The organism is Faecalibacterium faecis (assembly GCF_040096475.1).
GTDB lineage: Bacteria > Bacillota > Clostridia > Oscillospirales > Ruminococcaceae > Faecalibacterium > Faecalibacterium taiwanense.
The window spans coordinates 1-56145 of sequence record NZ_JBBMEP010000016.1; the positions used below are offsets into that span (position 1 = coordinate 1).

The window sequence follows — 56145 nt, forward strand, 5'->3', positions numbered from 1 at the left end:
AATGCCGGGCGGTCTGCGGACCGCCCGGCATTGCATTTTCACAGATGGAGCTTGGACGGCAAGGGGCGGATGCCGCGCCTGCTTCCTATGGAAGTGGCGGCGCAGCGGGGGAAGAGCTAGCCCTCTCAGCCTCGCTTCGCTCGGCAGCTCTCCCAAAGGGAGAGCCCTTGGCATGGCGGCAAGGTTTCCAGTTTCGCCAGAGCCTCTCCCTTTGGGAGAGGTGTCACCGCAGGTGACGGAGAGGGTTCCCTCTCGTGAAAAAGTAGATCGGGAAAATCCGCAGATTTTCCCGATCTACAAATTATAGAATATTCTTTCCGCTATTCATGCGCAAAGCAAAGCGGAGCGCATTCAAAATGGTCTGGCGTTACACACCGGAAGCGCCGTAGTTTGCCAGCACACGGGCCGAGGGGTCGTTGACGTTGCAGTTCGGCCATGCCTTGTTGGGCATCCAGAAGCCCACGATGGTGCGGCTCTGGTCGTGGTAGTACTTCTCAAAAATTTCGCGGTAGAACAGGCTTTCCTTGGTGAACGGCATGCAGTGGGCCGAATAGTTTGCCCGGCGCAGCTGGAACTCTTCATCGGTGTAAAGGCTCTCGGCATACTCCTTGATATCATCCACCATGCTGTGGCCCACAGCGTCCGAGAAGGCGGCCTTCTCGCGCCACAGGATCTCCGGCGGCAGCCAGTCGCCCTCAAAGGCCTTGCGCAGCAGGTACTTGCCCTTGCCGTAGCTGTTCAGCTTCTTTTCCGGGTCGATGGCCATGACGTAACGCACAAAATCCAGATCACCAAAGGGCACGCGGGCCTCGATGCTGTTGGAGGAAATGCAGCGGTCGGCGCGCAGCACATCGTACATGTACAGCTCACGGATGCGCTTCTGGCTCTCCTGCTGGAAGGCATCGGCGGTGGGGGCGTAGTCGGTGTACTTGTAGCCGAACAGCTCATCGGAAATCTCGCCGGTCAGCAGCACCCGGACATCGGTCTGCTCGTGGATGGCCTTGCACAGCAGGTACATGCCCATGCTGGCGCGGATGGTGGTGATGTCCCAAGTGCCCAGCAGGCGGATGACCTCTTCCAGACTGTTGATGACCATATCCCGGTTGATGATGATCTCGTGGTGCTCGCTGCCCAGATATTCTGCGGTCTGGCGCGCATATTTCAGATCAATGGCATCGGTGTCCATGCCAATGGCAAAGGTGCGGATGGGCTTGCCAAGCTTCTTGGCGGCAATGGAGCACACCAGCGAGGAATCCAGACCGCCGGAGAGCAGGAAGCCCACAGGGGCATCTGCGTCCAGACGCTTCTCTACGCCTGCGATCAGCTTTTCGCGGATGTTCCGCAGCACGGTGTCCATGTCGTCCTGCATGGGGGCGGGCACATCGGCAATGTCCTCATAGCGGACGAAGCGGCCATCGCAGTAGTAGCTGCCAATGGGGAAGGGCCGGATGTCGTCGCACCAGCCAATGAGGTTCTGCATCTCGGAGGCGAATGCGATCTGGTGGCTGGACTTGGAGTAGCCGTAGAACAGCGGACGGATGCCGATAGGGTCGCGGGCGGCGATGAGCCGGTCCTTGCGGGAATCGTACATGATAAGCGCGAACTCGGAGTCCATGTGGCGGAACATATCCAGACCGTACTCATAGTACAGCGGCAGCAGGATCTCGCAGTCGCAGTCGGACTGGAACTTGTAGCCGCGGCGCTTGAGGATCTCTTTCTCAAAGCGGAAGCCGTACAGCTCGCCGTTGCACACCACACAGTCGGCACCGCGGTAGAACGGCTGCATGCCTTCCGGCGTCAGGCCCATGATGGCAAGGCGGCCAAAGCCCATCAGACCAAAAGGCCCTTCCACCACACGCTGGTCGTCCGGGCCGCGCATGACCGTGCGCAGCAGGTATTCCTTGAATTTGGCGGCACTCAGATCGTGCCCGGTATAGCCCATAACACAACACATATTTCTTACCCCTCTTTTTAAATAAAAAATACGGCAGCTCATTCATCCCAATCGCTAGGACGAATATGCTGCCGTATCCGTGGTGCCACCTAAATTACCGGCATAAAACCATGCCAGTCACTTTTGTGCGCTCTCCCCGTTGAAAGCACTGCCGCGATAACGAGCGGCGCACGTCGGCCCCTACTGCTGCACAAACAGGTTCAGGGTGAAGCTTGCGGGTGTTCGTTCGGGTTTCGCTCTCTGCGCGGCTTCCACCTACCCGCACTCTCTGAAAGAGGACATTGAAACCTTACTTTTCCCGGTCAACGCTTTTTCTTGCATGCATTGTATCACGGCTTTTTGTCCGTGTCAACACAGCAGGCGCATTTTTGTGCGGTTTGACCATCAGAGTCGGACTGTTCCTCTTTTTGGGCGCAGTGGCGGCACAAACCATACAGAACGCTGCCCTCGCACTGCAGGGTAAAGCCATGCTCTGCCATCAGGTGGGCGCGCACCTCGTCCATGAAGTGGCAGTCCAGATGATAGATGCGCCCGCACTGCACGCATTTGAGGTGCAGATGCTCCCGGCAGTGGCGGCCCTCGTCCACGTACTGGAACACAGCTTTTTCGCCCTTGTCGGCAACATATTTCATGATGCGCTGCTCCCCGGCCAGCTTGTCCAGATAGCGGTACACCGTGGTGGGGTTGGGGCTTGCGCCCTGCTCTTCCAGATGCTCCAGAATGTTGGAAGCACTCACCGCGTGCTGCCGGTTGTTGATGAGATAATCTAAAATCAGTTGACGGGTCTTGGTATTGTAGCCGTCGCTTCGTGCCATAAGAGAGATCCACACCCTTTTCAATATTTTTTACATTGTAGCATATTTTTGCATTGGATGCAAAAGAACCGGGCCAAAAGAAGCGGCATTGGCTACAAGCACAAAAAAACTTGTTAATTTTGGCAAAAATGAGACATAAAAATTAGATAAAACATAAAACGCGCTAAAGTTCACAAAAAAGTATTGTAATAATTGCCCTATTATGAAATAATAGAACTGGAATACTACTTGGATTGCAGCAAGAATACAAGATGCTTTGAAGTTAGAAAGCATGCGCCCCAGAGTATTATAGGAGAAGAACCTTTTTCTTTGCAAGGGAAAAGGGAATAGGAGTTGTGCAGAACATGAAAGAAATGGAGTCGCAGACCAAAACGAGCCTGAAGCTGCAGGCATACCAGTACCTTAAGACCAAGATCCTGAACTGCGAGTACCGGCCCAACGAGTTTTTGAACGAGCAGAAGCTTTGTGCCGAGATGGGCAACATCAGCCGCACCCCCATGCGGGATGCTCTTGGCCGCTTGGAGCAGGAAGGCCTGATCACCATTCTGCCCAAGAAGGGCCTGATGGTTTCCGGCATCACCGAGGAGGACGTGCACAGCATGTTCGAGATGCGCCTGCTGGTGGAGCCTTACGCCCTGCGTACTTATGGCAGCGGCATCCCGCGGGAACAGCTGGAGACATTTGCCGAGTTGATGCATCACCCGGACAGCATCACCGACTTCTGCGAGTCGGACGATGAGTTCCACGAACTGCTCATGAGCACTTTGCCCAACAAGTACCTGCGTTCGGCGTATGACCGCATCACCGGTCTGAACACCCGCTTCCGCATCATGACCGGCAAGGTGAGCATGATCAATCAGGAGCAGACCTGTGACGAACATCTGGAAATTCTGGATGCCGCTCTGGCCGACAACTGGGACAGTGCTGCAGATTCCCTGCAGCGCCATCTGGAGCTGGCCCGCGATAAGGCGGAAAGTGTGATCAAGGTCATCCGGCTGTGGTAAGAACTGCATAAAAAAGACCGTTGCACGAAAAACGTGTGACGGTCTTTTTGTTATGAGACTCCCCCAGCCGCCTGCGGCGACAGCCCCCTCAGAGATGGGGCCTTAAAGCCTCCCTCTTTGAGGGAGGTGGCATCGCGCAGCGATGACGGAAGGAGTTACAGTGCGTCCAGCTCCTTTTGCAGTTGTGCCAGAGAATCGCGGATGGGCAGCTTCTGCGGGCAGACGGCTTCGCACTTACCACAGCGCACACAGTGCAGGGCCTTTTCGCTGTCCGGGAAGCAGGTGGTCCACTGGGCTTTGATGGCATCCTTCTGGCCGAACATGCCCAGCTTGTTCCAGATGCTGAAATTGTCCGGGATGTCCACCCCCATGGGGCAGGGCATACAGTACCGGCAGCCGGTGCAGCCAATCTTGATGCGGCGGTGCAACTCGTTGGCAACGCTTTCCACAGCGGCATTCTCGGCGGGGGAAAGCGGTTCAAAATGGCCAAAGGTGGCAAGGTTGTCGGTCAGCTGATCCTCAGCACTCATGCCGGAGAGGATCACATGCACGTTTTTGTGGCTGCCCACCCAGCGCAGCGCCCAGGAGGCATCGGTGGCATCCGGACGCAGGGCGTGCAGCGGTGCGGCGGCGTCTGCAGGCAGGGATGCCAGCGTGCCGCCCTTGATGGGCTCCATGATGATAAGCGGTACGCCACATTCTTCGGTCAGCTGATAGCCCCGGTCACCGCTGATCTCCTCGGCACGGTCGTCCCGGTCCAGATAATTGTATTGCAGCTGGCAGAAATCCCACGGCTGGTCGCGTAGAATATACTCAAATCCGGCAGAGTTGTCATGGCAGGAAAACCCAAAGTTCCGGATGCGTCCTGCGGCCTTCTGCTGCCACAGCCAGTCCACAAGGCCCATGGCTTTTGCCTTTTCGTACCGGGCCTTGTGCAGGGAGTGCAGCAGGTAGAAGTCGATGTAGTCCACGCCCAGCCGCTGCAGTTGCTCTTCAAAAATGCGCGTGGCATCGTCCAGGCTTTTGCAGCTCCACAGCGGCATTTTGGTGGCAAGATAAAAGCTGCTGCGGTCCCATTTGGCGATCACGCGGCCCACAAACGGCTCACTCTGGCCGTTGTGATAGGGATAGGCAGTATCGAAGTAGTTGACACCGGCGGCCTTAGCGGTGTTCAGCAAAGCTTCGGCGCGCGCTTCGTCAATGGTGCCGTCGGCTTTGGTGGGAAAACGCATACAGCCGTAACCCAAAAGGGAAGTGCGGATGTTGTTTTTGTTCCAGTTGCGGTGTTCCATAAACTCTCTTTTTGCGGCAGAGGAGACAAAGGCTCTGCCGTTCCTCCTGTTGAGGATAGTATAACATAGTTTTTGAGTGCAGAAAAGATACGACGATGACGATTTAGAATGCCCTCCGCTTCGCTCTGGGCATAAACAGCGGAAATCATATTTGCAGCTCCGAAACGACTGCGGTCGTTTCGGAGCTGCTTTTTCACCATAGAGTCGTAGCGTCAAATGCATTTTCCTACCGCACAGATGCCACTTGCCTTTACCGCCTCTCCTGTCATCAAACAAAAAAAGATGCCCGCACCTTTCGGTACGGGCACCTCATTGTTCAAGAATGAACGACTCTCAGAAGAGGTTCAATTACTTGACCTCGACCTTAGCGCCAGCCTCGGTCAGCTTCTTCTGGATGTCCTCAGCCTCAGCCTTGGAGACCTTCTCCTTGACAGCCTTGGGAGCGCCATCGACGATAGCCTTAGCTTCCTTCAGGCCCAGACCGGTGATCTCCTTCACCAGCTTGATGACCTGCATCTTGGTAGCGCCAGCCTCAGCCAGGATGACGTCGAACTCGGTCTTCTCTTCCTCAGCGGCAGCAGCAGCGCCAGCAGCAGCGGGAGCAGCAGCAGCAACAGCGGAAACACCGAACTCTTCGCAGTAAGCGTCGATCAGTTCCTTCAGCTCCAGAACGGACAGCTCCTTAACGGAGTCGATGATGGCAGTAATCTTCTCAGAAGCCATAGTAGTAACCCTCCAATATCAATGGTTTTGTTTGTTAGTTTCTTGTTTTGTTTAAGCAGCGGTCACGCGGCCATCAGGCAGCGGGCTCCTCCTGCTTGTCGGCATAAGCCTGCATTGCAACGGCCAGACCAGACAGAGTGCTGGTGAGGGCGCCTGCGAACATGGACAGCATGCCTTCGCGGTTGGGCAGCTTTGCGATTGCGTTGGTCTCGGCAGCGTCCATGACCTTGCCTTCCATGAAGCCAGCCTTCACGACGAACTTCTTGGACTTATCGCCATCCTGATACTTGCACAGGATGCGGGCAGCGGACATGGGATCCGCTTCGTGAGCAAAAGCGATAGCGGTATCGCCCTTGAACTGCTCAGCCAGGCCCTCCAGAGAGGTACCCTTGACAGCCAGACGCAGCATGGTGTTCTTCACGACCATGTAATCGACGCCTGCCTCACGCAGCTCCTTACGGAGCTTGGTGTCGTTCTCGACGTTAATGCCGCCGTAAGCGACGACGCAGCCGGAAACCGCACTCTCAAACTTTGCCTTCAGATCAGCGACATAAGCCTGCTTTTCAGAAAGAATCTTTGCACTGGGCATTCGGTTTCACCTCGTTTCAAAAACTTGTATCGAAAACCGGAGCAAGTATGAAAAAAGCCTCTTTCCCGCACTTGGTCGAGAAAGAGGCATAAAACAACTTTACGCACGTTTCTCGGCAGGCGGCATAGCCTTACACTGGACTCCAGTACCTGCTGTCTCAAAAACAGCATGATTATTTTACCGCAAACGTGCGGAGTTGTCAAGTCTTTTTTGAAATTTTCTGACAAAATTTTTCTGCCGCCCATACGAACGGCAGAAAAACGATCAGAACTTCAAATCAGACACCGTACTTCAGGGTGTTCAGACGGATGCCAGGGCCCATGGTGGTGGCGATGGTAGCGCTCTTGAAGTAGGTACCCTTTGCTGCAGCGGGCTTTGCCTTGGCAATAGCCTCCATCACAGTGTCCAGGTTGGCGTACAGCTTCTCTGCACCGAAAGAAGCCTTGCCCACGGGCACATGGATGATGTTCTGCTTGTCCAGACGGTACTCGATCTTACCAGCCTTGGCCTCGGAAACAGCCTTGCCCAGGTCGGGAGCAACGGTGCCGGCCTTGGGGTTCGGCATCAGGCCGCGGGGGCCCAGGACCTTACCGAGACGGCCAACGCGGCCCATCATATCGGGAGTGGTCACGACAACGTCGAAATCCATGAAGCCGCCGGCGATCTTTGCGATCAGCTCGTCATCACCGACGATATCAGCGCCAGCAGCCTCAGCAGCGGCAGCTGCGGGACCCTTGGCGATTGCGCAGACGCGGACGGTCTTGCCGGTGCCGTTGGGCAGAACGACAGCGCCGCGGACCTGCTGGTCAGCGTGACGGCCGTCAACGCCCAGACGGACGTGCAGCTCAACGGTCTCGTCGAACTTGGCAGAAGCGGTCTTGCAAGCCAGCTCCAGAGCCTCGTTCACATCATATGCCTTAGTAGAATCGACCAGCTTTGCAGCGTCGACATAGTGCTTGCCATGTTTCATTGTATATCCTCCTGTGTGGTCATGCGGGCAGTTTTATGCCCTCCCACTGTTTATGTCTCAGCCCTCGACGGTGACACCCATGGAACGGCAGGTGCCGCGAACCATGCTGCATGCAGCTTCCAGAGAAGCAGCGTTCAGGTCGGGCATCTTGGTCTTGGCGATCTCTTCCACCTGAGCGGCGGTCAGAGAAGCGACCTTTTCCTTGTTGGGCTTGCCGGAAGCGGTGTTGATGCCAGCTGCCTTCTTGATCAGAACGGCTGCCGGAGGAGTCTTGGTGATGAAGCTGAAGGAGCGGTCAGCATACACAGTGATGACGACGGGGATCACATAACCCATCTGGTTCTTGGTACGCTCGTTGAACTCCTTGGTGAATGCCATGATGTTGACACCCTTCTGACCCAGAGCAGGGCCAACAGGGGGAGCCGGAGTTGCCTTGCCGGCCTCGATCTGCAGCTTAATGTAGCCAGTAACTTTCTGTGCCATAATAAATGCACCTCCAAAAATCTGTGGTGAGTTGCGGCACGGTGTCTCCGTGCCTCCCACGAGCATGTGCACAGTGCACACGCTCTATAAGAACCGCACTGCGGTCTTACCTTGGTAAACGATTTGTGCCGGTTGGTTACGGCAGCTCGACCTGACCGATCTCCACCTCTGCGGGGGTCTCGCGGCCGAACATGTTGACCTTGAGCTTCACTTTGAAGTTCTCGGTATCGATCTCCTCCACAAGGCCCATAAAGCCTTCCAGAGGACCGGCGGTGATCTGCACGGTGTCGCCGACGTTGAAGTCGACTGCCAGAGGTGCAGCCTTTTCCACGCCCATCTTCTCTACTTCTTCAGCAGAGAGGGGAACGGGCTTGGATGCGGGGCCGACGAAGCCGGTGCAGCCGCGCGTATTGCGCACCACGTACCAGGTATCGTCGTTCATCACCATTTTGACCAGAACGTAGCCGGGGAAGAGCTTGTGCTCCACCATCTTCTGCTTGCCGTTCTTGTCAATTTCGGGAACCATCTCGACGGGAACCTTGATATCGCAGATCAGATCCTGCAGATGACGGTTCTCCACCATGGTCTGCAGGTCGTTCGCGACCTTGTTCTCATAGCCGGAATAGGTATGCACTACATACCAAAGTGCCTCATTGGATTGTTCTTCCATTTTGGTCTGCCCTCCGTTTCAAGATGATTCTCAGGCGCCGATGATCAGGCCCAGGATGCCGCCGAAGATGGCATCCAGCAGGATCATCACGACCGCTGCGATGGCGACGGTCACGAGCACGACGATGGTGTTGGTCTTAACGTCCTCTTTGGACGGCCACACCACCTTCTTCAGCTCGCTCTTGGTGTCGCGGAAGAACTTGGCACACTTGCCAAAGAAGTTCTTCACAGCGGCCTTTGCTCTGGCCACAAAGCCCGGCTTGTTCTCGGTTTTGTCTGCCATGATGCGTCCGCCTTTCTTACTTGGTTTCGCGATGAACGGTGTGCTTCTTGCAGAAACGGCAATACTTCTTCATCTCGAGACGATCGGGGTTGTTCTTCTTGTTCTTCGTGGTGTTGTAGTTGCGCTGCTTGCACTCGGTGCAGGCCAGAGTGATTTTAACGGTCATTTGTTGACACCTCCATTATAACGGTTGTTTTGAACCTCCCTCGGGTTGCGGGTGGTACCTGTAAAACAGGCGCACTTAATAACCCCGCAAAAGAGGTGATATCATTGTACCACGCACTTTTCCATCCGTCAAGCGGAAATCTTCGATTTTTGGAAAGTTTTTTTGAAAAATATCTCTTTTACCCACCGGCAGCTTTTTGGCATTCTGCTTGCATCGCGCGCATAGATATTGTATAATAAGCCAGAACGGCATTTTTACCGGTTATATCCCGCCCAGGTCTTGGGCTTTGTAAATAGGAGAGAGTTATCATGCAGTCTGAAAAAATGTGCGTTGTGCTGCTGTTCGGCGGTATGTCCAGCGAGCACGAGGTCAGCCGCGTTTCTGTGGGCAACTTCGTCAACAACATTGATCGTGAAAAATATGAGGTGCTCACTGTGGGCATCACCAAGGAGGGCCGCTGGCTGTACACCGAGGCCACGGCCGCCCAGATGGCCGATGGCAGCTGGGAAGAGCTGGCAGGCAACATGGCCTGCGTCATCAGTCCGGACCGCGCCGACCACGGCATGATCCTGTTCACCCCGGAAGGCCATGTGGAAAAAGTGCATGTGGATGTGGTCATCCCGGTGCTCCATGGCCTGTGGGGCGAGGATGGCACGGTGCAGGGCCTGCTGGAGCTGGCCGGCATCCCCTACGTGGGCTGCGGCGTGCTGGCAAGCGCGGTGTGCATGGACAAAGCCGTGGCCAATGCTCTGTTCGAGGCCAACGGTGTGCCCCACACCAGATGGCTGGCTGCCGACCGCTGGGAGATCGAGTCCGATCTGGAAGGCGTGTGCGAGGGTGTGGAAAAGAAGCTGGGCTGGCCCGTGTTCGTCAAGCCCGCAAACGCCGGTTCCAGCGTGGGCATCTCCAAGGTGTCCAGCCGTGACGAGCTGAAAAAGGCCATCGACCTTGCACTGGAAAACGACCGCAAGGTGGTGTTTGAAGCCTTTGTGGACGGACAGGAAGTGGAGTGCGCCGTGATCGGCTCCGACCCCGCCGTGGCTACCCGTCCGGGCGAGATCCTTGCCGGTGCCGAGTTCTATACCTATGACGACAAGTACAAGAACGGCGTGAGCCAGACCGTCATTCCGGCTCACCTGCCGGAAGCAAAGCTGGACGAGGTGAAGACCTACGCCGCCATGGCCTACACTGCCCTGAACTGCGAGGGCCTTGCCCGCTGCGATTTCTTTGTGGAAAAGGGTACTGGCCGGGTGCTGATCAACGAGATCAACACCTTCCCGGGCTTCACGTCCATCAGCATGTACCCCAAGCTGATGGAGCACGAGGGCCTGCCGGTGCCGCAGCTCATCGACCGGCTGATCGCGCTGGCGCTGGAAAGGAAGGAAAAGCAGCATGGATAACCGCCCGATCGGCGTATTCGACAGCGGCCTTGGCGGCCTGACCGGTGTGCGGGAGCTGCGCAAGCGCCTGCCCCACGAGGAGATCATCTATTTTGGCGATACCGGCCGCGTGCCCTATGGCAGCCGCAGCCCGGAGACCATCCTGCAGTATGCCCGTCAGGACGTGGCATTCCTGCTCTCTAAAAATGTAAAGTGCATCATGGCGGCCTGCGGCACCGTGTCCAGCACCTACCCGGCTGCAGAAGCGGCAAAGCTGCCGGTGCCCTATCTGGGCGTGGTGGATGCTGCCGCCCGGGAAGCAGCTTTTGCTACCCGCAACCGTCGCATCGGCGTGATCGGCACCGCTGCCACCATCCGCTCCCGCAGCTACGAAAAGCTGCTGCGTCAGCTGGTGCCGGGGGTGGAGATCACCGCGCAGGCCTGCCCGCTGTTCGTGCCGCTGGTGGAGGCCGGTTACGTGGACCACAGCGAGGAGAGCCGACAGCAGGTGACGAAGCTGGTGATCGCTCAGTACCTGACCGAGGTGCGTGAGGCCGGTGTGGACACCCTGATTTTGGGCTGCACCCACTACCCGCTGCTCAAGACCATGATCGGCGAGTTCATGGGCCAGAGCGTGACGCTGGTGGATCCGGCCAAGACCGCCGCCCACCATCTGGAACAGATGCTCTCCGAGCGCGGCCTGCGCGCTGCACAGGAGCACGAGGGTCAGGCGCACTTCTACGTGAGCGATGTGCCGGACAGCTTTGTGCAGACGGCAGACCTGTTCCTGGGCGAGTACAAGGGCGGCCCGGTGGATCAGATCGCCATTGATAAATATTGATAAGGACAGAAAAACGTGAGCAAACCGCTGAAGGAAGATTATATCATCCGCATCAAGAGCCGCATTGAGCAGCATGTGAAAGAGCCTGTGGAGCAGGAAGAAAAGGAAGAGTTTGTGGAGCTGATGACCCGCGGCCAGTTCGTGCAGAAGGGCGGCAGCTACTACATTACCTATAAAGAGACCGAGACCACCGGCTACGAGGGCTGCACCACCACCCTGAAAATTGCCGCCGACGGCAGCCGCGTGGCGATGCTGCGGTTTGGCAAGGGCGGCGGGGCCGGCACCCAGCTGCTGATCGAAAAAGGCAAGCGCAACCTCTGCCACTACGAGACAGGCTACGGCTCTATGACGCTGGGTGTGACCGCCGACGAGATCGAGTGCGGCCTGACCGAGAAGGGCGGCACCGCAAAGTTCGGCTACCTGCTGGATGCCAACAGCGCCGAGCTTGTGAGCCGCAACCGCCTTGAAGTGACCGTGACCCACGTAAACTGAGATATTTCCCAGACTGTGAAAGGAACCAGACCAATGACTGAATTTGAAAAGACCTACCAGAACTATAACCCCCGTCAGGCTGCGCTGGACGAGGCACGCGCTCTGCTGACTGCTGCTGCCAAGGCCGCCATGGCCGATGGTGCTCTGCCGGAAGCTGAGCTGCCCGCCTTCATCGTGGAGATCCCCGCCGATACCAAAAACGGCGATATCGCCTCCAACATCGCCATGGCCGGTGCACGCAGCTGGCGCAAGGCTCCCAAGATGATCGCGGATGCGCTGCTGGCACATCTGCCCTCCATCGAGAACAGTGTGTTTGCCAAGGTGGAAGTGGCTGGCCCCGGCTTCATCAACCTGTTTTTGGCTCCGTCCTTCTGGGCCAGTGTGGTGCTGGGTGCCTGCTCCAACAAGGAGTATGGCCGCACCGATCACGGAAAGGGCGCCAAGTACAATGTGGAATTCGTTTCCGCCAACCCCACCGGCCCCATGCACATGGGCAACGCCCGCGGCGGTGCTCTGGGCGACTGTCTGTCCGCTGTGCTGGACTGGTCCGGCTATGATGTGACCCGTGAGTTCTATATCAACGATGCCGGCAACCAGATCCAGAAGTTCGGCAAGAGCCTTGCCGTGCGCTACCTGCAGAAGTACTGCGGCGAGGAAGCCTATCCGCTGCCCGCCGAGTGCTATCAGGGCGGCGACATCAAGGTGCTGGCCGGTGAGTTTGCCGAGCTGAACGGCGACAAGTACGTTGCCGCTTGCAAGGGAATGGACGAGGAGACTCTGTTCGAGAGCGAGGCTTTTGCCGCCCTGAAGGACGCACTGGTGGCCTACGCTCTGCCCAAGAACATTGCTGCCCTCAAGCGCGATCTGGGCAAGTACCGCATCGACTACGATGTGTGGTTCCATGAGAGCACCCTGCACGAGTCCGGCGCGGTGAAGGCCGTGGTGGATAAGCTGCTGGAGCTGGGCGCATGCTATAAGGCGGAGGACGGTGCCATCATGTACCGCAGCGCCCAGTACGCTGCCAAGTACGGCACGGTGAACAAGAAAAAGACCGAGGACGGAACCGAGGAGGAAGCCAAGGACGAAGTGCTCGTCCGTGCCAACGGCATCCCCACCTACTTTGCCGCCGATATCGCCTACCACTACAATAAGCTGGCCACCCGCGGCTTTGCCAAGGCCATCGATGTCTGGGGTGCAGACCATCACGGCCATGTGGCCCGCATGAAGGGTGCCATGGATGCCATCGGCCTGAACGGCGAAGATCTGGACGTTGTGCTGATGCAGATGGTCAACCTGATGCGCGACGGCCAGCCTGTGCGGATGTCCAAGCGCACCGGCAATGCCATCACCCTGACCGACCTGCTGGAAGAGGTGCCCATCGACAGCGCACGCTTCCTGTTCAATATGCACGACGCAGGCAGCGGCATCGATTTTGACCTCGATCAGGCTGTCAAGACCGACAACGATAACCCCGTGTACTATGTGCAGTATGCCCATGCCCGCATCTGCTCCATCCTGAAAAAGATGGAGAGCGAGGGCGTGCAGTTTGCCGGTGCCGAGAAGGTGGATGCCACCCTGCTCACCGAGCCTTCCGAGATGGATCTGATCCGGATGCTGGCAGCCTTCCCGCAGGAGATCGTCATGGCGGCCGAGAAGTACGACCCCAGCCGCATCAACCGTTTTGTCATTGATCTGGCCAGCGCCTTCCACCGCTTCTACGGCAGCTGCCGCATTCAGGGCGCAGACCCCGCTGTGCAGCAGGCACGTCTGGCCCTGTGCATCGGCGTGAAGAATGCCATCTTCAACGTGCTGACCATGTTCAAGATCAACGTGCCGGAGAAGATGTAAAAAAGGCTCCCTCATTGAGGGAGCTGTCGAGCGAATGCGAGACTGAGGGAGTTTTCTACAGGAACTCCTTCCGTCATCGCCTGCGGCAATGCCACCTCCCTCAGTGAGGGAGGCTTATGCCGTACCCGAAAGGATTCGCACGGTAATACCCAGCTCCCCTGCGGGGGAGCTTTTTTCGATAACAGCGAGGAACAACCAATGGAACCTTTGAAAATCGGCAATATCATCCTGCCCCACCGGGCGGTGTTCGGCCCGATGGCGGGCTTTACGGATGCACCCTGCCGCCGCCTGATGGCCCAGCACGGTGCGGGTTTTACTGTGAGCGAAATGGTGTCCAGCCGGGCGCTGGTGTACGGCGACCACAAGACGGTGAGCCTGCTCAAGGCCGAACCCAACGGTGCACCCTATGGCGTGCAGATCTTTGGCGAAGTGCCCGAGATCATGGGCGAAGCCACCGCCGCCATCGAACAGTACGAGTTCGACTTTGTGGATATCAACATGGGCTGCCCGGCCCCCAAAATCGTTTCCGGCGGCGCAGGCAGCAAGCTGATGCTGGACCCGGACCGCTGCGGGCGCATCGTGGAGCAGGTTGTGGCAAATACAAAACGGCCTGTCACCGTGAAAATGCGCAAGGGCTGGGATGCCGACCACATCACTGCAGTGGAGTGTGCCAAGGCCTGTGAGCAGGCCGGCGCAGCCCTCATTGCGGTGCACGCCCGTACCCGGGAGCAGATGTACACCCCCGGCATCGACCCGGAGATCATTGCCCGGGTGAAGGATGCCGTCAGAGTGCCGGTGCTGGGCAACGGCGACATCCACTCGGCAGAGGATGCGGTGGAGATGATGCAGGCCACCGGCTGTGACGGCGTGATGATCGCCCGGGGCGCGCTGGGCGACCCGTGGCTCTTTGAGCGGGTGAACGCCGCCATTGAAGGCCTGCCCGCACCCAAGGCACCCAACCTGCAGGCCCGCATGAATGCGCTGCGCCGTCAGGTGGAGGAGATGGTGGAGCAGAAGGGCGAGTTCGTCGCCATGCCGCAGGCCCGCTCTCAGACCATGCACTATATGAAGGGGCTGAAAGGTGCGGCCAATCTGCGCCGCTACTGCTGCACCCTGACCCATCTGGAAGATCTGGACGAGCTGATCGATGCTGTTTTTGAAGAGCAGCGCAAAGCGGGCATCGACCCGGACGACGTGCGCGAGGTGCCGTTTCCGTAAGGGGAATATTACTGCTGCCGGGTCAGCTCATCCAGATTCTGGGTGTAACAGGGCAGACAGTGCTCTATGAACCAGTCGGCTTCCGGGCAGTGCATGGCCTGCAGGGCCGCTTTCTGCTGGGCCAGCGCCGCGTCAAACTCGTGGTTGCCGCTGCGCTGCTCCTCCGTGCATTTGATGAGGGCGCTCAGCCGGTCGGCGGCCTTCAGCAGGCGCTTTTCCTCGGCGGTGAGCAGTTCCCCGGAGATGAACGGGGACAGCTCTTCGCTCAACTCGTCCGGCAGAAGGCCGGTCATGCAGCGCACGCTCTCGGTTTCCAACGCCTTGTAGGCATCCCGCAGGGTGGGGCTGCTGTACTTGACCGGTGTGGGCATGTCGCCGGTAATGATCTCCGGCGCGTCGTGGTACAGCGCCGCCACTGCTACCGTTTTGGGGCGGCAGGGCGTGCCGGTGTACCGCCGTGCAATCAGGCAAAGCATGTGGGCCAGCAGGGCGGTATCGCAGGTGTGCTCGCTGAGAGATTCGGCCCGGGTGGAGTGCATCAGGCTCCAGCGGGTAATGTATTTCATGCGCGCCAGCAGGGCGCTGAACGGGTACAGCATGGCAGCTTCCTCCTTTTTTCTCCAACATACCTGTCCGGCAGAGCGTTGTCAAGCCCTTTTTTCTGTGCAGTGTTCGTGCTATACTAAAATAAACCAACTTTCTGCCGCTTTGGCAGAGAAAAGAGGAAACCATGGAGCGGTCTGGTACTGCCCGGCAGCCGCAGCTGCTGGGACAAAAAAAGGATAAATTCTGGCTGACGGTGGGCCTGTGTGCCCTCACGGCGGCCCTGTTCTTTCTGCCGTTTTATATCATCGACGGCGGCTTTTTCCACTATGCAGGCGATTTCAACAGCCAGCAGATCAGCTTTTACCGCTATATGAACGGCTTTATCAAGGGCGCAGGCTACCCGGACAGTGCGTTCACCTCGGTGCACAATACCTTCTCATGGGCTACCGACCTTGGCAGCGGCGTGATGAACGCCTATTCGTTCTACCTGTACGGCTCGCCGTTCTTCTGGTTCTCGCTGCTCTTCCCGCAGGGGTGGCTGCCCTACCTCATGGTACCGCTGCTGGTGCTCAAGTTTGCCGTGGCGGGCGGCGGTGCGTACCTGTATCTGCGCCGCTACGTCAAAAATATCGACTACGCCGTGCTGGGAGCCTGTCTGTATACCTTCTCCGGCTTTACGGTATACAATGTGTTCTTCAACCACTTTGTAGATGTGGTGGCGCTGTTCCCGTATCTGCTGTGGTCGCTGGACGAGGCCCTTTACAACGACCGCCGCAGCTGGTTTGCGTTCTGGGTGGCGGTGAACCTTGTCAACAACTACTTCTTCTTCATCGGTCAGGTGGTGTTTCTGGCCATCTACTTCATCTGCAAGCTCAGCACAAGGGACTTCCGTCTCACTGCAAAAAAGTTCGGGCTGCTGGCCTTTGAAAGCCTGCTGGGCGCTGCCATGGGCAGCATCCTGCTGGTGCCTGCGGTGCTCTCCATTTTGCAGAACCCGCGCACCATCGACCTTTCCTCCGGCTGGGGCTTTCTGACCTACAGCAAGGTGCAGCAGTACCTTGCAATTCTCGTCAGCTGGATCATGCCGCCGGATTCTCCCTACCTCACATCCATCTGGTCGGAGGGCGTGATCAAGTGGACCAGCATGTCGGCCTATCTGCCGCTGTGCAGTCTGGCCGGTGCCGTGGCCTACTGGAAAGCCAAGTGCGGCGACAGTAAAAAGCGCATCGTGGGCACCTGCGCCGTGTTCGCACTGGTGCCCATCCTGAACAGTGCGTTCTACGCCCTCAATTCCAGCTACTATGCGCGCTGGTACTATATGCCGGTGCTGGTGCTGGCCGCAATGACCGTGAACGCGCTGGAAGACCACAACACCGATCTGGACAGCCCGGCCCGCGGCATCAGCTGGCTGATGATCGCCACGGTGGCCTTTGCGGTGGTGCCGGTGCAGGACAGCGACACCGGCAGCTGGTCGTTCGGCGTGCTCAAGAACCCCGGTCAGTACTGTGCGGTGCTGGGCTTTGGCCTGCTGGGCCTGCTGCTGTACCGCTATCTCTGCCAGAAGTGGCGGGGCGACAGCCGCTTTGCCCAGCGCCTGACGGCGGCAGTGCTGGCGTTTGCCTTCCTGTTCAGCGTGGTGCACATCGGCATTGGCAAGTTCGGCCAGTGGTATACCGACAGCGACCTTGTGAAGCAGGACACCAACGCCCTGCTGTTGAAAAACGACCTGCCCGAAGGCGATTACCGCGTGGATACGTACAAGATCCACGACAACATCGGTATGTGGCTGGATAAGAGCTGCCTGCAGTATTTTGGCAGCACGGCAGCCCCCAGCATCCTCAGCTTCTACCCGGCGCTGGGGGTCAAGCGGGATGTGCGCAGTGAGCCGGAGCTTTCCAATTATGCACTGCGGGGCCTTTTGAGTGTGGAGTACCTTATCACCACGCCGGAAAAGCAGACCGACTTTGAAAACGAAGCCGACGACGGCTGGGAATATGCCTTTGCAAAGGACGGCTATGCGGTCTACCGCAACACGAACTACGTGCCCATGGGCTTTGCCTATGACTATTACCTCACCCAGACCGAGTACGAGGAGACAGCCAAGGCCACCCGCGCAAACCTCCTGATGCGTGCACTGGTGCTTACCGACGAGGATGCTGCAGTCTACGGCAAGTACCTCACCCATCTGCCGGAGGGCAGACGGGAGGAGCTGTACTATGAGTCCTACGTGCAGGACTGCCGCGAGCGCCGTGCCACGGCTGCCAGTGTGTTCCAGATGAACAATTCGGGCTTCCACGCCGGGATCACGCTGGAAAAAGAGAACCTCGTGTTCTTCTCCGTGCCTTACGATGACGGCTTTACGGCCTATGTCAACGGGCAGGAGGCCGACATTGTGGAGGTGGACGAGGGATTGATGGCTGTGCTGTGCCCGGCAGGTGAAAACAGCATCGATTTTGTCTACCAGCCCGACGGCATCCGGCTGAGCCGTGCGCTGACTTTGGGCGGCATTGTGGTATGGCTGGCGTACACGGCGTACTTCGTCTGGCGCAAGCGCCGCACAAAGCGGGCCTGATGCACGGAAGAATGACTTTGTGCTGTAGAAAAAAGAAATTTTTGAAATTTCCCCTTGACTTTATGCCAATAAAGTGTATAATGCAATCAAACCGATGAGGCGGAAGAGAACCTGCACAGCGCATCTTCAGTGAGCCCGGACAGTGAAAACGGGCGAGAGCGGGGCAGAGCTTCGTGGGCCGCCGAGGGCCGGGCAAATGGGCAGCAAGCCTTAGTAGCTTTGGACGGAAGTCTCCGTTACAGGACAGGGGAGTGTTGGCTCTCCGTGAGAGGCTCTGCAGTTTGCAAAGCAGGGCAAGCAAGGTGGCACCGCAGAATCGAACTTTACCGATCCTGTCCTTGTGGATAACACACAGGGACAGGGTCGTTTTTATTTGTAAGACCCGTCCCGCAAGGGGAGCGGGTCTTTTACTTTTGCCGCCCGCTCCGGGAAAGGAGTTTACTGTTATGAAAAACGTTACCATGATCTCCCGCCGCAGCTTCCTCAAGGCCGCTATGGCTGCTTCCGCCGTTTCTGCACTGGCATTCACCGGCTGCGGCGGCTCCGCTTCCAGCACCGTGGCTGCATCTTCCACTGCTTCTTCCGCTGCCGCTTCCGCAGCAGCCGAGGGCGGCCAGACCTTCAAGGTGGGCATCGTCAACTATGTGGATCATGCTTCCCTCAACCAGATCGTGGAATCTGTGGAGAGCCGTCTGGATGAGCTGGGGGCAGAGAAGGGCGTTACCTTCGACTACGCCGACTACTACGCAAATGCACAGGCTGACCAGTCCAACCTGAACCAGATCGGTGCCGACCTCGTAGGGGACGGCGTGGATGTGATCGTGGCTGTGGCTACCCCCACCGCCGCAACCATGCTGGCCGCTGTGGAGGATACCGATATCCCCGTTGTCTACTCTGCTGTCACCGACCCCGCCGCTGCAGGCTTTGACGGCGAGGAGAACATCACCGGCACCTCCGACGCACTGAACACCGAGGCCATCATGAAGCTGATCACTGCCGTCAACCCGGACATTGACACCATCGGCCTGCTGTACGACCTGAGTCAGGATGCCTCCACGCAGGCCATTGCCGATGCCAAGGCCTTCTGCGACGCCAACGGTATCAAGTACATTGAGAAGAACGGCACCACCACCGCCGAGGTGCAGATGGCTGCCGAGGCCCTGATCGCTTCCGGCGTCAAGGCCGTGTTCACCCCCACCGACAACACCGTGATGACCGCAGAGCTGTCCATCTACGAGACCTTTACCGAGGCAGGCGTCCAGCACTACACCGGTGCTGACAGCTTTGCACTGAACGGGGCCTTTGTGGGCTACGGCGTGGATTACGTCCAGCTGGGCGAAGCCACTGCCGATATGGTGGCAGAGCTGCTGTGCGAGGGCAAGACCACTGCAGACCTGCCGTACCAGACCTTTGATAACGGTATCGTCACCATCAACACCGAGACCTGCGAAGCGCTGGGCCTTGACCTTGACACCGTGAAGGAAGCCTTCAAGCCCTACTGCACCGAGATCGTGGAAGTAACCACCGCAGAGAACTTCTCTTAAAAAAGAACCCTCTCAGTCAAAACCTGACGGTTTTGCCAGCTCCCCCGAAGGGGGAGCTTTTGGCGGCTTTAGGAAAAGTTTTCGATTCAATTGCAAAGTGTGCAGCTTTGCCAGAGGCTCTCCCTTTGGGAGAGCTGGCGCGTAAGCGCCTGAGAGGGCGAGGACGCCGCCCACAGCGCCGCGCTTTCGCAGAAAGCGGCGCTGCAAATGCCGTTTTCCGTCACGACCCTACTCGTGAAAAGGGGATTCAGAAAAGCCCGCAGGCTTTTCTGAATCCCGAATAAAAACCCAATTCCGCTGAAAATGGCCAGAGCAAAAGCGGAGGCCATTTTAAATCGTCCAATCAAAAAGAAACATAAAAGGAGCACACACATGCTGGCGAGTATCTTTTCGCTCAACGTCCTACAGACGGCGCTGGAACTGGGCTGTATCTATGCCCTGGTGGCGCTGGCACTGTTCCTGAGCTATTCCATCCTGAACATCGCAGACCTTTCCACTGACGGCTGCTTCACGCTGGGCTGCGCCGTGGCCTGTCAGGTAGCACTGACCGGCCACCCCATTCTGGCACTTGTTGCAGCCATGGCGGCAGGTGTGTGCTCCGGCTTTGTTACGGCTTTTCTGCAGACCCGCCTTGGCGTGGAGAGCATCATGGCAGGCATCATCGTCAACACCGGCCTTTACACCATCAATCTGGCCGTGATGGGCTTTTCCTCCACCATGTCGCTGGTCAAGACCGACACTGTTTTCTCGCTGGCAAAGGGCTCACTGAGCTTCCTTGGCGGCTGGTATAAGCTGGCCATCGCGCTGGCCATGATCCTGCTTGCCGGTGCGGCGATGCTGGGATTTCTGGGCACCCGGCTGGGCCTGTCCATCCGCGCCACCGGTGACAACGCTGCCATGGTGCGTGCTTCCAGTATTAACCCGGCTTTCACCATTACGGTGGGCCTGTGCATTTCCGGCGCATTGTGCGCCCTCTCCGGCGGCCTGCTGGCACAGTATCAGAAGAGCTGCGATATCAATGTGGGCACCGGCATGGTGACCATCGCACTGGCTTCCCTCATCATCGGCGAGACTCTGCTTGGTAGGCGCACCATGCTGCGCCGGATCATCGGCGTGGTGTTCGGCAGCTGCCTGTACCGTTTTATCGTGGCTGTGGCCCTGCGCTTCAATGTGCCTGCCGCCGCCATGAAGCTGGTGTCCGCCATCATCGTGGCCATCGCCATTTCGATGCCGGCCATCAAGGAAAAAATCGCCTTTGAGCAGCGCAAGCATGGGGCCTGCCGCCCCGCGTGACCACCGGCAAGGAGGGAAAGTAAGATGGAAATGCTTCAGCTGAACGATCTGCACAAGACTTTCAACCCCGGCACGGTCAATGAAAAAGTGGCCCTGAACGGTGTCAGCCTGCACATGGAAGCCGGGGACTTTGCCACCATCGTGGGCTCCAACGGCGCGGGCAAATCCACCCTGTTCAACGCCATCACCGGCGGCTTCATCGCGGATGAGGGCAGCATCCTGCTGGGCGGACAGGATATCACCTTTGCGCCGGAGCACCAGCGCAGCAAGGTCATCGGCCACCTGTTTCAGGACCCGCTCAAGGGCACGGCACCCAACATGACCATTGAGGAAAACCTTGCGCTGGCCTATCTGCGTGCCGGCACCGCGCCCCACGCCATCTTCTCCCGCATCTCCCGCAAGGACAAGGAAGTGTTCCGCGAAAAGCTGGCGCTGCTGGATATGGGCCTTGAGGACCGCATGAAGCAGCCGGTGGGACTGCTTTCCGGCGGCCAGCGGCAGGCGCTGACCCTGCTCATGGCAACGCTGGTCACCCCCAAGCTGCTGCTGCTGGACGAGCACACCGCCGCACTGGACCCCGCCACCGCCGAAAAGGTGCTGGAGCTGACCAAGAGCATCGTGGCCGAAAAGAAGATCACCTGCCTGATGGTCACCCACAATATGCATCAGGCATTGGAGCTGGGCAACCGCACCCTGATGATGGATTCCGGCCGCATCGTCTTTGACGTGAAGGGCGAGGAACGCAGCCGGATGACCGTGGACGACCTGCTTGAAAAGTTCCGCGAGAACGCAGGCAAGAATCTGGACAACGACCGCATCCTGCTGAGTAAAGTGGAAAAGTGACCCGGACAGGAAAGCACAGCCCCGACAGACCATGCAGTCTGCCGGGGCTGTATTTTTGCAGGAGCACACCGCAGGGAAAAAGCGGTTCCCCCTGAAACTGCAAATCCCCCCTGCGCAGATGCACAGAGGGGATTTTAAATATCAGAAATTACTGAACGTATTCGACCGTGTACTCGAAGCCGTACTCTTCCTGCAGCTTCTTCACCTCGGCCTCGCAGTCCTCGATGAAGGTGGGGGCGTAGACAGAAGCGCCATTGTGGGCCTTCTTGTAGTCCTCAACGATCTGCTGCAGCTTTGCCCAGCCCTCGTTGGCCTTGTTCTGGTCGATGCTGTCGGGGAAGTTGATGATGAACTCGCGGTGCTTAGGAATACGTGCTTTCATGGTAGGTTCTCCTTATAACAGTTTGGATTTTGATTGTTGATTTATACAGAAGCACAGAGAAAAACCTGTGCAACTTGCGAAAAACGGATCACAGCCCGTATACCCGGCGGGCATTTTCGGCTGTGGTGCGGAACACCTCTTCCACAGAGATGCCCCGCAGCTGGGCGATATACTCGCCCACATAGCGGATGAGGGAGCTGTCACAGCGGGTGCCGCGCACCGGCTCCGGTGCCATGTAGGGGCAGTCGGTCTCCAGCACGATGCTTTCCAGCGGCAGGGCGCTGATGGCTTTTGCCGCCCGCTTGGCACCCTTGAAGGTACACGCCCCGCCAAAACCGATGAACAGTCCCTGCTTTGCCAGCCACACCGCGTCATCGGCACTGCCGGAATAGCAGTGGACGATGCCCTTGGGCTGGTATTTTTTGAGCAGGGCGTAAGCATCGGCGTGCGCATTGCGGTCGTGCACGATGATGGGCTTGTCCAGCTCCAGCGCCAGCCGGATGTGTGCTTCAAACATGGCCAGCTGGGCGTCCTTGGGCACAGGCCAGTGGTAGTCCAGCCCGCACTCCCCTACAGCTACCACCTTGGGGTCCTCGTAATACGGGGCCAGAGCGCGCATCTCTGCGGCCCAGTCCCCGCCGTACACCGAGACCGTAGGAGCCGGGCCTTCCTCGCCGCAGTCGGCGGCGGGCAGCAGGCTTTCCGGGTGGATGCCAACAGCTGCCACCACCCACGGGTAGCGGTGCGCCAGCTCCAGCACTTTGGGTGCATCCCCGGAGTGGGTGGCCTGTTCACACACGCCCACCACGCCCTTGCCGGGCAGGCTGCCCAGTAGGAAATCGCGGTCTGCGTCAAAAGCGCGGGCACTGTAGTGCGCGTGGGTGTCAAAAATGGGGCCGGTCATTTGCCCTCCTTTTTGGCGGGGGCCTTGTTCACCAGCCAGATGCCAACACACACGAACACCAGCGCCGCCAGATACTGCCAGCGGAACAGGGGTTCGCCGTTGAGCACGGCGCTCAGCAGTACGTTGACCACCGGGTTCACGAAGCCAAAGATGGCAATGCGGCTGACCGGGTTGTTCTTCATCAGCAGGGCCCACAGCACATAGCCTGCCCCGCAGATGAAGGCCAGATACAGCATGACCGCCACCGCCAGTGCGCTCTGCACATGGAGACTGCCGCCCAGCACAGTGCCCAGCACGAACAGTGCCAGACCGCCCACGAACAGGTTGATGAAGCAGACGGCAAAGCTGTCTGCTTTTTTGGTCACAGATTTGTTCCACGGGCCGGACAGGGTAAAGATGATGGTAGCGGCCATCATGCAGAACACGCCCCAGCCGCTTCCGCTGCCGTGGTTGCCCAGCGTGCCGATGAGCACGCCCGCAAAGCCGATGACACAGCCCAGCGTTTTGGCAGGGGTCATGCGGTCGGCGTTGCCGTAGATGAAGTGGGCAAAGATCACGCCCAGAAAGCTCTGGGTGCTGTTCAGGATGCCGCCAAAGGCACCCGTGAGCATGGCAACAGCGATGTAATAGAATGCGTACTGGGTCGTGGTCTGCCACAGGCCCAGAGCACAGCACTCCGCGGCCACTTTGCCGCGGGGGAACTTGGGCAGGCGGCTCTGCAGCAGAACACTGCCCAGAAGCACCAGAAAGCTGCCCAGCATGAACCGCACACCGGCAAAGCAGAAGATGGAGGCGGTGCTGCTGGAATCAATGGCGAACAGCCGGTAGCCCAGCTTGATGAAGGGGAAGGCCGAGCCCCACAGCACATTGCAGAAGATGGCCAGCAGCACGGCGAACACCGGCGTGCCGAAGATCTTATCCAGCCATTCCGCGCGGGAAAGCGTTTTGTTTTCCTGCATGGCGGCTCAGTGGATGCGGCTGCCCACGGGGGTGTCATCGCCGTAGAAAGCGATGGAGCAGCCGCCGTCGGCGGTATCAGCAGCAAAGATCATGCCCTCGCTGACATACTTGCCCTTCATCATGGGGCGAGGTGCCAGATTGCACACAATGCCGATCTTCTTACCGATCAGGTCTTCCGGCTTGAACCACTTTGCAATGCCGGAAAGGATGCAGCGCTCCCGCTCGCCGTCAAACACGGTCAGGTGCAGCAGCTTCTTGCTTTCCTTCAGGTTCTCGCAGGCGCGCACTTCGGCCACGCGCAGTTCCACCTTGCAGAAGGTGTCAAAGTCGATCTCTTCCTCGTGGGTAAAGTCCACGGTGCTCTCCTCGGCGGGGGCGGCAGCCTTCTTCTCAGCTTCAGCCTTGGCCTTGTTGGCAGCTTCGGCAGCGGCCTTGCGCTTCTCGTCCTCTTCCTTCAGGTGGGCAATTTCCTTTGCCACATCGATGCGGGGGAACAGTGCCTCGCCCTTGTGCACAGTGTAGGTCTCCTGTGCGCCGTAGGTGGTCTTGGCCAGGTCCAGAGCAGATGCGTCCAGACCCAGCTGTTCCATCATCTTGGGTGCGGTGGTGGGCAGGTATGCGTTCAGCAGGATGCCGCACACGCGCAGTGCCTCGCACAGGTGGTACAGCACGCTCTCCAGACGGGCCTTGTTGGCCTCGTCCTTGGCCAGCGCCCAGGGAGCGGTCTCGTCGATGTACTTGTTGGCGCGCTGGATGACCGCAAAGATCTCCATCAGGGCCTGCGGGATGGTCAGGCTGTCCATGTCGGCCGTGACCTTGGCGGTCAGCTCGTTGACCATGGTCTCCAGCTCGGTGTCAATGGCTTCGGTACCGGCCACATTGTGCACGGTGCCGCCGAAGTACTTCTCGCACATGGCGACGGTGCGGCTGAGCAGGTTGCCCAAATCGTTCGCCAAATCGCTGTTGATGCGGGTGATCAGAGCTTCGTTGGTGAACATGCCATCGTTGCCGAAGGGAATCTCACGCAGCAGGAAGTAGCGGATGGCATCCACGCCGTAGCGGTCGCACAGGATCACAGGGTCCACCACATTGCCCACGGACTTGGACATCTTGCCGCCGTTCATCAGCAGCCAGCCGTGGCCGAACACCCGCTTGGGCAGAGGCAGATCCAGAGCCATCAGCATGGCGGGCCACAGAATGGTGTGGAAACGCAGGATCTCCTTGCCCACCATGTGCAGGTCGGCAGGCCAGAACTTGTCGTAGTCGTGATATTTTTCGTTACCGTAGCCCAGCGCGGAGATATAGTTGCTCAGGGCGTCCACCCACACATACATGGTGTGCTTGGGGTCGAAAGGCACCGGGATGCCCCACTTGACCGAGGTACGGGACACGCAGGTATCCTGCAGGCCCTGCTTGATGAAGGCAATCATCTCGTTTTTGCGGCTCTCAGGCTGGATGAACTGGGGGTTCTCCTCGTAGAGCTTCAGCAGGCGGTCGGCATACTTGCTGGTCTTGAAGAAGTAGGCTTCCTCGTGTGCGTCGTACACTTCGCGACCGCAGTCGGGGCACTTGCCGTCCACCAGCTGGCTGTCGGTCCAGAAGCTCTCGCAGGGCTTGCAGTAGTGGCCGATGTACTCGCCCTTGTAGATGTCGCCCTGCTCATACAGCTTGGTAAAGATCTTCTGGCAGGACTCCATGTGGTAGTCGTCGGTGGTGCGGATGAAGCGGTCGTAGCTGACGTCCAGCAGCTTCCACAGATCCTTGACGGTGGCTACGATCTTGTCCACATACTCCTTGGGGGTCACACCGGCATCGGCAGCCTTGTCCTGGATCTTCTGGCCGTGCTCATCGGTGCCGGTCAGGAACATGACGTCATAGCCCTGCATCCGCTTGAAGCGTGCCAGTGCGTCGCAGGCGACAGTGGTATAGCTGTGGCCGATGTGCAGCTTGTCGCTGGGGTAGTAGATGGGAGTGGTAATGTAGAATGTCTTGTGCTCACTCATAGGTTGATACTCTTCCTTTCCTGATTTGGCGGGGGACGAAAAAAGCCCTCATCCTGCCGGACTGAGCCGGACAAGGACGAGAGCCTAAAACTTTCGTGGTACCACCTTGCTTCGCCGCACCCTTGCGGGCGCAGCCTTTTGCCGGGCCAAAAAGCACGGCGCAGCGCGGTAACGGGCGCACCCGTCGCAGGCTCAATTTTTACCTGCGCAGCTCCGAGACCATCTTCGGCATCGCGCGGCCTGCCCGGTTCCATCCTTCGGGCTTTCTGTCAGGCGCAGACGGTGCGTACTCTTCTCTTCACAGCCAATTTACATTGTTATGTCTATAATACGCAAAAACGGTGGGTTTGTCAACATTAAATCTCGTAATCCAGACAGAACCGTGCCTTGGTGTAGGGCCGCACCTTGCTGTCGGCCACAGCCACATGGGCGGGATGGACGGAGTAGCCCTTGAGGGCCTCGGCGCTTTCAAAGGTGGTGTCCAGCATCAGGTCGGCGGTGGAAGAGGGGAGACCGTTGATGTTGACATGCACTTCCACAAGGCCCGGAATTTTGCCAGCCAGACCTTCCAGCCCTTCCTTGATGCCTGCCTTGACGGCGGCTTTTTCGGCATCGGACAGTTCATCCTTCAGCTGCCACAGGATCACATGCTTGACCATAATAAAATACCTCCTGCGTTTTTTCTCATTGTAACAGGGTGAGAAAAAATCCGCAAGAGGAAACGGTAAAGTCTTATTTTGGTGCGAACAGCAGCACCACCAGAAGCACGGCACAGAGCACCGAAACTACGATGCCCTCCAGCCGGGTCAATTTGATGTACGCTTCCGTTGGTTCGGTCTGTGTATACCGTCCACGGTCATGCAGGGCAATGGCATCTTCCGGATGCAGCGCCATAAAAATGCCGAACCCGATGCCGAAAAGTGCGGTTAAGATCGATAAGATGACTTCCATAGCAACCCCTCACTTTTTGGTTTTGTCGTCCCTGCTCAGGGCATAGCACAGATACGAGATCAGCAGGGCAGCGCACAACACGAGCGCTGCCACCATCAAAATGGAATTCAGCGGCTCGACCTTTGGCAGAAAAATGTTGACCAGATAGAGTGCACCGCAAAGGATCGAAGCAATGCCGTAAAATTTGCGGAAGTGCTTTTTTTCGTCCTCACTGCTCCATCCGGTGCCGGTGCCATTGTACAGATCCCGGATGCCGCGGTACAAAAACAGCACACCCAGCGCGGCGTTCAGCCAATCCCAGTCCGAAAGATTCAAATTCATGGTGGCCCCTTTCCGGCTGTCAATCCGCACTATGGTTCCAGCTTTCGTAAGCGACAAGATAAAGAAGGTCTCCCACAATGGCGATGCCGAAGATGATACGGTAGAGCAGCGATGTAACAGGTGTGAAGGCTAAGATCAGAAAGGCGATGCTGTTGAGCATGTAAAACACGCCGTTCTTTTTCTGCCAGAAGGCGCGGTACTCCGGGTCACGGTGATACTGGTTGAACGGCAGATTGATGAACGGGTCTTTGCCTTGAAGATCCCGAATGCCGGAGATGAACCAGATAACGGTCAGCACAAGGTTGAACAGAGTGGAAAACGAAACGAACGACTCCATGGAATACACCTCCCATCTTTTTCCACAGTATACCACAGAAAAGTGCAAAAACACAAGGACGGTATTCAACCGCGCAGCATAAAATTTGCACAAATCGGGCGTTGACTGTTGGTGAAAACAGCACAAAATAAAACCAGCCGGACGAGGCGATTGCAAGCCCTCGTCCGGCTGGATACTTACTTCTTCGGAGTCATAAGCCTCTTCTCCTTGTGGTTCCTCATTTTCGGAGTAAACGTTTCATAGGGTGACTCTCCTTAGAAACTACTGGAAACTGAGAATCTATTTCAAGGGGACGAATTTACTTAGTACATTGGATTGACCCTTCTCTTAACTGATGGAGTGCGGCACCGAGATTCGGAAGATGAATTTCATATTACCACATTCTTTCGAGTTAGATTTGCTAGGGGCAAACTACTTAGTACATTGGTAGAACTCCTTTTTTGCTATTCAAATAATGTTCTCCGTACAAAAGATACCTTCATAGGAATCATCTCCGGCGGATCTATTTGAATCGCTGGGGGTTAAGTTTATCGACAGGTTGTCGTGTAATCGCATTTCTGATGCTCAAGACTGGCTCATTTTTGTTGTGTTTTTATACGGGGGAAACATCCCGTCTGTGGTGAGCCTCTATTTTGCTTCTCAGCGAATCCCGACAGCCTGTCCCTGCTGTGCGGGTTCCATATCGACCATCGGTCTCGCTCCTTTCTGCTTCAAGTCAGCGGGATTAGCTCTCTCTTGAGCTTCTGCTGTACTTCTCTGGTTTCTGGCTTTATTATACATATTCCTGATTGATTTGTCTATTCGCAGAGTGCACAAGGATATAAATATAAAATTGTGCAGTTCTTGAAAAACAGCAGATAGAACGTGAAAAATGCCGCTTTCTGTGCGATGTGCCCGGGCGATCGGGCCCTTTGGAGAGGAACTCTGTGCCCTGCAGGGAGGGCTGCCGGGAAGGTCACAGCAAAGCTGCCCAGAAGTTCCGGGCCGTTTGTGGAGGATTTTGCGCAAAACGGGAGAAAGTGTCCACAGGGTATTATGCGTCAGATCGATTTGTGCTAAAATAGCGCCAATGAATGGTAGTCGCCGCCGCCCCGCGAGATGAAAGTTTCGCGGGGCGGCTTTTTTGCGGCAAAAATTTAGACACAAAAGAAACGGAGAATCAAAATGCCTAAAACTTTACCGGAACGTATCTTCTTTACCATTGTCATGGCTGCAATTATGGTCTATGGCATGATCGTTTACAATGTGGCGCTGAACACAGGCGGTGTCACCAATGCCACCTTTGTTATGGCTCTGCACGAGATGCCGATCATGGTTCCCATTGCCTGCGTGCTGGAATTTTTCGTGGTGGAGAAACTGGCCACCGGATTGGCGTTTATGTTCATGCGGCCCACAGATCGTCCGCAGTTCATCACCTATGCCATCTCGCTGATGATCGTGTGCATCATGTGCCCGGTGATGAGCCTGATCGCAACGGTGCTGTTTAAAGAACCCGGCTTTGGCACTTGGGTGCATACATGGGGCTGCAATATGCCCATGGCCCTGTGCTGGCAGATGCTGTACTGCGGGCCGCTTGCCCGTGCCATCTTCCGGCTGGTGTTCCGCCGCGGCGCAAAACAGGCGGACTGACAGATTTTAGATATGCAGTTATAATAAATATGTATAGGAGCGGGTGTAATACCGGACAAGACGCCTATACGAATTTTATATATCGGGCATATAAACTATGTGCAATAGGGCATTTTTGATGGAAATATTTCCCGGAATGCCCTGAAAAAGCCATTGAAACCTAAGAATTAGCTAAGAAATTTGTGGAAAAAGTACATGCGAAGAGCGTTTTGTTGGACAAGATGCACAACTTTTTTAATATATCGATGCAGTAGAATCACCTAAAATGTAGAATGTGCACAAAGCCACTTGCCAATTTTCGTCAATCGTACTATCATACACAACGAAAAAAGACGAAGTGACCCGTGCAGGAGGGAGGGTGTGACCGGACAGAGCCGAACACCTTCCTTACTTTTTTCACAAAGCTGCGCCTTTTCTTCGAGCGATAAGAAGGACGCTGCGCCGCCGGGGCGGTGCGGCGGTCTTACCCCCGGAACCCTATTCTTCAGGAAGGAGGAAAAACAATTGAATAATCTGACCAAAGCATTGATGGAAGAGCTGACCGTCGAATACGTCAAGGTCGGCCCGCTGCAGATCCCGGAATCCGTGGTCATCAGCTGGGTGATCCTGGCCATCGTCACCATCGGCTCGATCCTGCTTACCAGAAACCTGAAGGTGGACCATATCAGCAAGCGTCAGGCCGTGCTGGAAATGGCCTACCTCGCAGGCACCAATTTCTTTGAAGGTCTGCTGGGCGAAAAGGGCAGGCGCTATGTGCCTTACCTGATGACCGTGGCCATCTACATCGCCTTCAGCAACCTGATCGGTGTGTTCGGTGTCAAGCCCCCCACAAAGGATCTGGATGTGACCGCAGCGCTGGCGCTGATGAGCATCGTCCTGATCGAGGGTGCCGGCATCCGGGCACGCGGCGGCGTGGGCTTCTTCAAGAGCCTTGCCGCTCCTACCCCGGTCATGACTCCCATGAACATCCTCGAGATCGCTATTCGCCCCACCAGCCTGTGCATGCGACTGTTCGGCAATGTGCTGGGTGCATTCGTCATCATGGAGCTGATCAAGCTTGTGGTGCCCGTGTTCGTCCCGGCGGTGTTCAGCCTGTATTTTGACCTGTTCGACGGTCTGATCCAGACCTACGTGTTCGTGTTCCTGACTTCGCTGTTCATGAAAGAGACCATGGGCGGAGAAGACTGATCCATTGATATTTACTGAATTTAAAAGGAGATTATTACTATGAATGGTTTGATTGCTCTGGGCGCTGGCATTGCAGCGCTGACCGGCATTGGCGGCGGTATCGGCATCGGCATCGCAACGGGTAAGGCAACGGAGGCAATCTCCCGTCAGCCCGAGGCATCCGGCAAGATCCAGACCAACCTGCTGCTGGGCGCTGCTCTGGCAGAAGGTACTGCAATTTTCGGCTTCGTCGTTGCACTGCTGATCATCCTGTTCCTGGGTCAGTAACGGAGGCGCAGACGAATGCTGAAGTTGGATATTAACCTGCTGTGGACCGTCGTGAACGTCCTCGTCATGTATGCGGTGCTGCGCAAGTTCCTGTTCAAGCCTGTTCAGGACGTGATCGCAAAGCGCCAGCAGATGGTGGACGCAAACCTGGCCGATGCGGAGACCTCCAAGAAGGAAGCCGCAGAGACCATGAACGCCGCACAGGAAAAACTGCGCAATGTGGACAATGAGGCCGCTGCCCGCCGCGAAGCCTACGAAAAGCAGGCTGAGGTCGAAAAGCAGCAGCTGCTGGCAGATGCCCGCAAGCAGGCAGACGCCATCGTGGCAGCCGGCAAGGCAAGCGCCGAGGCCGAACGCCAGAGCAAGCTGCGGGAAGCCGATGCCCAGACCACGGCACTGGCCCGTGCGATGTGCGAGAAGCTGCTGGCCCGCAATCTGACCGCCCAGGACGACGCACGTCTGCTGGACGATCTGCTGGAGAAAGCAGGTGCAGGCAATGGCAACTGAATTCAGTCGTGAATTTTTTGCGGACAACCGCATCGTCAAGGCCGAGCTGCGCAGCGCCCGCAAGCCCCGGGAAGAGGAGCTGAACCGGATCCGCGCCGAGGTACGCAAGCTGTATGATGCCACCGAGGTCATCCTGAACGTGACGGTGGACGAGAGCCTGCTGTCCGGCTATGTCCTGCAGGTGGGCGACCGTGTGTTCGATAACTCCGGCCGTCATCAGCTGGACAAGATGATGGAGGGCAAGCCCTCGCTGGCTACCCTCAAGACCCGCATTGAGGACTACAAGCCCGCCGAGACCTCTGCCGAGGGCGGTGTGGTCATCTCCTCTGCCGACGGCATCGTGCACGTCGAAGGCATGAACCGCGCCGTGTACGGCGAGATCGTCACCTTCGACAACGGTGCCAAGGGTATGGTGGAGAGCGTGGACCCCGAACAGCTGGGCATCATGCTGTTCGACGGAGCTGAGACCGTCGGTGTGGGCACCATGGTGACCCGCAGCGGCAAGCGTGCCGGCATCCCGGTGGGCGATGCCTTCCTGGGCCGTGTCATCAGCCCGCTGGGCGAGCCCATCGATGGCAAGGGCCCCATTGAAGCTGTGGGCTACAACCCCATCGAAAAGCAGGCCCCCGGCATTCTGGAGCGTCAGAGCGTGGATACCCCGCTCCACACCGGCATCCTCGCCATCGATTCCATGTTCCCCATCGGCCGTGGCCAGCGTGAACTGATCATCGGCGACCGCCAGACCGGCAAGACCTCCATCGCCACGGATGCCATCCTGAACCAGAAAAACACTGGTGTGCTGTGCATTTATGTGGCCATCGGCCAGAAGGCTTCTTCCATTGCCCGCGTGGCAGGCGATCTGCAGAAGCACGGTGCTATGAGCTACACCACCATCGTGGCGGCTACTGCTTCGGATTCCGCTCCCCTGCAGTACATCGCACCCTATGCCGGTACCGCACTGGCCGAGTACTTCATGAGTCAGGGCAAGAGCGTGCTGATCGTTTACGACGATCTGTCCAAGCATGCAGTGGCCTACCGTGCCATTTCTCTGCTGCTGCGCCGCTCTCCGGGCCGTGAGGCTTACCCCGGCGACGTATTCTATCTGCACTCCCGTCTGCTGGAGCGCTCCTGCCGGATGCGCGACGATCTGGGCGGCGGTTCCATCACCGCACTGCCCATCGTTGAGACGCAGGCAGGCGACGTTTCGGCCTACATCCCCACCAATGTCATTTCCATCACCGATGGTCAGATCTTCCTCGAGAGCGCTCTGTTCAATGCAGGCAACCGCCCGGCCGTCAATGTGGGTCTGTCGGTGTCCCGTGTGGGCGGCGCTGCCCAGACCAAGGCCATGAAGAAGGCCAACGCCAACCTGCGTATCGAGCTGGCACAGTACAAGGATATGGAGTCCTTTGCACAGTTCAGCTCGGATCTGGACGCAGAGACCCGCCGCCAGCTGGACCACGGCAAGGCTCTGATGGAAATGCTCAAGCAGCCGCTGTATCAGCCCAAGTCCGACGCCGAGCAGGTGGTCACGCTGGTGCTGGCTTCCCACGGTGTGCTGGACGAACTGCCCACTGCCGAGCTGCGCGCCAAAACTTCCGCATTTGTGCGTCAGTTCCGCGCGGATGTGTCCGGTACGATGGATAAGATCACCGCCACCGGCAAGCTGGAACCTGAAATGGTCGATGCCATCCTGAACGCCTGGAAAGCTTATGCGGGAGGCGACAGCCATGCCGTCCAGTAAGCTGCTGAAGGAGCGCATCGAGAGCATTCAGGACACCATGAAGATCACGAACGCCATGTACCTGATCTCCTCGTCCAAGCTGCGCAAGGCACGTAAGAACTACCAGAATGTATCGCCCTACTTCAACCGTATGCGCGATACCATTTCCCGCGTGGTGCCCCACCTGCCGGAAGAGCCGGTGCATCCGTTCTTCCACGAGCGTAATATCGCAAACCCCAAGCGGGCCTACATCGTGCTGACGGCAGATAAGGGCATGGCAGGCGCTTACAACCAGAACATCATCAAGTTCCTCAAGGAAAATGCGGATGAGAACGACCGGTTCTATGTGATCGGCCAGACCGGCTACCGCGCCCTGTACCACAAGGATCCGCGGCTGGTGGAGGATTTCCACTACGGTGCCACGGAGCCTACGCTGCAGCGTGCCCGCGATATCACGATGGACGCCATCGATGATTTCAAGACCGGCAAGCTGGATGAGATCTATCTCATCTATACCCGCATCGAGAATGCACTGACCAGCGAGCCCACCATGGTGCGTCTGCTGCCGCTGGACCGCGCCCATCTGCAGCCTGCCCCCAAGGGTCTGGGCGATCCGAAGGGCGATGTGGAGATGTTCCCGTCTGCATGGACGGTGTTTGAACAGATCGCGCCCATTTATATGCACGGCATGATCTTTGGTGCCATGACCGAGAGCTTCTGCGCAGAGCAGAGCGCCCGCATGACCGCCATGGATTCCGCCACCAAGAACGCCAACGATATGATCCGGGAGCTGCAGCTGGAATACAACCGCACCCGTCAGGGCTCCATTACACAGGAGATCACCGAGATCATCGGCGGTGCGGCTGCCGTGCAGAACCGGGCGGAATAAAACGTATTTACAAATTAGTATAGAGGCAATCGTATGATACAGGGAACTATTATTCGCGTAGCCGGCCCTGTGGTGGACGTGCAGTTCACCGCAGGCAAGCTGCCTGCCCTGCAGGAAGCGCTTACCGTGACCGCCGAGGGCACCGAGCGCACGATGGAAGTGACACAGCATGTCAACGAGACCACTGTGCGCTGCATCATGCTTTCCGCCAGCGAGGGTCTGGGCAAGGGCATGACCGTGACCGCTACCGGCCACGGCCTGACCGCACCGGTGGGCGAAGCCACGCTGGGCCGCATGTTCGACCCGCTGGGCAGACCCATCGACGGCAAGGGCTCTGTGGATGATGTGCCGCATTGGCCCATCCACCGCAAGGCCCCCAGCTTTGCAGAGCAGAAGCCCGCGACCGAGATCCTGGAGACCGGCATCAAGGTCATCGACCTGCTGGCCCCCTATGCAAAGGGCGGCAAGATCGGTCTGTTCGGCGGTGCAGGCGTCGGCAAGACCGTGCTGATCCAGGAACTGATCCATAACGTGGCCACCGAGCACGGCGGCTACTCCATCTTCACCGGCGTCGGCGAGCGCTCCCGCGAGGGCTGCGACCTTTGGGGCGAGATGAACGAGTCCGGTGTTCTGAATAAGACCGCACTGGTCTTTGGTCAGATGAACGAGCCCCCAGGAGCACGTATGCGTGTTGCCGAGACCGGCCTGACCATGGCAGAGTACTTCCGTGAGGAGACCCACAAGGACGTGCTGCTGTTCATTGATAACATCTTCCGTTTCGTGCAGGCAGGCTCCGAGGTGTCCGCTCTGATGGGCCGTATGCCTTCTGCTGTGGGCTACCAGCCCACTCTGGCCAACGAGCTGGGCGCTCTGCAGGAGCGCATCACCTCCACCAAGGAAGGCTCCATCACCTCTGTGCAGGCCGTCTACGTCCCCGCCGACGACCTGACCGACCCGGCCCCCGCCACCACCTTTGCACATCTGGATGCCACTACCGTGCTGTCCCGTAAGATCGTGGAGCAGGGCATTTACCCGGCCGTGGACCCGCTGGCATCCACCTCCCGCATTCTGGAAGCGGATATCGTGGGCGAGGAGCACTATCGCGTGGCCCGCAAGGTGCAGTCCATTCTGCAGCGCTATCAGGAACTGCAGGACATCATCGCCATTCTGGGCATGGACGAGCTGGACGAGAACGACAAGCTCACCGTTGCCCGCGCCCGCAAGCTGCAGAAGTTCCTGTCCCAGCCCTTTGCTGTGGCCGAGAACTTTACCGGCCTGAAGGGCAAGTATGTGCCGCTGCAGGATACCGTGCGCGGCTTTGCCGCCATTGTGGACGGCGAGGCCGACGATCTGCCGGAGTGGGCTTTCTTCAACGTTGGTACGCTGGAAGATGCCCGCCAGAAGGCAGCGGAAAAGCTGGCTGAGGAAAAGGGCGGTGCCGTCTGATGAACAAGTTCATGCTGAACATCACTGCGTCCAGCGGTGAGTACTATCAGGGCGATTGCGAAGACCTTGTGCTGCCCATCAGCGATGGCGTGTACGGCATACAGGCTGGACACAGCCCGGTACTGGTGGCCATCCACATGGGCATCCTGCACTTTGAGGTGAACGGTGAAAGCCGGGACATCCTGGTAGGCGACGGCATTGCCGAGGTGACGCCTGCCTATGTGATGGTGCTGGTGGACAGCGCCGAGCGCCCGGAGGATATCGACAAGAACCGTGCCGAGGCTGCCCGCATCCGTGCCGAGGAGCGTTTGCAGCATCAGCAGAGCATGCATGAATATTATCAGAGCAAGATCGCGCTCGACCGTGCGATGCAGCGCCTGCAGGCCGCTGCAAAGTACCGGCGCTGAGAATGAGCCGCGTCTGCCAGGACCAGATCTGAAAAAAGAGCATCATTTGTATCCATTGAGGGTGCAAAGTGATGCTCTTTTTTGTTTCAGGCTGTTCCATGGAACGCAGCTTTCGTGTATAATAAGGTCAATGCAACCCCGCGTGTTGTGCGGGAAAGGAGGAGGTTTTCCATGATCCAATTCGGCCTGCGTCTGCATGACGCGGAAAAGCTGCCCGTTGAACAGGTGCTGCCGCTGGTGCGCCAGAAAGGCTTTACCTGCGCCCATGTGGCCCTGAGCAAATCCTTCAAGGAGCTGCCCTGCACCCCCAGCGCCCTGACCCCCGGCTATGCGCTGTATCTGCGGCATCTGTTTGAGAAAAACGGCATCGACATTGCCGTGCTGGGCAACTACCTGAACCTTGCCCACCCGGATGCGGATGCCCTGCACGCCATTCAGGAAAAATACTATGCGCACATCCGCTTTGCAAGCCTGCTGGGCTGCGGCATGGTGGGCACCGAGACCGGTGCGCCCAACGCGGAGTACAAATTCTGTCCGGAGTGCCGCAGCGACGAAGCCCTTGCTACTTTTATCCGGAACTTCAAGCCGGTGGTGCGCTGTGCCGAGCAGTACGGCGTGACCATTGCTATTGAGCCGGTGGTCAAGCACATCGTGTACGATGCCAGACGCGCCCGCACTGTGCTGGACGAGATCGGCAGCCCGAACCTGCAGATCCTGTTCGACCCCGTCAACCTGCTGAACATGGAAAATGTGGACCGCCGCGAGGAAGTGTTCGCCGAGGCCATCGAGCTTCTGGGCAAGGACATCGCCATGATCCACTTCAAGGATTTCCTGCGCAAGGATGCGGGCGGCCAGCTGGCTGCTACGGGTGCAGGGCAGGGCGGTATGGAGGACTACCGCACCATCCTGCGGTTTGCAAAGCAGGAAAAGCCCTATATCTTTGCAACGCTGGAGAATACCACCCCGGAAAACGCGGTGGAATGCCTGAACTACCTGAAAAAGCAGTACGACGAGTGCTGAACACTTTATAACAAGAAAAACATCTGCAAGCTTTGCCCGGAATGGGGCAGCTTGCAGATGTTTTTTGTATCAGATGAAGTTTATGGTTCGGCCTTTTACAAATTGCAATTAAGAAGTAGTTTCGCTGAAAATGCCCAGAACGAAAGCGGAGGACATTAAGATCATTCCAGATTCAGCTTATGTTCCATCAGCCAGCGGGTCAGCAGAAAGTATCCTGCGGCAAAGGCGATGCTGACCGCCAGCCCGAACAGGGTGGTGAACGCACTGGGCGCAGCAATAGAAACATCTACACCGCCAAGGGTGGGATCGGAAACAGCCTGCAGCATGTCGGCACTGCTGACACCGGAGCTCAGCCAGTTCTGCAGGAAGGACAGCAGGAAAAATGCCAGAATACCGGCCGGGACCATGTGCTTTTTGAACTGGTGGCCGATCATGCAAGCGGCATAGATGCACAGGATGCTGGACACCAGTGCCACCAGCCCGTTCAGCGTTTCAAAGACCAGCCAGAGCCACCCGGAGCTGCCGGTCATGCGGAAGATCTCCACCACTTTCTGCCACAGCTCCGGCAGCTGCTGCAGGGCCGCGCTGTTCAGAGACAGAGCCAGCAGCATCGCCGCAAAGGAGAAAATACCCACGATGCTGCTGCAAAGCATCCACACCACGCTGGAGATCAGCTTGGAAAGGATGAGCTGGCTTTCCGTCACCGGCAGGGTGTGCATCAGGTAGCCTTCGCGGCCCAGCAGATTGCGGGTGAAGCGGGTCACAATGGTCATCACGGACACCACTGCCACCGCAACGGCTACGATCATGTAGGCGAACAGCAGCAGAGATGCAAAGTTGTCCTTGGAAGAGCTGCGCAGGGAAAAGCCGCTCAGCACTGCCAGCGCAACAAGGGCCAGATACAGCCCGCCGTAGGTGCGGCCGGTGGCCTTGAATTCATATTTTAACAGCTGTTTCAGCATTTGAATACCTCCCGGAAATATGCATCCACGCTCATGCCCTCGGTCTCGCGCAGCTCTTCGGCATTGCGGTGGGCGAACACCCGGCCATCCTTCAAAAAGACGGCTTCGTCCAGAATTGGCTCGATATCGCCGATGAGGTGGGTGGATAGAATGACGGTCGCATCCCGGCTGTAGTTGTTCAGGATGGTGCTCAGGATGTAGTCCCGGGCGGCAGGGTCCACGCCGCCAATGGGCTCATCCAGTAGGTAGAGCTTTGCGGCGCGGCTCATGGCAAGGATCAGCTGCACCTTTTCCTTGCTGCCCTTGGAGAGGGTCTTGAGCCGTGCCTTCGGTTCCAGTTCCAGCCGGGCCAGCATTTCGTTTGCCTTAGCGGGGTCAAAATCGGCATAAAATTCGTGGAACATTTCCACCAGCTGCTCCACACGCATCCAGTCCGGCAGCCAGTCGGCGTCCGGCAGATAGGACACGATAGCTTTGGTGTCCGGCCCGGGGGTCATGCCGGCGATCCGGATGCTGCCTGCACTGGGCTGCAGCAGACCGTTCGCCAGCTTGATGAGGGTGGTCTTGCCGCTGCCGTTGGGGCCAAGCAGCCCCACGATGCGGCCAAAGCCGATGTGCAGGTCTACATTTTCCAGTGCGGTCTTATCCTTCTGGTAGCACTTGGTCAGTGCTTCACAGCTCAAAAGCTCATTCATTGCGGTCCTCCTTTGCGTCCCAGTGTTCCAAAAGCGCGGCTGCCTGTGCGGGACTGTAGCCGATGCCGCGCATCTTTTCCAGAAAATCCGACGCCAGCGTCCGGGCGGTGTCGGCGCGAAGCTGTTCGATCAATGCAGTATCCTCCGTAACATAGCGGCCTGCAGTGCGTTCGGTGTGCACCAGCCCTTCCGTCTCCAGCTGGGCAAGGGCCCGCTGCATCGTGTTTGGGTTCACCCCGGCGGCTGCGGCCAGATCACGTACCGAATCCAGATGCCCGCCCGGCGGGTAGGTGCCGGCCAGGATCCGGGCCTTCAGCCGTTCCACAAGCTGGGCATAGATCGGGCGGCTGGCATCAAACTGTTCGCCCATGGTATCATCTCCTTGTCTTGCTGTATTAAGCGCTTGATACAATAATACACGATTTGCTCTGTTTGTCAAGGGGAAAAAGAAAAAACACCATAAAACTGTGGGAAATTGAAAAAAGTGCCCATAAAACACTGCACATTGATAAAAAATTACAATAAATTCAAACAATTTCACATTGCAAAGCTTTTGACAATGTGCTATGCTGAAAAACAGAGAGCTCCGCCCGGAAAGCGGCGGAAAAGAGATTTGGAGGAAAAATAACTATGGCTGACCGCATCGTTCTGAATACCATCTCCTACCATGGCCACGGTGCCATTGAGAACATCGTTCCCGAACTGACCGCCCGCGGCTACAAGAAGGCATTCGTCTGCTCCGACCCCGACCTGATCAAGTTCGGCGTCACCAAGAAGGTCACCGATCTGCTGGATGCTGCAAACTTTGCCTATGCTGTTTACAGCGAGATCAAGCCCAACCCCACCATCGCCAACGTGCAGGACGGCGTGGCCGCTTTCAAGGCTGCTGAAGCTGACTGCATCGTGACCATCGGCGGCGGCTCCTCCATGGATACCGCAAAGGCCATCGGCATCATCATCAATAACCCCGAGTTTGCGGATGTCCGCTCTCTGGAAGGCGTTGCTCCCACCAAGAAGCACGCTGTGTTCACCATCGCTGTTCCCACCACTGCCGGCACTGCTGCTGAGGTCACCATCAACTACGTCATCACCGATGTGGAGAAAAAGCGCAAGTTCGTCTGCGTGGATACCAACGATATCCCCGAGATCGCCGTGGTCGATCCCGATATGATGTCCTCCATGCCCAAGGGCCTGACCGCCGCCACCGGCATGGACGCTCTGACCCACGCTATCGAGGGCTACATCACCAAGGGTCACTGCGTCATCTCCGATATGTTCCATCTGGAAGCCATCAAGCTCATCAGCCAGAGCCTGCGCGGCGCAGTGCAGAATACCCCGGAAGGCCGCGAGGGCATGGCTCTGGGCCAGTACATCGCCGGCATGGGCTTCTCCAATGTGGGTCTGGGCATCGTCCACTCCATGGCACACGGCCTGTCCGCTCTGTACGACACCCCGCACGGTGTGGCCTGCGCCATCCTGCTGCCGGTGGGTCTGGAGTACAACAAGAGCGTCGCTGGTGAGCGCTACCGCGCCGTGGGCAAGGCCATGGGTGTTGTGGGCATCGATGAGATGAACGATGTGGAAGCCGCTGACGCCACCATCGCCGCCGTCAAGCAGCTGAGCGCAGACGTGGGCATCCCCACAAATCTGCACGGCATCCTGAAGGAAGAGGATATCCAGTTCCTCGCCGAGTCCGCATTTGCGGATGCCTGCCGTCCCGGCAATCCCCGCGACACCAGCGTGGAGGAGATCGTGGAGCTGTATAAGAGCCAGCTGTGATTCCGCTCTGTAAATTCAAGCTGTAATTTTGAGCCCTGCTGTCCTTCGGGATGGCAGGGCCTTTTTCTAAGATGTATCTGAAAACAAAGCAACAGACTGGATCTTCGTCTTTTCAGAGATGCCCGGAGAGCCTGCCGCGTCGCAGAGTGACAAAATTTCTGCACGGCTCTTGTACACAGCGCCCAAAACGGGTACAATCAATGCAGTAAGAAAAAACTGGAAGCGAAAGGAATCTTATGACGCTGAACTTCTATACTCTGGGTGTTATTTATCTAGTATATTCCTTTTTGGGCTGGGTGGCTGAGACGGTAGTCGCGACCATCCGGGGCGGAAGGTTTGCCAACCGCGGTGCGGCGGCAGGCCCGTTCTGCTTTATCTACGGTACCACCGGCGTGCTGCTGGCCGTGAGTTTCGGCGACCTGCGCGCCGAGCCGGTCTACCTGTTCTTTGCCTGTATGATGGCGGCAACGGTGATGGAATGGATCACCGCCAAGCTGCTGGAACGCCTGCACCGCCGCAAGTGGTGGGACTATTCCGGAAAAAAATTCAATCTGAACGGCTATGTGTGCCTGCAGTATTCGCTGCTGTGGGGTGCGCTGGGCACGGCAAGTGTGCTGTGGGGCAATAATGTGTTGCTGCAGCTGTGCGCGCAGATCCCTGTCTGGCTGCTGCGCCCGGCAGTATGGGTCTCGCTGACGGTGGCGGTGCTGGACCAGATCGGTTCGGCGGTGCTGGTGCAGCAGTATGCGGCCCGGCACCCGGTGCTGGAGCAGCTCAACCAGAGACTGGGAAAGCGGTCGGATACGCTGCGCCGCAGGATCGCGCTTTACATTGAAAAACGCATCCAGTATGCTTACCCGGCTGCGGCCCGGCAGGAGCAGACTGCGCTCCGGAAGGGGGAAAAGAACTTCCTCAGCGTGTCCGACCTGCTGTGGCTGTTCGTGATCGGCGCGTTTCTGGGCGACATGGTGGAGACGGTGTTCTGCCGCGTGACCGCCGGGGTCTGGATGAGCCGCTCCAGTCTGGTCTGGGGGCCGTTCAGCGTGGTGTGGGGTCTGGCGCTGGTGCTGGCAACGGTGCTGCTGCGTCAGGAAAAGGACCGGAGCGACCGCTATCTGTTCGCCTTCGGCACCGTCATGGGCGGTGTGTACGAATACGTGTGCAGCGCCGTCACCGAGCTGCTGTTCGGCACTGTGTTCTGGGACTACAGCAAGTTCAAGTTCAATCTGGGCGGGCGCATCAACCTGCTGTACTGCTTTTTCTGGGGCATTGCGGCGGTGATATGGATGCGCTACGGCTATCCGCTGGTGCTCAGAGGCATGAAGAAGGTGCGCAGCCGCGTCCGCCCATGGATGACCGTCCTGCTGGCAGTGTTCATGGCGGTGAACATGCTCACCAGTGCGCTGGCGCTGGCCCGGTACGATGCCCGCACCAGCGGTGAAGGCCCCAAAAACAGCATCGATACGCTGCTGGATGCGCATTTTGACGATGCCCGCATGGAGCGTATTTATCCCAACGCGAAGAAAGTAGCCAAGGCCGGATGAAATTTCAACGCTCCTCTTGCACTTTGGTGCAAAAACCGGTATAATATTTTCCGGATAAAAGGGAGTAAAGGGCGCTCGTTTTGCAAAAACGGTGCGCTGTGGCGCAGCGACATCCCGGCAGAAATGCCCGCTGTGTCACCGGAAGCTTGAGACTTTTATTACACTTTCCCGTTTTTGGGCAGGATGTAATAAAGGTCTCTTTTTTATTGCTGCTCTGCCAAAAACAAAAGGAGAAAAACTATGCTCATTCCTGTTTTGCTGTTCATCGTGGGCCTGCTGTGCCTCATCAAGGGCGGTGACTGGTTCGTGGATGGTGCCACGGGCATTGCCCGCCGCTTCCATGTGCCGGAGCTGCTCATCGGTGCCACCGTGGTGTCCATCGGCACCACCCTGCCGGAGGTGATGGTCTCCACCACCTCGGCCTTTACCGGCCACGGCGAGATCGCCTACGGCAACGCCATCGGTTCGATCATCTGCAATGCATCGCTCATTGCGGCCCTCACCATTGCGGTAAAGCCGGGCAAGGTAGACCCCAAGAGCCTGCGCACGCCGGTGCTGTTCTTCTTTGTGGCAGCGGCCTTCTATGCCGGTGTGGCCTACACCACCGGCTACTTCTCCCGCCCGGTGGGCCTGATCCTTCTGGCCATGTTCGCAGCGTATATCATCTGCAACGTGATGGCCATGAAGAACGCCCCCGCCCCGGAAGAAGAGGAAGAACCGGAAGAAAATGCATCCTTTGCCAAGGAGCTGGGCCTGCTGGCCGTGGGCGCGGTGCTCATTGCCGTGGGTGCCAACCTGCTGGTGGACAACGGCACCCTGATCGCACAGGCACTGGGCGTGCCGGAGTCGGTGATCGCGCTCACCTTCGTGGCACTGGGCACCTCGCTGCCGGAGCTGGTAACGGCCATCACCTCGCTGGCAAAGGGCCACGGTGCACTTTCGCTGGGCAATGTCATTGGTGCAAACGTGTTCAATCTGGTGCTGGTGAGCGGTGTTTCCGCCACGGTGGCACCCTTTACCATCCCGCAGAACTCCCTGCTCTTCGGCCACAATGCATCGCTGGTGCTGGAGTTTCCGGTCATGTTCGCCGTAATGCTGCTGCTCACCCTGCCCGCTCTCTTCAAGGGCAAGCTGAGCCGCCCGCAGGGCATTGCGCTGCTGTGCATTTACGCGGCATTCTGTGTGGTGCAGTTCACCATCTGATAAAACAGCAAAAGGCCGACGCAGCACTGCGTCGGCCTTTTGCCGTTTTAAGGGTTACTTTTTCAAATGGGAATCCCAGCCGGAAGAGGTGATGACCTGCTGATCCGGTGTGCACCACATGGCTTCCACGCCGTCCAGACTTTCCACGATCTTCATCCCGTCCTCCAGCGGCTGGCAGAACAGGCCGGTGGTCAGGCAGTCGGCAAGGCCGGAGTCGCTGCACAGCACGGTCACGCCGTTAAAGTAGGCGGCGGGGAACAGGGTGTCCGGGTCGATCAGATGGTGGTAGCGCTTGCCGTCCACCACGTAGTAGCGCTGGTAGTCGCCGCTGGTCACAAGGGCCATATCGCTCATGTTGATGGCACCGTCCAGCATGGAATCCGAGGTGTATACATCCGAAGAGCTCCACGGGTTTTCCACGCCGCCGGTCCACTGGCTGCCGTCCGGTTTTACACCAATGGCGCGCAGGTTGCCGCCCACGCTCACCAGAGCGCTGGTCAGGCCGCGGGCCTCGGCAGCCTGACACACCATTTCCACGGCGTAGCCCTTGCCCACGCTGCCCACATCCAGCAACATTTCCGGGTCGGCCAGATAAACGGTCTTGGCATCCGCGTCGATGATCACGTTGTTGATATCACAGTGCTGGGCGGCTGCTTCCAGCTCTTCCATGGTGGGCAGCTTGTTGTCGGCATCCGTCTCGGCGGCTTCGGCAGCTTCGCGGTAATTGTGCCAGATATTCAGCACGCTGCCCATGGCAATGTTCAGCTTGCCGTTGGTGGTCTGGTACATCTGGTCGGCCAGCTCCAGCATGGAGAGGATGCGGTCGTCCACCTCCACCGGAGCGCTGCCGGCATTGTCGTTGATGGTCTTGACGTTGGTCACGCCGGGGTAATCGTTGTAGATATCATACAGCTGGTTATAGGTAATAAGGTCTGCGTGCAGGGCATCCATCTGGGTGTTGAATTCTTCCTCGCTCTCGCAGTAGGCGATCACCTGCGTTACGGTATCGAACACATCATAAAAAACGGTGGAATAGCGGGTAAGCTCTTTCTTTTTGGAGGCACAGCCTGCCAGCAGGCTCAGGCAGAGCACCCCGGCCAGCAGGGCGCTGACGAAACGTTTTGCGCGGGTCTTCATACGGTGTGGTTCTCCTTTGCGGCGGTAAAGGCGGCGTGCTCCTCCTGCAGGTGGGCCAGCAGATCGCCGAACACCCAGCTGCGGTTGGAGGAAGTCACAACGGCCTTGAGCGGAATGGTGACCTGTGCCTGCTTCATCAGATCCAGCAGGGTGTCCACATCCTTCTCCTTGAAGTTGGCCAGAACCACTGCCGGCGGGTAGGCACCCGGTTCCAGCACCAGCGTGCGGGCGGCCTTGGTCTCCACCTCGCCCAGCAGCTGTGCCACGGTCTTGCCCGCATCGGCAGGGGAGACGAGCAGCACCTTCATGCCAAAGGCAGGAGCCATGCCTTCCAGCTTGCCGCGGTCGGCGGGGGAAAGGTTCCAGCCCAGAACCAGCGGGACACCGGCGTTCTGGTTGCGTGCGATATGTGCTTTCATAAAAAAACCTCATTTCAGGGTGGATTGCAAATACACTATAGTATAACACAAATACGCAAAAAATGGAATGCCGGGGGGGCCGGTACTACCGGGAAAAGTTTCGGAGAATTTCGAGCAAAGGCAACAAAAATTAGAAGAAATTACAAGGCAAATTTCAGTGCAGGTGAAGATTGTATGCAGAAAATAGAGGTGCTATACTAAAAATGCGAGACATAAGTCTCAGAAATTTAACAGAAAGCAGAGGTTTTGAGGATGAAAAAACAGAAGATGCGGCTCATCAGTGCAGTGCTTGCGGCATGTATGATGACATCTGTACTTCCGGTCAATGCACTTGCTCTGGGGGGGGGGTACGCCTGAAAATGGCGTAACTGCGCAGGAAGATACCGCAGCCAAAACGATCCCGACTACAGGCACGACCATCACCAAAGGCGGCAATTACGAGATCCCGGAGGGGATTTATACTGGTACAATCGTGATCAATGTAACCGATACGACACAGCCGGTGAATATTGCCATTAAAGGTAAGGTTACATTCAAAAATTCTGATCCTTTTATCAATGTGGCAAATGCAGGAATCGTAAATATTGATAATGAAGCCAATTATGAAGTTGACTGTGCAACGTATGCAAAACACTTCATAAATGTAGCTTCTCCGTCAGCACAGGTGACAATTGAAAAAGGTAAATACACATCGAAAGGTCTCAATGTAGGCATGGTTCCTGCTGGTACGCTTACGGTAAATGACGCAGAAATGGAATCGAATGCTTACTGTCTGACAGTTTCAAGTTCTGGAAGGGTGATTATTAACGGGGGTAAGTATACACATTACAACCCGAATGCCAATAGAGCTGTTTTTTGGGTTTTTAATGGCGGCCACATGACGTTGAACGATGTTACAGCGACCTCCGAGGAACCTGTTATCCTTAACAGTACCGGCACGGTGGACGTCAATGGCGGCGACTTCAAAACCACCGGCACAAAAAGCTGCTTTGTCAACAACTCTGCAAACCTGACCATTAACAAGGGCATCACAACAGACGGAACCTTTGCGTCTGAGGGTGCCAGCTGCATTGACAACAACTGGGGTCAGGTACGGATCAACGGCGGCAGCTTTACTACGGACGCCGGGATTGCTGTCAAAAACCGCGGAGGTCTGCGCCTTAATGGCGGCACGGTCGAAGCGCCGAACGGCACCGCCATTGACATTTCGGGCGAAAGCGGCGATGTGCAGCTGAACGGCGGCACCATCCGCAACAGCGTCACCGGTGTCCGTGTGGCCGATGCAGGCGATTCGGAGATCGACCTGAAGGCTGTGACCTTTGAGAATAATACTGATGATGATATTAGTCTGGGAAATGACCAGCAGATCAACATCAAAAAAAGCTTTGCCGGCACGGCAAAGATCCGGGTGGATGACCCTGCGCGGGGCCGTCAGATCACAACGGACAACGAGGACTCTCCTTACCAGAACAAGCTGAAACTCTTCAGCATGAATTCTGGCTACATCATCGGCTATAAGCGCGGCGATGATGGCGTGGAATACCGCTATCTGGCAGATGCCAACGGCAACATCGTCAACGCTGTAAATGCGAAGGCAACCGCTGACCTCGGTGCCGGGGAGCAGGAGCTGGATACTGCCACCGTTGTGCCGGAAAACACCACCGTGACCGTGACGGCAAACATCCCGGAGGGCGCAGAGGGCGCAGAGTTCCTCGGCTGGAGCGCCGTGCGTGACGATGGCAAAGAGCTGGATCTGGGCGATGATCAGACCGCACACTTTGAGATGCCCGGCTGCAACGTGACCGTCGAAGCGCTGTATCAGGGTGGAAATGGTGACATCGACAACCCGAGCGGCGGCGGCAGCAGCGATGTGGTGGCCGGCATTGCGGCTGTTGCGCTGACCGGTGCAGCCGTGTGGGGCATTTACGAAACCGGAACCGGCATCTATCGCGTGCTGAATATGCCCGGCGTCCCCATGCCCTCCAACCGCGCCGGTCTGGCGACCCTGATCTGGGAAAAGGCCGGCTGCCCGGAACCGCAGACGGTGAAGAGCTTCAGCGACATCGATGACGCCGACCTTCATCTGCGGCAGGCTGCCAGCTGGATGGAAGAGCAGGGTCTGATGGACGATGTGAAGGAAAACGAGTTCCGCCCCTATCGCTATGTGACCAAGCTCCAAACCTGCCTTGTCTGGGATAAGGCCAAGGAAAAGAGCCTGATCTCCTGAAAAAGTAGATCATTCTTGTAACAACCCCGGGGTGACCGCAAGCGCCCTGGGGTTGCTTTTTTCACAGGAAAAGGGGCAGAACCGGAAGATGCCGTTTATATCCACGAACCCTCCCGTGAAAAAGCAAACAAGCCAGACCCGCAGGTCTGGCTTGTTTGCAATATCAAAAATATTCTTTCCGCTGAATATATCCAGAGCGAAGCGGAGGATCTTTCAAATCATCAGTTCAGCTTCTTGCCAAAGAACTCCACCTCTTTGCCGATGAACTGCATCAGCTCGTCGAACTGGTCGGGGGTCAGGCTCTGGGCACCATCGCACTTTGCCTTGGCGGGGTTGTTGTGCACCTCGATCATCAGGCCGTCGGCACCGGCAGCAACAGCGGCCTTTGCCAGATCCGGCACCATCCATGCGTGGCCGCAGGCGTGACTGGGGTCCACAATAACGGGCAAGTGGGTCATCTTGTGCAGCATCACCACACCGGCAAGGTCGAGGGTGTTGCGCATGCTGGTCTCAAAGGTGCGGATGCCGCGCTCGCAGAGGATGACGTTCTCGTTGCCCTCAGCCATGATGTACTCGGCGCTCATTACGAACTCTTCCAGCGTATTGGCAAGGCCGCGCTTGAGCAGCACCGGCTTCTTCTGACGGCCGACGGCCTTGAGCAGCTCAAAGTTCTGCATGTTGCGGGCACCCACCTGAATGAGGTCTACATTCTCGAACAGGGGCAGGTGCTCGGTGTTCATGATCTCGGTCACGATGGGAGCACCGGTGGCGCGGCGTGCCAGCTTGAGCAGGTCGAGACCCTCGCTGCGCATACCCTGAAAGGAGTAGGGCGAGGTGCGGGGCTTGAATGCGCCGCCGCGCAGCAGGGAAGCACCCGCAGCCTTCACGCGCTGTGCGCAGTAGGTGATCTGCTCTTCGCTCTCAATGCTGCAGGGGCCTGCAATGACCGCAAAGTTTCCGCCGCCGATCTTTACGCCGTCCACATCGATCACGCTGTCGTCCGGGTGGAACTTGCGGTTGGCCTTCTTATAAGGCTCGGTCACGCGGCGGCAGGTCTCCACCACCGGGTTTGCCAGCACCCAGCTCTCGGCCACGGCCTTGGTGTCGCCGATCAGGCCCAGAATGTGGCTCTCACTGCCCTTGGAATCGTTGATCTGCAGGCCCATATCCTGCAGTTCGTGGCAGAACTCGCGTACCTGTACCTCAGGTGCGTCCTGTTTGAGTACGATGATCATAGTGTTTTGTCTCCTTTGCCTTATCGTGTGAAACGGCGAGGGAGACCGGCTCCTTTGCCGCAGCTTGCAGTGTCAAACTTCAGGGTTCTGAAGTGTGTGACGCTATGATATCACTTCAGGAAACTGAAGTCAAGAGAATTTTGAATTTTTTTGAAGAAAGTGGTAGAATGGGGGCAGGAAAAGGAAAAGCAGGCTCGCCCTCTCAGCTTCGCTTGCGCTCAGCAGCTCCCCCAAAGGGGGAGCCCTTGGCAAAAACGGAAACTTTGCGTGGATTGCCAAAGCCTCTCACTTTGGGAGAGGTGGCATTGCGTTAGCAATGACGGAGAGGGCGAGGACGCTGACCCAATGCCATCATACTTAAGAATAGAACCAGCTAAATATAAAGGGGAATACCACAATGGGAAAAGAAGCAAAAACCAATGCCATGCGCATTCTGGAGCGCGAGAAGGTGCCCTACACCGCCCACGAGTACGCTCATGAAGAGGGCGTTGCCGTGGCAGGTGTGGATGTAGCAGGCAGCATGGGCGAAGACCCTGCATGCGTGTATAAGACGCTGGTGACGCAGGGCAATAGCAAAAACTATTTTGTGTTCGTCATTCCGGTGGCAGCAGAGCTGGATCTGAAAGCCGCTGCCCGCAGTGTGGGCGAAAAAAGCGTTGCCATGATCCATGTGGCCGATATCAACAAGGTCACCGGCTATGTGCGCGGTGGCTGCAGCCCGGTAGGCATGAAAAAGCAGTATAAGACTGTGTTCGATGAGAGCGTGCTGACGCAGGAGAAGGTCTATGTCTCCGGCGGGCGCATCGGCACGCAGGTGTGCTGTGCCCCGGCGGACCTCATCCGTGCTGCACGGGCAATTACAGCAAAAATTATTTTTTAAAAAAGTCCGTCTATTGTACAAAAAGTTAACGCATCCTATTTACATAAAATATACTTAAACTATAAGTCATACTTAAAAAGAAAAACAATGTCGAAACTGCACAAAACTTTTGAAAGTTTTTTGACGGCATGAAAACACAAGGTAGAATTTGTGGGAACACTCTTTTCAAAGATGTTTTTTTGCCGTAAACTGTATGTAGTACAGGGACGGCGGCCCGCAGAAAGGGCTTTTCCGCCGCCTGAAAACGCAAGCACAAGGAACTGCGGAGGAGAACTTCAATGATGAAGATGCTGCCGGGTCTCATGGGTCGAAACAACATTCGGGCATGTCAGGGGCATCGTGCAACTTTGTGCAAAGCGTCGGGAGAGCATACGCAGAATTAAAGGCCGTGGTACGGGTGTACCGCAGCCTTTTTTGTTTGTCGGTTGAGAAAGAGAGGTTTGGATATGGTTCGTAAAGTGGCTGTGATCATGGGTTCTGACAGCGATTGGCCGGTGGTAAAGGGCGCATGTGCCCAGCTGAAAGCGCTGGACATCCCTTTTGAGGCGCACATCCTTTCGGCACACCGCACCCCTGCCGGGGCAGCGGAGTTTGCCAAAAGCGCCCGTGCCAACGGCTTCGGCGTGATCCTGTGCGCAGCAGGCATGGCAGCACATCTGGCGGGTGCCTTTGCTGCCAACACCACCCTGCCGGTGATCGGCATTCCCATGAAGGGCGGTGCCATGGACGGCATGGATGCCCTGCTTGCCACGGTGCAGATGCCCAGCGGCATCCCGGTGGCAACGGTGGCTCTGAACGGTGCCAAGAACGCCGCATGGCTGGCTGCGGAAATTCTGGCTTTGAGCGACGACGCTCTGGCCGAAAAGCTGGCAGCAGAGCGCACCGCCATGGCCGCACAGATCGCTGCCAAAGAGGAAAAGCTGCAGGCTGAGATCGCCCAGCTGTAAAGGAGAACCAATGTCTGATTTTGCATATCCGCTGCACGAAGAATGCGGCGTTTTCGGCATTTACGACCGTGCCGGTACCGAGGATGTGGCCGCTGCGGCCTACTCGGCTCTGTATGCCCTGCAGCACCGTGGTCAGGAGAGCTGCGGCATCGCCGTGAACGATGATGGCGTGATCAACGGCCACCGCGACCTCGGCCTTGTGAACGAGGTGTTCACCCCGGCGGTGCTGGCAAGTCTGGCAAACCCCAATGCGCACATGGCTACCGGTCACGTGCGCTACGCCACGGCAGGCAGCCGCGTGCGGGCCAATGCACAACCCATGATCGTCCGGCACGGCCGCGGCACCATGGCACTGTGCCACAACGGCAACCTGACCAACGCCATCGAGCTGCGCCGCCAGCTGGAAAATGAAGGTGCCATCTTCCACGGCTCCTCCGATACCGAGGTGATTTGCTACCTGATCACCCGCAACCGCCTGCGCATGGGCAGCATCGAGACCGCCATCAGCAAGACGATGGATGTGCTGGAGGGTGCCTACAGTCTGGTGATCATGTCCGCTACCAAGCTGATCGCCGTGCGCGACCCCCGCGGCTATCGGCCCCTGTGCATCGGCACCCTGCCCGGCGGCGGCTACGTGTTTGCCAGCGAGAGTTGTGCACTGGACGCTGCCGGTGCCACCCTGCTGCGGGACGTGGAGCCCGGCGAGATCGTGGTGGCAGACGCAAAAACCGGTGAGCTGCGCAGCATCAAGGATCACTGCGGTCGGCCGGACACCCAGATGTGCGTGTTCGAGTTCATCTATTTCTCCCGCCCGGACAGCATCATCGAGGGCAGCTCGGTGCACGAGGCCCGCAAGCAGGCCGGCCGGTTCCTTGCGCAGGAGCACCCCGTGGAAGCGGACGTGGTCATCGGCGTGCCGGATTCCGGTCTGGATGCAGCGCTCGGCTACTCGCAGGAGAGCGGCATCCCCTATGGCATCGGCTTTATTAAGAATAAGTACATCGGCCGCACCTTCATTCAGGGCAGCCAGAAGCAGCGCGAGAACAGCGTGCGCATCAAGCTGAACGTCGTTTCCAGCACGGTCAAGGGCAAGCGGGTGGTGCTGGTGGATGACTCCATCGTGCGCGGCACCACATCTGCCCGCATCATCAAGCTGCTGCGGGATGCCGGTGCCACCGAGGTGCACTTTATGGTGTCGGCACCGCCGTTCAAGTACCCCTGCTACTTCGGCACTGACATCCCGGATCAGAAACTGCTGGTGGCCACCGGCCGCACGGTCGAGCAGATCAATGAAGTGATCGGGGCCGATACGCTGGGCTACCTTTCCACTGAGCATGTTGTCCAGCTTGCAAAGAACGCAAAATGCGGATTCTGCACCGCCTGCTTTACCGGCGAATATGCCGTGAAGCCGGACGAGGTGCTTTCCACCGATATTCACGAACGCCACCTGAACGACCGTCCCAAGGACGAGAAAAAGTTAGGAGAGTAAGACCATGGAAAAAAGCTATTCTGAAAGCTATGCAGCCGCCGGTGTGGATATCACCGCCGGTTATCGCTCTGTTGAACTGATGAAGCAGTATGTGGCCCGCACCATGAACGAGCACTGCATTGGCGGTCTGGGCGGCTTTGGTGGCCTGTTTGAGCTGGACTGCACCGGCTACAAGCACCCGGTGCTGATCTCCGGCACCGACGGCGTGGGCACCAAGCTGAAAATTGCCATGATCATGGACAAGCACGATACCATCGGCATCGACTGCGTGGCTATGTGCGTGAACGATGTCATCTGCGCCGGTGCAAAGCCGCTGGTGTTCCTGGATTACATCGCCTGCGGCCGCAACATTCCCGAGAAGATCGCAGAGATCGTCAAGGGTGTGGCTGAGGGCTGCGTGCAGGCCGACTGCTCTCTGGTGGGCGGCGAGACTGCCGAGCACCCGGGCATGATGCCGGAGGAGGAGTACGATCTGGCCGGCTTCACCGTGGGCGTTGTGGATAAGGAAAAGATCCTGAGCAACGAGACCATGGCAGCCGGTGATGTGATTCTTGCCCTGCCTTCCACCGGTGTGCACTCCAACGGTTTCTCGCTGGTGCGCAAGATCTTTGACATTGACGCAAACCCCGATGTGCTGCACACTGCCCCTGCAGAGCTGGGCGGCAAGACGCTGGGCGAGGCCCTGCTGGCTCCCACCAAGATCTACGTCAAGCCTGTGCTCAAGGTGCTGGAAGAGGTGGATGTGAAGGGCATTTCCCACATCACCGGCGGCGGCTTCTACGAGAACATTCCCCGCAGCCTGAAAAAGGGCTGCTGCGCACGCATCAACAAGGCAGATGTCCGCACCCCGGCTCTGTTCCAGCTGATGCAGAAGACCGGCAATATCTCCGAGCACGATATGTTCAACACCTTCAACATGGGCGTGGGCATGGTGCTCACCGTCCCCGCAGAGCAGGCCGACAAGGCGCTGGACATCCTGCACGCAAACGGTGAGCCGGAAGCTTACCGTCTGGGCGTCATTGCAGAAGGTGAGGGCGTGGAGCTGTGCTGAACATTGCAGTTTTAGTCTCCGGCGGCGGCACCAACCTGCAGGCTCTGCTGGACAGCGAAGCCCGAGGCGAGAACCCCAACGGCAGGATCACCCTTGTGGTGGCCTCCAAGCCCGGTGTCTATGCGCTGGAACGGGCCGCAAAGGCCGGTGTGGAAGGCTGCGTGGTGCGCCGCAAGGATTACGCCAGTAGTGAGGATTTTGACGCAGCTCTGCTGAAAACGTTGAAAGACCACAACATCGATCTGGTGGTGCTGGCAGGCTTTCTGTCCGTGCTGGGGCCCAGTGTCATTGAAGCGTATCCCCGCCGCATCCTGAATGTGCACCCGGCACTCATCCCGTCTTTCTGCGGGCCCGGCATGTACGGTCTGCGTCCGCATGAGGCGGCTCTGGCCCGGGGCTGCAAGGTGACCGGTGCCACCGTCCACTTCGTGAACGAAGAGTGCGACGGCGGGCCCATCCTGCTGCAGAAGGCCGTGGACATCCTGCCCGGCGACACCCCCGAGGTGCTGCAGAAGCGTGTGATGGAGCAGGCCGAGTGGAAGCTGCTGCCCAAGGCCGTGGCTATGGTGTGCAGCGGAGAAATTGAGTGAAAAGATAAACTGGCTCGCCCTCTCAGGCCGCTTCGCGTCCAGCTCTCCCAAAGGGAGAGCCCTTGGCAAAACCATGAACTTTGTGTGGACTGCCAAAGCCTCCCACTTTGGGGGAGGTGGCAGCGCGTCAGCGCTGACGGAGAGGGCGAGGTCGTTATCCGTAAAGGAGAACAACAATGGAAAAGATCAACCTGAACGAGTATCTGGCATCCAACGAGTATCCCGGCCGCGGCATTGCTGTGGCAATGGCTCCGGATGGCCGTCAGATGTTCATTGGCTACTTTATCATGGGCCGCAGCGAGAACAGCCGCAACCGCGTGTTTGACCCCGTGCCCGAGCGCGGCGGCATCTGCACCATCGCAGCGGACCCCGCAAAGCTGGAGGACCCCAGCCTCATTATTTACAATCCGGTGCTGACGCTGGGCAAGACCCATATCGTGACCAACGGCGACCAGACCGATACCATTTATGACCTGATGAGTCAAGGCAAGAGCTTTGCCGATGCCCTGCGCACCCGCACCTTTGAGCCGGACGGCCCCAACTACACCCCCCGCATCTCCGCTGTGGTGTACGCCGACGGCAGCTATCAGATGAGCATTCTCAAGTCTGCGGACGGCAATGGCGACAGCGTGCAGCGCTATTTCTTTGATTACCCGCAGCCCGTTGCAGGCGAGGGCCATTTCATCAGCACCTACAAACACAACGGAAATCCCATCCCCAGCTTTGAGGGTGAGCCGCTGCGCTTTGCCTGCCCCCGCACCATCGGCGATTTTGCACAGGGTCTGTGGAGCAGCCTGAACCCGGACAACAAGGTGAGCCTGTTTGCCCGGGTCGTTGATCTGGACTCCGGCGAGACCGGCGACATGATCTTTAACAAGTACGATGCTGTGTGCAGCGATCTGGACGACCCCGAGGAGCCGGAGCTGCTGCCTGAGGAGCTGGAACTGCTCAAAAAGCTTGACGCAGAGGAAAAACAGGACTAAAACAATAGAGAAATAAGGAGGATGCACCAATGAACGAACTGGCATTGAAGTACGGCTGCAACCCCAACCAGAAGCCCAGCCGCATTTATATGGAAGATGGCTCTGACCTGCCGGTTACTGTGCTGAACGGTAAGCCCGGCTACATCAATTTTCTGGACGCGCTCAACTCCATCCAGCTGGTCAAGGAGCTGAAAGCTGCCTGTGGTCTGCCCGCAGCAGCTTCCTTCAAGCACGTTTCCCCGGCAGGCGCAGCGCTGGGGCTGCCCCTGACCGATGTGGAACGCAAGATGTACCACATTGCCCCGGATATGGAGCTGTCGCCGCTGGCAAATGCCTACGCCCGTGCACGCGGTGCGGACCGCATGTCCTCCTTTGGCGACTGGATCGCCCTTTCGGACATCTGCGATGTGCCCACCGCAAAGCTGATCCAACACGAGGTGTCCGACGGCATCATCGCCCCGGGCTACGAGCCGGAGGCACTGGCTATCCTGTCCGGCAAGAAAAAGGGCAACTACAATGTGGTCGCCATCGACCCGGCCTACAAGCCCGCTCCCATCGAGCACAAGCAGGTGTACGGCATCACCTTTGAGCAGGGCCGCAACGAGCTGGTCATCAACGCCGACACCATGCTGAACAACTGGGTCACCGAGAACAAGGACGTGACCGAGGAGCAGAAGCGTGATCTGGTCATTGCACTCATCACCCTGAAGTATACTCAGTCCAACAGCGTGTGCTACACCTACCACGGCCAGACCATCGGCGTGGGCGCAGGCCAGCAGAGCCGCATCCACTGCACCCGTCTGGCAGGCCAGAAGGCCGACAACTGGCAGTTGCGCCACATGGATAAGGTGCTCAACCTGCCCTTCCGCGACGATGTGGCAAAGCCCAACCGCGACAACGCCATTGATGTTTACATCGGCGATACCCCGGAGGATGTCATCGGTGATGACGTCTGGGCAGAGACCTTCACCGAGCAGCCCGCGCCCCTGACCGCAGAGGAAAAGAAGGAATATCTGAGCAAAGTGACCGGCGTGTGCCTTGGCTCGGATGCCTTCTTCCCCTTCGGCGACAACATCGAGCGTGCCCGCCGCTCCGGCGTGACCGCCATCGTGCAGCCCGGCGGCTCCATCCGCGACCAGCAGGTCATTGACACCTGCAACAAGTACGGCATCGCAATGGCCTTCTGCGGCCTGCGGCTGTTCCATCACTGATAGTACGGCACGGCGGAAGCTTCCTCCTCGGACACGAATCGGGCCATTCCATCGCCCGCCCTGCGGCCTGCGGCGGCAGGGTCCCACCCCAGCGGACGGTCCTCGGAGAAACTTCCGCCGTGCCGATGCATAGAGAAGGTGCAATTATGAAGAAAAAAATTCTGGTTGTCGGCGGCGGCGGCCGTGAGCACGCCATCATCAAGGCACTAAAAAAAAGCCCTGACTGCGGCGAGATCTGGTGCGCACCCGGCAACGGCGGCATCAGCTATGACGCAAAGTGCAAAAACATCAAGTCTACCGATGTGGACACCATGGTGGGCTTTGCCGTAGAAGAAAAGTTCGATTACGTTGTGGTGGCGCAGGACGACCCGCTGGCTCTGGGCATGGTGGATGCGCTGGCAGCAGTGGGCATCCCGGCCTTTGGCCCGGATAAGGCCGCTGCCCGCATCGAGGCCTCCAAGGTGTTCTCCAAGGACCTGATGAAGAAATACGGCATCCCCACCGCAAAGTACGAGACCTTTGACGACCCCGCCAAGGTCATGGAGTACATCAAGGCCGAGGGCAAGTACCCGGTGGTCATCAAGGCCGACGGTCTGGCACTGGGCAAGGGCGTGCTGATCTGCGAAAACGAGCAGCAGGCTGCGGACGGCGTGAAGGAAATCATGCTGGATAAGAAATTCGGCGCATCCGGCAACCATGTGGTGGTGGAGGAATTCCTCACCGGTCCCGAGGTCAGTGTGCTGAGCTTTACGGACGGCAAGGTGGTCAAGCCCATGGTGTCCAGCATGGACCACAAGCGTGCCAACGACCACGACACCGGCCTGAACACCGGCGGCATGGGCACCATTGCTCCCAACCCCTACTACACCCCGGAAGTGGCCGCTGAGTGCATGGAGAAAATTTTCCTGCCCACCATCAAGGCCATGAATGCCGAGGGCTGCCCCTTCAAGGGCTGCCTCTACTTCGGCCTGATGCTCACCCCGGACGGCCCGAAGGTCATCGAATACAACTGCCGCTTTGGTGACCCGGAAACGCAGGTGGTGCTGCCCCTGCTGGAAGGCGACCTGCTGCACATCATGCAGGCCTGCACCAACGGCACGCTGGAAAACGAGGAGGTCAAGTTCTCGGACGGTGCTGCCGCCTGCGTCATTCTGGCTTCCGGCGGCTACCCGGTGGCTTACGAGAAGGGCAAGCCCATCACAGGCCTTGTGGACGGCCAGCTGCCCGGCGAGGAGAATGTGACGGTCTACCACTCCGGCACCGCCATCACCGAGGACGGCACCCTTGTCACGGCCGGCGGCCGTGTGCTGGGTGTCACCGCCACCGGCCCGCGGC

The 56145-nt window shown here is 57.8% G+C and carries 56 protein-coding genes and 1 other annotated feature (1 of these 57 only partly in view); of the genes, 31 read left to right on the forward strand and 25 right to left on the reverse strand.

Translation table 11 applies throughout. The features are described from left to right. Positions 1 to 367: 367 nt before the first annotated feature. On the reverse strand, positions 368 to 1954 hold the full coding sequence (gene asnB / locus WMO17_RS09215) for an asparagine synthase B (RefSeq protein WP_044954057.1): 1587 nt from the start codon (positions 1952 to 1954) through the stop codon (positions 368 to 370). 52 nt (positions 1955 to 2006) lie between these two features. Then, positions 2007 to 2269: a binding site (T-box leader), on the reverse strand. A gap of 14 nt (positions 2270 to 2283) precedes the next feature. After that, complete coding sequence (locus WMO17_RS09220; protein WP_097775183.1) at positions 2284 to 2769, reverse strand: Fur family transcriptional regulator; 486 nt, start codon at positions 2767 to 2769, stop codon at positions 2284 to 2286. Between the two features lie 344 nt (positions 2770 to 3113). Here WMO17_RS09220 and WMO17_RS09225 point away from each other — a divergent pair, with 344 nt between their 5' ends. Then, on the forward strand, positions 3114 to 3773 hold the full coding sequence (locus WMO17_RS09225; protein ID WP_005944527.1) for a GntR family transcriptional regulator: 660 nt from the start codon (positions 3114 to 3116) through the stop codon (positions 3771 to 3773). A 155-nt stretch (positions 3774 to 3928) separates the two neighbouring features. Here the strand turns inward: WMO17_RS09225 and WMO17_RS09230 are convergent, their stop codons facing one another. The 8 genes from WMO17_RS09230 to rpmG all read right to left on the reverse strand — a co-directional run bounded on the left by WMO17_RS09230 (position 3929) and on the right by rpmG (position 8948). Continuing rightward, positions 3929 to 5065, reverse strand: coding sequence for an aldo/keto reductase (locus WMO17_RS09230; RefSeq protein ID WP_349137951.1), 1137 nt, complete (start codon positions 5063 to 5065; stop codon positions 3929 to 3931). 348 nt (positions 5066 to 5413) lie between these two features. Next, the gene (gene rplL / locus WMO17_RS09235; protein ID WP_005944525.1) at positions 5414 to 5788 is read right to left on the reverse strand and encodes a 50S ribosomal protein L7/L12; all 375 of its coding nucleotides are present in this window, start codon (positions 5786 to 5788) and stop codon (positions 5414 to 5416) included. Between the two features lie 73 nt (positions 5789 to 5861). After that, positions 5862 to 6377: a 50S ribosomal protein L10 gene (gene rplJ, locus WMO17_RS09240; protein WP_005944524.1), complete on the reverse strand. Its 516-nt coding sequence runs from the start codon at positions 6375 to 6377 to the stop codon at positions 5862 to 5864. A 277-nt stretch (positions 6378 to 6654) separates the two neighbouring features. Then, a complete protein-coding gene (rplA, locus tag WMO17_RS09245) occupies positions 6655 to 7347 on the reverse strand; it encodes a 50S ribosomal protein L1 (RefSeq protein ID WP_005944523.1) in 693 nt (230 codons plus the stop codon). A gap of 57 nt (positions 7348 to 7404) precedes the next feature. Next, positions 7405 to 7830: a 50S ribosomal protein L11 gene (gene rplK, locus WMO17_RS09250; RefSeq protein ID WP_005920496.1), complete on the reverse strand. Its 426-nt coding sequence runs from the start codon at positions 7828 to 7830 to the stop codon at positions 7405 to 7407. Positions 7831 to 7966: 136 nt separating this feature from the next. Continuing rightward, positions 7967 to 8500, reverse strand: a complete 534-nt coding sequence (gene nusG / locus WMO17_RS09255) for a transcription termination/antitermination protein NusG (protein ID WP_005944521.1) — start codon at positions 8498 to 8500, stop codon at positions 7967 to 7969. Between the two features lie 30 nt (positions 8501 to 8530). Beyond that, positions 8531 to 8782, reverse strand: a complete 252-nt coding sequence (secE, locus tag WMO17_RS09260) for a preprotein translocase subunit SecE (RefSeq protein WP_097776462.1) — start codon at positions 8780 to 8782, stop codon at positions 8531 to 8533. A gap of 16 nt (positions 8783 to 8798) precedes the next feature. Further along, positions 8799 to 8948 (reverse strand): 50S ribosomal protein L33, encoded by a 150-nt coding sequence (gene rpmG, locus WMO17_RS09265; RefSeq protein WP_005920501.1) that lies wholly within the window; start codon positions 8946 to 8948, stop codon positions 8799 to 8801. Positions 8949 to 9256: 308 nt separating this feature from the next. Here rpmG and WMO17_RS09270 point away from each other — a divergent pair, with 308 nt between their 5' ends. The 5 genes from WMO17_RS09270 to dusB all read left to right on the forward strand — a co-directional run bounded on the left by WMO17_RS09270 (position 9257) and on the right by dusB (position 14726). Continuing rightward, positions 9257 to 10348, forward strand: coding sequence for a D-alanine--D-alanine ligase family protein (locus WMO17_RS09270; RefSeq protein WP_097775185.1), 1092 nt, complete (start codon positions 9257 to 9259; stop codon positions 10346 to 10348). Next, on the forward strand, positions 10341 to 11168 hold the full coding sequence (gene murI, locus WMO17_RS09275) for a glutamate racemase (RefSeq protein ID WP_097775186.1): 828 nt from the start codon (positions 10341 to 10343) through the stop codon (positions 11166 to 11168). The genes WMO17_RS09270 and murI overlap by 8 nt, the downstream gene beginning before the upstream one ends. A gap of 15 nt (positions 11169 to 11183) precedes the next feature. Further along, on the forward strand, positions 11184 to 11660 hold the full coding sequence (locus tag WMO17_RS09280) for a YwiB family protein (RefSeq protein ID WP_097775187.1): 477 nt from the start codon (positions 11184 to 11186) through the stop codon (positions 11658 to 11660). Positions 11661 to 11693: 33 nt separating this feature from the next. Next, on the forward strand, positions 11694 to 13508 hold the full coding sequence (gene argS / locus WMO17_RS09285) for an arginine--tRNA ligase (RefSeq protein ID WP_207698691.1): 1815 nt from the start codon (positions 11694 to 11696) through the stop codon (positions 13506 to 13508). Positions 13509 to 13706: 198 nt separating this feature from the next. Beyond that, positions 13707 to 14726, forward strand: a complete 1020-nt coding sequence (gene dusB, locus WMO17_RS09290) for a tRNA dihydrouridine synthase DusB (RefSeq protein ID WP_044954051.1) — start codon at positions 13707 to 13709, stop codon at positions 14724 to 14726. Between the two features lie 8 nt (positions 14727 to 14734). On the opposite strand, the gene yfbR is transcribed toward dusB, so the two are convergent. Next, positions 14735 to 15325: a 5'-deoxynucleotidase gene (gene yfbR, locus WMO17_RS09295; RefSeq protein WP_005944511.1), complete on the reverse strand. Its 591-nt coding sequence runs from the start codon at positions 15323 to 15325 to the stop codon at positions 14735 to 14737. 131 nt (positions 15326 to 15456) lie between these two features. Here yfbR and WMO17_RS09300 point away from each other — a divergent pair, with 131 nt between their 5' ends. From WMO17_RS09300 to WMO17_RS09315, 4 genes are all read left to right on the forward strand, one after another. Next, positions 15457 to 17844, forward strand: a complete 2388-nt coding sequence (locus WMO17_RS09300) for a YfhO family protein (RefSeq protein WP_349137952.1) — start codon at positions 15457 to 15459, stop codon at positions 17842 to 17844. A gap of 446 nt (positions 17845 to 18290) precedes the next feature. Next, positions 18291 to 19388, forward strand: coding sequence for an ABC transporter substrate-binding protein (locus tag WMO17_RS09305; RefSeq protein ID WP_349137953.1), 1098 nt, complete (start codon positions 18291 to 18293; stop codon positions 19386 to 19388). A 372-nt stretch (positions 19389 to 19760) separates the two neighbouring features. Then, positions 19761 to 20681, forward strand: coding sequence for an ABC transporter permease (locus tag WMO17_RS09310; RefSeq protein WP_349137954.1), 921 nt, complete (start codon positions 19761 to 19763; stop codon positions 20679 to 20681). A gap of 30 nt (positions 20682 to 20711) precedes the next feature. Then, complete coding sequence (locus WMO17_RS09315; protein ID WP_165852618.1) at positions 20712 to 21524, forward strand: ATP-binding cassette domain-containing protein; 813 nt, start codon at positions 20712 to 20714, stop codon at positions 21522 to 21524. 148 nt (positions 21525 to 21672) lie between these two features. On the opposite strand, the gene WMO17_RS09320 is transcribed toward WMO17_RS09315, so the two are convergent. The 8 genes from WMO17_RS09320 to WMO17_RS09355 all read right to left on the reverse strand — a co-directional run bounded on the left by WMO17_RS09320 (position 21673) and on the right by WMO17_RS09355 (position 27382). Further along, positions 21673 to 21906, reverse strand: a complete 234-nt coding sequence (locus WMO17_RS09320; protein ID WP_005944505.1) for a hypothetical protein — start codon at positions 21904 to 21906, stop codon at positions 21673 to 21675. Between the two features lie 88 nt (positions 21907 to 21994). Next, positions 21995 to 22810: a TatD family hydrolase gene (locus tag WMO17_RS09325; protein WP_154255602.1), complete on the reverse strand. Its 816-nt coding sequence runs from the start codon at positions 22808 to 22810 to the stop codon at positions 21995 to 21997. After that, entirely contained in the window at positions 22807 to 23769 is a 963-nt protein-coding gene (locus tag WMO17_RS09330) for a DMT family transporter (RefSeq protein WP_349137955.1), read from the reverse strand. The genes WMO17_RS09325 and WMO17_RS09330 overlap by 4 nt, the downstream gene beginning before the upstream one ends. Positions 23770 to 23775: 6 nt before the next feature. Further along, positions 23776 to 25773: a methionine--tRNA ligase gene (metG, locus tag WMO17_RS09335; protein ID WP_097781568.1), complete on the reverse strand. Its 1998-nt coding sequence runs from the start codon at positions 25771 to 25773 to the stop codon at positions 23776 to 23778. Between the two features lie 356 nt (positions 25774 to 26129). After that, on the reverse strand, positions 26130 to 26432 hold the full coding sequence (locus WMO17_RS09340; RefSeq protein ID WP_291014973.1) for a Dabb family protein: 303 nt from the start codon (positions 26430 to 26432) through the stop codon (positions 26130 to 26132). A 73-nt stretch (positions 26433 to 26505) separates the two neighbouring features. Continuing rightward, positions 26506 to 26724, reverse strand: coding sequence for a DUF6199 family natural product biosynthesis protein (locus tag WMO17_RS09345; RefSeq protein WP_349137956.1), 219 nt, complete (start codon positions 26722 to 26724; stop codon positions 26506 to 26508). Positions 26725 to 26733: 9 nt separating this feature from the next. Next, positions 26734 to 27045 carry a hypothetical protein gene (locus tag WMO17_RS09350; RefSeq protein WP_349137957.1) on the reverse strand — a complete coding sequence of 104 codons (312 nt, stop codon included), beginning with the start codon at positions 27043 to 27045 and terminating at the stop codon, positions 26734 to 26736. A 19-nt stretch (positions 27046 to 27064) separates the two neighbouring features. After that, positions 27065 to 27382 carry a hypothetical protein gene (locus WMO17_RS09355; RefSeq protein ID WP_349137958.1) on the reverse strand — a complete coding sequence of 106 codons (318 nt, stop codon included), beginning with the start codon at positions 27380 to 27382 and terminating at the stop codon, positions 27065 to 27067. A 1164-nt stretch (positions 27383 to 28546) separates the two neighbouring features. Between WMO17_RS09355 and WMO17_RS09360 the strand changes: the two genes are divergently transcribed. The 9 genes from WMO17_RS09360 (at position 28547) to WMO17_RS09400 (ending at position 36458) form a co-directional block, all read left to right on the forward strand. After that, positions 28547 to 29011: a DUF2798 domain-containing protein gene (locus WMO17_RS09360; RefSeq protein WP_097775200.1), complete on the forward strand. Its 465-nt coding sequence runs from the start codon at positions 28547 to 28549 to the stop codon at positions 29009 to 29011. A gap of 528 nt (positions 29012 to 29539) precedes the next feature. Then, positions 29540 to 30199 carry a F0F1 ATP synthase subunit A gene (locus WMO17_RS09365; RefSeq protein ID WP_120081250.1) on the forward strand — a complete coding sequence of 220 codons (660 nt, stop codon included), beginning with the start codon at positions 29540 to 29542 and terminating at the stop codon, positions 30197 to 30199. A 39-nt stretch (positions 30200 to 30238) separates the two neighbouring features. Then, positions 30239 to 30466, forward strand: coding sequence for an ATP synthase F0 subunit C (gene atpE, locus WMO17_RS09370; RefSeq protein ID WP_005944490.1), 228 nt, complete (start codon positions 30239 to 30241; stop codon positions 30464 to 30466). A 15-nt stretch (positions 30467 to 30481) separates the two neighbouring features. Beyond that, positions 30482 to 30973, forward strand: coding sequence for a F0F1 ATP synthase subunit B (locus tag WMO17_RS09375; RefSeq protein ID WP_005944489.1), 492 nt, complete (start codon positions 30482 to 30484; stop codon positions 30971 to 30973). Continuing rightward, positions 30963 to 32717, forward strand: a complete 1755-nt coding sequence (gene atpA, locus WMO17_RS09380) for a F0F1 ATP synthase subunit alpha (RefSeq protein ID WP_005944488.1) — start codon at positions 30963 to 30965, stop codon at positions 32715 to 32717. Before WMO17_RS09375 ends, atpA begins: the two co-directional genes overlap by 11 nt. Then, positions 32704 to 33585, forward strand: coding sequence for an ATP synthase F1 subunit gamma (atpG, locus tag WMO17_RS09385; protein ID WP_097781573.1), 882 nt, complete (start codon positions 32704 to 32706; stop codon positions 33583 to 33585). The genes atpA and atpG overlap by 14 nt, the downstream gene beginning before the upstream one ends. A gap of 33 nt (positions 33586 to 33618) precedes the next feature. Next, a complete protein-coding gene (gene atpD / locus WMO17_RS09390) occupies positions 33619 to 35031 on the forward strand; it encodes a F0F1 ATP synthase subunit beta (RefSeq protein WP_097775203.1) in 1413 nt (470 codons plus the stop codon). Then, positions 35031 to 35438 carry an ATP synthase F1 subunit epsilon gene (atpC, locus tag WMO17_RS09395; RefSeq protein ID WP_005944484.1) on the forward strand — a complete coding sequence of 136 codons (408 nt, stop codon included), beginning with the start codon at positions 35031 to 35033 and terminating at the stop codon, positions 35436 to 35438. Before atpD ends, atpC begins: the two co-directional genes overlap by 1 nt. Before the next feature lie 171 nt (positions 35439 to 35609). Continuing rightward, entirely contained in the window at positions 35610 to 36458 is an 849-nt protein-coding gene (locus WMO17_RS09400) for a sugar phosphate isomerase/epimerase family protein (protein WP_097776480.1), read from the forward strand. A gap of 161 nt (positions 36459 to 36619) precedes the next feature. On the opposite strand, the gene WMO17_RS09405 is transcribed toward WMO17_RS09400, so the two are convergent. From WMO17_RS09405 to WMO17_RS09415, 3 genes are read right to left on the reverse strand one after another with little or no spacing between them, the layout of a single operon-like run. After that, on the reverse strand, positions 36620 to 37420 hold the full coding sequence (locus tag WMO17_RS09405) for a hypothetical protein (RefSeq protein WP_349137959.1): 801 nt from the start codon (positions 37418 to 37420) through the stop codon (positions 36620 to 36622). Then, positions 37414 to 38115: an ABC transporter ATP-binding protein gene (locus WMO17_RS09410; RefSeq protein WP_298638654.1), complete on the reverse strand. Its 702-nt coding sequence runs from the start codon at positions 38113 to 38115 to the stop codon at positions 37414 to 37416. The genes WMO17_RS09405 and WMO17_RS09410 overlap by 7 nt, the downstream gene beginning before the upstream one ends. After that, positions 38108 to 38485, reverse strand: coding sequence for a GntR family transcriptional regulator (locus WMO17_RS09415; protein ID WP_120020920.1), 378 nt, complete (start codon positions 38483 to 38485; stop codon positions 38108 to 38110). Before WMO17_RS09415 ends, WMO17_RS09410 begins: the two co-directional genes overlap by 8 nt. A 260-nt stretch (positions 38486 to 38745) precedes the next feature. Here WMO17_RS09415 and fucO point away from each other — a divergent pair, with 260 nt between their 5' ends. From fucO to WMO17_RS09430, 3 genes are all read left to right on the forward strand, one after another. Beyond that, positions 38746 to 39894, forward strand: a complete 1149-nt coding sequence (gene fucO, locus WMO17_RS09420; protein WP_005944478.1) for a lactaldehyde reductase — start codon at positions 38746 to 38748, stop codon at positions 39892 to 39894. A 236-nt stretch (positions 39895 to 40130) separates the two neighbouring features. Next, positions 40131 to 41438, forward strand: a complete 1308-nt coding sequence (locus WMO17_RS09425) for a putative ABC transporter permease (RefSeq protein WP_349137960.1) — start codon at positions 40131 to 40133, stop codon at positions 41436 to 41438. A 240-nt stretch (positions 41439 to 41678) separates the two neighbouring features. Next, positions 41679 to 42641: a calcium/sodium antiporter gene (locus WMO17_RS09430; RefSeq protein ID WP_207698678.1), complete on the forward strand. Its 963-nt coding sequence runs from the start codon at positions 41679 to 41681 to the stop codon at positions 42639 to 42641. Between the two features lie 54 nt (positions 42642 to 42695). Here the strand turns inward: WMO17_RS09430 and WMO17_RS09435 are convergent, their stop codons facing one another. Next, entirely contained in the window at positions 42696 to 43778 is a 1083-nt protein-coding gene (locus WMO17_RS09435) for an FAD:protein FMN transferase (RefSeq protein ID WP_005944473.1), read from the reverse strand. Further along, positions 43775 to 44197: a DUF3783 domain-containing protein gene (locus tag WMO17_RS09440; protein WP_349137961.1), complete on the reverse strand. Its 423-nt coding sequence runs from the start codon at positions 44195 to 44197 to the stop codon at positions 43775 to 43777. Before WMO17_RS09440 ends, WMO17_RS09435 begins: the two co-directional genes overlap by 4 nt. Before the next feature lie 877 nt (positions 44198 to 45074). Here WMO17_RS09440 and WMO17_RS09445 point away from each other — a divergent pair. Further along, positions 45075 to 46424, forward strand: a complete 1350-nt coding sequence (locus WMO17_RS09445; RefSeq protein ID WP_349137962.1) for a hypothetical protein — start codon at positions 45075 to 45077, stop codon at positions 46422 to 46424. Positions 46425 to 46645: 221 nt separating this feature from the next. Here the strand turns inward: WMO17_RS09445 and aroF are convergent, their stop codons facing one another. Continuing rightward, complete coding sequence (gene aroF, locus WMO17_RS09450) at positions 46646 to 47659, reverse strand: 3-deoxy-7-phosphoheptulonate synthase (RefSeq protein ID WP_005944470.1); 1014 nt, start codon at positions 47657 to 47659, stop codon at positions 46646 to 46648. 397 nt (positions 47660 to 48056) lie between these two features. Between aroF and ybaK the strand changes: the two genes are divergently transcribed. The 8 genes from ybaK to purD all read left to right on the forward strand — a co-directional run. Next, positions 48057 to 48539 (forward strand): Cys-tRNA(Pro) deacylase, encoded by a 483-nt coding sequence (ybaK, locus tag WMO17_RS09455; RefSeq protein ID WP_005944468.1) that lies wholly within the window; start codon positions 48057 to 48059, stop codon positions 48537 to 48539. A 446-nt stretch (positions 48540 to 48985) separates the two neighbouring features. Continuing rightward, positions 48986 to 49486: a 5-(carboxyamino)imidazole ribonucleotide mutase gene (gene purE / locus WMO17_RS09460; protein WP_097775213.1), complete on the forward strand. Its 501-nt coding sequence runs from the start codon at positions 48986 to 48988 to the stop codon at positions 49484 to 49486. A gap of 10 nt (positions 49487 to 49496) precedes the next feature. Next, positions 49497 to 50975 carry an amidophosphoribosyltransferase gene (gene purF, locus WMO17_RS09465; protein WP_005944463.1) on the forward strand — a complete coding sequence of 493 codons (1479 nt, stop codon included), beginning with the start codon at positions 49497 to 49499 and terminating at the stop codon, positions 50973 to 50975. A gap of 4 nt (positions 50976 to 50979) precedes the next feature. Next, positions 50980 to 52026 carry a phosphoribosylformylglycinamidine cyclo-ligase gene (gene purM / locus WMO17_RS09470; RefSeq protein ID WP_097775215.1) on the forward strand — a complete coding sequence of 349 codons (1047 nt, stop codon included), beginning with the start codon at positions 50980 to 50982 and terminating at the stop codon, positions 52024 to 52026. Then, positions 52020 to 52616 carry a phosphoribosylglycinamide formyltransferase gene (gene purN / locus WMO17_RS09475; protein WP_005944461.1) on the forward strand — a complete coding sequence of 199 codons (597 nt, stop codon included), beginning with the start codon at positions 52020 to 52022 and terminating at the stop codon, positions 52614 to 52616. Before purM ends, purN begins: the two co-directional genes overlap by 7 nt. Positions 52617 to 52792: 176 nt before the next feature. Further along, on the forward strand, positions 52793 to 53599 hold the full coding sequence (locus WMO17_RS09480; RefSeq protein WP_005944460.1) for an IMP cyclohydrolase: 807 nt from the start codon (positions 52793 to 52795) through the stop codon (positions 53597 to 53599). Between the two features lie 29 nt (positions 53600 to 53628). Next, a complete protein-coding gene (locus WMO17_RS09485) occupies positions 53629 to 54810 on the forward strand; it encodes a phosphoribosylaminoimidazolecarboxamide formyltransferase (protein ID WP_097775217.1) in 1182 nt (393 codons plus the stop codon). 146 nt (positions 54811 to 54956) lie between these two features. Then, positions 54957 to 56145, forward strand: partial view of a phosphoribosylamine--glycine ligase gene (gene purD, locus WMO17_RS09490; protein WP_349137963.1) — the 5' portion only. It continues 116 nt past the right edge of the window; the window shows 1189 of its 1305 coding nt (coding positions 1-1189); the start codon lies at positions 54957 to 54959; the stop codon falls past the right edge of the window.

Excerpts from the sequence above, each read along its gene's own strand:
- asnB (WP_044954057.1), bottom strand. The coding sequence starts at position 1,954 with ATGTGTTGTGTTATGGGCTATACCGGGCACGATCTGAGTGCCGCCAAA.
- WMO17_RS09220 (WP_097775183.1), bottom strand. The coding sequence starts at position 2,769 with ATGGCACGAAGCGACGGCTACAATACCAAGACCCGTCAACTGATTTTA.
- WMO17_RS09225 (WP_005944527.1), top strand. The coding sequence starts at position 3,114 with ATGAAAGAAATGGAGTCGCAGACCAAAACGAGCCTGAAGCTGCAGGCA.
- WMO17_RS09230 (WP_349137951.1), bottom strand. The coding sequence starts at position 5,065 with ATGGAACACCGCAACTGGAACAAAAACAACATCCGCACTTCCCTTTTG.
- rplL (WP_005944525.1), bottom strand. The coding sequence starts at position 5,788 with ATGGCTTCTGAGAAGATTACTGCCATCATCGACTCCGTTAAGGAGCTG.
- rplJ (WP_005944524.1), bottom strand. The coding sequence starts at position 6,377 with ATGCCCAGTGCAAAGATTCTTTCTGAAAAGCAGGCTTATGTCGCTGAT.
- rplA (WP_005944523.1), bottom strand. The coding sequence starts at position 7,347 with ATGAAACATGGCAAGCACTATGTCGACGCTGCAAAGCTGGTCGATTCT.
- rplK (WP_005920496.1), bottom strand. The coding sequence starts at position 7,830 with ATGGCACAGAAAGTTACTGGCTACATTAAGCTGCAGATCGAGGCCGGC.
- nusG (WP_005944521.1), bottom strand. The coding sequence starts at position 8,500 with ATGGAAGAACAATCCAATGAGGCACTTTGGTATGTAGTGCATACCTAT.
- secE (WP_097776462.1), bottom strand. The coding sequence starts at position 8,782 with ATGGCAGACAAAACCGAGAACAAGCCGGGCTTTGTGGCCAGAGCAAAG.
- rpmG (WP_005920501.1), bottom strand. The coding sequence starts at position 8,948 with ATGACCGTTAAAATCACTCTGGCCTGCACCGAGTGCAAGCAGCGCAAC.
- WMO17_RS09270 (WP_097775185.1), top strand. The coding sequence starts at position 9,257 with ATGCAGTCTGAAAAAATGTGCGTTGTGCTGCTGTTCGGCGGTATGTCC.
- murI (WP_097775186.1), top strand. The coding sequence starts at position 10,341 with ATGGATAACCGCCCGATCGGCGTATTCGACAGCGGCCTTGGCGGCCTG.
- argS (WP_207698691.1), top strand. The coding sequence starts at position 11,694 with ATGACTGAATTTGAAAAGACCTACCAGAACTATAACCCCCGTCAGGCT.
- dusB (WP_044954051.1), top strand. The coding sequence starts at position 13,707 with ATGGAACCTTTGAAAATCGGCAATATCATCCTGCCCCACCGGGCGGTG.
- yfbR (WP_005944511.1), bottom strand. The coding sequence starts at position 15,325 with ATGCTGTACCCGTTCAGCGCCCTGCTGGCGCGCATGAAATACATTACC.
- WMO17_RS09300 (WP_349137952.1), top strand. The coding sequence starts at position 15,457 with ATGGAGCGGTCTGGTACTGCCCGGCAGCCGCAGCTGCTGGGACAAAAA.
- WMO17_RS09305 (WP_349137953.1), top strand. The coding sequence starts at position 18,291 with ATGAAAAACGTTACCATGATCTCCCGCCGCAGCTTCCTCAAGGCCGCT.
- WMO17_RS09310 (WP_349137954.1), top strand. The coding sequence starts at position 19,761 with ATGCTGGCGAGTATCTTTTCGCTCAACGTCCTACAGACGGCGCTGGAA.
- WMO17_RS09315 (WP_165852618.1), top strand. The coding sequence starts at position 20,712 with ATGCTTCAGCTGAACGATCTGCACAAGACTTTCAACCCCGGCACGGTC.
- WMO17_RS09320 (WP_005944505.1), bottom strand. The coding sequence starts at position 21,906 with ATGAAAGCACGTATTCCTAAGCACCGCGAGTTCATCATCAACTTCCCC.
- WMO17_RS09325 (WP_154255602.1), bottom strand. The coding sequence starts at position 22,810 with ATGACCGGCCCCATTTTTGACACCCACGCGCACTACAGTGCCCGCGCT.
- WMO17_RS09330 (WP_349137955.1), bottom strand. The coding sequence starts at position 23,769 with ATGCAGGAAAACAAAACGCTTTCCCGCGCGGAATGGCTGGATAAGATC.
- metG (WP_097781568.1), bottom strand. The coding sequence starts at position 25,773 with ATGAGTGAGCACAAGACATTCTACATTACCACTCCCATCTACTACCCC.
- WMO17_RS09340 (WP_291014973.1), bottom strand. The coding sequence starts at position 26,432 with ATGGTCAAGCATGTGATCCTGTGGCAGCTGAAGGATGAACTGTCCGAT.
- WMO17_RS09345 (WP_349137956.1), bottom strand. The coding sequence starts at position 26,724 with ATGGAAGTCATCTTATCGATCTTAACCGCACTTTTCGGCATCGGGTTC.
- WMO17_RS09350 (WP_349137957.1), bottom strand. The coding sequence starts at position 27,045 with ATGAATTTGAATCTTTCGGACTGGGATTGGCTGAACGCCGCGCTGGGT.
- WMO17_RS09355 (WP_349137958.1), bottom strand. The coding sequence starts at position 27,382 with ATGGAGTCGTTCGTTTCGTTTTCCACTCTGTTCAACCTTGTGCTGACC.
- WMO17_RS09360 (WP_097775200.1), top strand. The coding sequence starts at position 28,547 with ATGCCTAAAACTTTACCGGAACGTATCTTCTTTACCATTGTCATGGCT.
- WMO17_RS09365 (WP_120081250.1), top strand. The coding sequence starts at position 29,540 with ATGGAAGAGCTGACCGTCGAATACGTCAAGGTCGGCCCGCTGCAGATC.
- atpE (WP_005944490.1), top strand. The coding sequence starts at position 30,239 with ATGAATGGTTTGATTGCTCTGGGCGCTGGCATTGCAGCGCTGACCGGC.
- WMO17_RS09375 (WP_005944489.1), top strand. The coding sequence starts at position 30,482 with ATGCTGAAGTTGGATATTAACCTGCTGTGGACCGTCGTGAACGTCCTC.
- atpA (WP_005944488.1), top strand. The coding sequence starts at position 30,963 with ATGGCAACTGAATTCAGTCGTGAATTTTTTGCGGACAACCGCATCGTC.
- atpG (WP_097781573.1), top strand. The coding sequence starts at position 32,704 with ATGCCGTCCAGTAAGCTGCTGAAGGAGCGCATCGAGAGCATTCAGGAC.
- atpD (WP_097775203.1), top strand. The coding sequence starts at position 33,619 with ATGATACAGGGAACTATTATTCGCGTAGCCGGCCCTGTGGTGGACGTG.
- atpC (WP_005944484.1), top strand. The coding sequence starts at position 35,031 with ATGAACAAGTTCATGCTGAACATCACTGCGTCCAGCGGTGAGTACTAT.
- WMO17_RS09400 (WP_097776480.1), top strand. The coding sequence starts at position 35,610 with ATGATCCAATTCGGCCTGCGTCTGCATGACGCGGAAAAGCTGCCCGTT.
- WMO17_RS09405 (WP_349137959.1), bottom strand. The coding sequence starts at position 37,420 with ATGCTGAAACAGCTGTTAAAATATGAATTCAAGGCCACCGGCCGCACC.
- WMO17_RS09410 (WP_298638654.1), bottom strand. The coding sequence starts at position 38,115 with ATGAATGAGCTTTTGAGCTGTGAAGCACTGACCAAGTGCTACCAGAAG.
- WMO17_RS09415 (WP_120020920.1), bottom strand. The coding sequence starts at position 38,485 with ATGGGCGAACAGTTTGATGCCAGCCGCCCGATCTATGCCCAGCTTGTG.
- fucO (WP_005944478.1), top strand. The coding sequence starts at position 38,746 with ATGGCTGACCGCATCGTTCTGAATACCATCTCCTACCATGGCCACGGT.
- WMO17_RS09425 (WP_349137960.1), top strand. The coding sequence starts at position 40,131 with ATGACGCTGAACTTCTATACTCTGGGTGTTATTTATCTAGTATATTCC.
- WMO17_RS09430 (WP_207698678.1), top strand. The coding sequence starts at position 41,679 with ATGCTCATTCCTGTTTTGCTGTTCATCGTGGGCCTGCTGTGCCTCATC.
- WMO17_RS09435 (WP_005944473.1), bottom strand. The coding sequence starts at position 43,778 with ATGAAGACCCGCGCAAAACGTTTCGTCAGCGCCCTGCTGGCCGGGGTG.
- WMO17_RS09440 (WP_349137961.1), bottom strand. The coding sequence starts at position 44,197 with ATGAAAGCACATATCGCACGCAACCAGAACGCCGGTGTCCCGCTGGTT.
- WMO17_RS09445 (WP_349137962.1), top strand. The coding sequence starts at position 45,075 with ATGACGTTGAACGATGTTACAGCGACCTCCGAGGAACCTGTTATCCTT.
- aroF (WP_005944470.1), bottom strand. The coding sequence starts at position 47,659 with ATGATCATCGTACTCAAACAGGACGCACCTGAGGTACAGGTACGCGAG.
- ybaK (WP_005944468.1), top strand. The coding sequence starts at position 48,057 with ATGGGAAAAGAAGCAAAAACCAATGCCATGCGCATTCTGGAGCGCGAG.
- purE (WP_097775213.1), top strand. The coding sequence starts at position 48,986 with ATGGTTCGTAAAGTGGCTGTGATCATGGGTTCTGACAGCGATTGGCCG.
- purF (WP_005944463.1), top strand. The coding sequence starts at position 49,497 with ATGTCTGATTTTGCATATCCGCTGCACGAAGAATGCGGCGTTTTCGGC.
- purM (WP_097775215.1), top strand. The coding sequence starts at position 50,980 with ATGGAAAAAAGCTATTCTGAAAGCTATGCAGCCGCCGGTGTGGATATC.
- WMO17_RS09480 (WP_005944460.1), top strand. The coding sequence starts at position 52,793 with ATGGAAAAGATCAACCTGAACGAGTATCTGGCATCCAACGAGTATCCC.
- WMO17_RS09485 (WP_097775217.1), top strand. The coding sequence starts at position 53,629 with ATGAACGAACTGGCATTGAAGTACGGCTGCAACCCCAACCAGAAGCCC.